We start from the raw sequence: 54770 nt of genomic DNA, 5'->3' as shown, positions 1-54770 counted from the left end.
ACCCACTCGCTCCCCGAGTCGCTCTCCAACGAGGCGCGGCTGATGGCGCTCACGGGCGCGACCGAGGACCACACGGCCGCCGTCGAGGCCTTCGTGGCCAAGGAGAAGCCGACCTTCGTCGGTCGCTGACCTTCCTCTCGCGGCCCGTCAGACGCGGCGACCGCCGAGCGCCTTGAGGAGGCCGTGCGGCGCGGTCCCGGTCAGGTAGGCCCGGGACGGTCGCCGGCTGAGCTCGACGGTGACCAGCTGGCCGTCGAGCCGATGGTTGAACCACTGCGAGAGCGTGCCGTGGCAGCCCGACCCGCAGGAGAAGGAGCGCCTGGGCAGCTTGAGGTGCTTCGCCAACCTGCGGGCGAGCGGGCGGTTGCCGGTGCCGCTGGTGTCGATCCCGTAGAGCGGCTGGTGGAACGACACCACCTGATCGGGGTCGACGCGGCGAAGGAACCGCATCATCGCCTTCGTCTCGGGCTCGGACGCCGCACGCGGCCCGGACCAGGTCGGCCCACGCTTCGAGCGCTTCCACCTGCGTGGGTAGTTGCGGTTGAGGTCGACGCCGCGGGCGTTGCGGCGGGCCTTGCGGGCGACTCCGTCGGGGTTGGCGTTGGGCACGACCCACAGGTCGAGGCCCTCGATGGGCCTCCCGTCGCGCAGCGTACGGAGGATGGCCTGCGGCTTGCGCTCGTCACCGTGCATCGCGGCGATCACGACAGCGGAGCGGGTGGCGTCCGGGTCGCCGAGCCGGTACGCCACGAGGTCACGCCCCCGGCGTGACTGGCCGAAGACGACCCGCTCGACCACCGCCGGGCGCGGAGCGGCCCGCACTGCGGTGTCCGCGATCACGACGGAGGCCGGTGCGCCGGACGTCGGGGCCGCGACGGCGCCGGGCACGACCAGCGCCGGGACGGGCAGCATCGCGAGTGCGACGCCGATTCGGACAGCACGCACGAGGGTCGGCATGCGCCCGATCCTCGCTCAGACAGGCTCCGTCCGCACGTGGCAGCCGGCGAGGTGGTCGTCCACCATGCCCGTGGCCTGCATGAGGGCGTATGCCGTCGTAGGACCGACGAACACGAACCCGTGACGCTTCAGCGATGCCGCGAGCGCCTTCGACTCCGGCGTCACCGCCGGCACGTCGGCCACCGACGCCGGGCGGGGCCGAGCCGGCGGCGCGAACGACCAGACGAGATCGGCGAACCCGCCCTCGAGCGCCCGCACCGCGCCCGCGTTGGCGATCGTCGCCTCGACCTTGGTGCGGTTGCGGATGATGCCGGCGTCGTCGAGCAGCTCCGCGACCCGCGCACCGTCGTACGCGGCGACGACCTCCGGGTCGAAGTCGGCGAACACCTCGCGGAACCGCGGGCGCTTGCGCAGCACGATCGCCCACGACAGCCCCGACTGGAACGCCTCGAGGGTCAGCCGCTCGAAGAGCCCGCGCTCGTCGCGGACCGAGCGCCCCCACTCGGTGTCGTGGTAGACCCGCATCTCGTCCGACGACTCCGCCCAAGGGCAGCGCGCGAGGCCGTCGTGGCCGACGACCGCGTCACTCATCACGCTTTCCCGTCTCGTCGGCCGTACGCGGCGCCTCGTCGGCGGCGGCCGCGCGGGCGTCGGCGTCGGCCTCCAGACGCGCGAGCAGGGCGTCGACCTCGTCGCGGGCGTAGCCGCGCCAGGCACGGGTGAACCGCACCGCACGCAGGTCGCGAGCTGTCAGCTCACCCTCAGCGGGCACCAGGACGTCGCGCCGCGTCGACACGGGCGGCCCCAGCGCCCCTGTGCGCCCCGCCACGACCGTGACGGCAGCACCGACGATCAGCGCACCCACGAGGACTCCGATCCAGATCACGCCTACGATCGTGCCATGGAGCTCCGACTGCGCGACCGCGTGTTCGCGCCGGGAGAGCACGCGGTCATGGCGATCGTGAACCGGACCCCCGACTCCTTCTACGACCGTGGCCGCACGTTTGCGTTCGAGGACGCCCTTGCCTACCTCGACGCCGTGGTCGCCGACGGCGCTGACATCGTCGACATCGGAGGCGTCAAGGCCGGGTACGGCGACGCGGTCGGCCCCGCCGAGGAGCTGCGCCGTACGGCGGACTTCGTCGAGGCCGCGCGTGCGCGCTACCCCGACCTCGTGCTCAGCGTCGACACCTGGCGCAGCGAGGTCGCCGACGTGTTGTGCGCGCGGGGGGCCGACCTGGTGAACGACACGTGGGCCGGGCACGATCCCGAGCTCGTGCATGTCGCCGCGCAGCACGGCGCCGGGATCGTCTGCAGCCACACCGGCGGCCTCGCGCCGCGTACGGACCCGTTCAGGCCCGCGTACGAGGACGTGGTGGCTGATGTCGTCGCGCGGACGACCACGCTGGCACAGCGCGCGGTGGACGCCGGTGTCGCGCCCGAGGGCGTGCTGCTGGACCCCACGCACGACTTCGGCAAGAACACGCGCCACTCGCTGATCCTCACGCGCCGGATCGGCGAGCTCGTTGCGACGGGGTGGCCGGTGATGGTCGCGCTGTCGCGCAAGGACTTCATCGGCGAGACGCTCGACGTCGAGCGGGACGACCGGCTGCCTGGCACGCTCGCCGCGACCGCCTGGTCAGCGGCGGCTGGCGTGAGGGTGTTCCGGACGCACGACGTCACGGCGACCCGTCAGTGCCTCGACATGGTCGCCTCGATCGCGGGGACCCGTCAGCCCGCCGTCTCTCGACGCGGACTGGCGTAGGACGCGACCTCGCGGACGAACGCGGCATAGACCTCGCGGGCCTTCTCGCTGTCGCGGTCGACGAGCCACGACAGCACCACGCCGTCGTTGATCACGACGAGCATGCGCGCCAGCACGTCGAGGGGCAGCGTCCACTCGACGTCGCACACCTCGGCGACGCGCTCGAGGACCCGCTTCGCCGTCTCGCGGTAGGTCGCGTACTGCCACTGGGCGAGGTCGTTGAACCCGGCGTTGCGCAGGGCGTGCGCGGCGACCTCGAAGGTGAGCAGGTGACCGTCGGGGTCGTCCTCGACGGAGTTCCACAGCTGGGTGAAGCTCTGCACGAGGAGCGAGGTGGCGTCGTGCTCGCCGGCGACGGCAGCGTCGGTGACGGTATCGATGTACTGCTCGGCCATCCGCCCGATCATCGCGCGCAGGAGCTCGTCCATCGACGCGAAGACGTAGTGGACGATGCCCGGCGTGGCGCCGGCCTCGGCGGCGACGGTGCGGGTGCTGACCGCGCCGACGCCATCGCGCTTGGCCACGACGAGCGCTGCCTCGATGAGCTGCTCACGACGCTGCTGTGACGAGACCCGCACGTGTTCTCCGTCCCTCGGACTGTCCGGCCAATTCTGCCGTACGGCGGGCTCGCACCGCTCGCGGCGCGCCAGGCGTCGGCGCCGGGGTCGGCCGGGCTCAGGAGCCCTGGAACTGCGCGACGACCTCGTCGACGTCGTCAGTCACGATCAGCCGGTCCACGTCGTCGGAGACGATGGCCCCCTCCTCGAGGACGGCGCCGTGCAGCCAGTCGAGCAGGCCGTTCCAGTACGAGGTGCCGTAGAGCACCACCGGGAACTGCGTGACCTTGCGGGTCTGGGCCAGCGTGAGCGCTTCGAACAGCTCGTCGAGCGTGCCGTAGCCACCGGGGAAGACCACGAACCCCTGCGCGTACTTGACGAACATCGTCTTGCGGGCGAAGAAGTAGCGGAAGTTGACCCCGAGGTCGACCCACGGGTTCATCTTCTCCTCGAACGGCAGCTCGATGCCGAGGCCGACGGAGACCCCGCCGCCCTCACAGGCACCGCGGTTCGCCGCCTCCATGATCCCCGGCCCACCGCCGGTGATGACTCCGATCCCGGCGTCGGCGAAGCGGTGGCCGACCTCGCGGGCGGCCTCGTACCAGCGCGATCCCGGAGCCATCCGGGCCGAGCCGAACACGCTCACTGCGGGGCCAAGCTCGGACAGGGCGCCGAAGCCCTCGACGAACTCAGCCTGGATCCGCAGCACCCGCCACGGGTCGGTGTGGAGCCAGTCGGCGCGTCCACGCGTGTCGAGGAGCCGCTGGTCCGTCGTCGTCGGCGTGATCTGGCCCCGTCGCATGACGACAGGCCCCTTGACCCGCTCGTTGTTCTCGCGCTCCGATGCAGGCGGAGCTCCGCCCGGCCAGTCGTCACTCATCGTTGTCCTCCCTCGCCCCTCAACCACGCGTGTAGACGCTGCTCGACCGCGAGCAGCTGGGCCACCGGCACCCGCTCGTCCTGCTTGTGGGCCAGCAGCGGGTCCCCGGGGCCGAAGTTGACCGCCGGAACGCCCAGCCGGGTGAACTGCGCGACGTCGGTCCAGCCGAACTTCGGATTCACCTCGACGCCCATCGCCGCGACGAACGCCGCTGCGGCCGGCCGGTCGAGCCCGGGCATCGCACCTGGCGCCGTGTCGGTCACGGCGAGGTCGTACCCGTCGAAGACCTCGTGGAGGTACGCGAGCGCCTCCTCCTCCGTACGGTCGGGCGCGAAGCGATAGTTCACGCTCAGCCGCGCCTCGTCCGGGACGACGTTGGAAGCGACGCCGCCGCTGATGCCGACTGCGTTGAGGCCCTCCCGATAGGTCAGGCCGTCGATGACGGGGCTGCGGGCCTGGTGGTCGACGAGCCGCTGCAGGACCGGGGCGAGCCGGTGGACGGCGTTGTCGCCCATCCACGAGCGCGCTGCGTGCGCCCGCTCGCCGCGGGTGATGACGTCGACGCGCAGCGATCCCTGGCAGCCTGCCTCGATGACACCGTTCGACGGCTCCATGAGGATTGCGAAGTCACCGGCGAGCAGCTCGGGACGCTCGCGCGCCAGCCGACCGAGACCGTTGGCGGAGGCCTCGATCTCCTCGGCCTCGTAGAAGACGTACGTGACGTCACGCACCGGCTGCGTGACGTGCGCGGCGGCGCGCAGCGCAACGGCGACGCCGCCCTTCATGTCGCAGGAGCCCAGACCCCACAGGTCGTCGGCGACCAGGCGCGAGGGGAGGTTGTCGTTCGCCGGGACGGTGTCAAGGTGGCCGGCGATCACGACGCGGCTGTCGCGGCCGAGCGCCGTCCGCGCGACGAGGGTGTGCCCGTCGCGGACGACCTCGAGGTGGGGTGCGTCGCGCAGGGCAGCCTCGACGGCGTCGGCGATCGTCGCCTCGTCGCGGCTCTCCGAAGGGATGTCGACGAGGGCGGCAGTGAGGTCGACGACGTCTGCGTCGAGGTCGAGCGAGCTCATGGTGTCCATCCCATCACGCTCCGCTCCGTACGAGGGACGCGGCATCATGGCTCCTCGGAAAGTGCCTCGTCCCCGAAGACGCAGAACTCGTTGCCCTCCGGGTCGGCCATGACCGTCCACGAGACCACGGCGTCGGGTGCACGAAGCACGTGCGCGCCACGGCGTACGAGCGCGTCGACGGCATCCGCTCCACCCGTCACGTCCCAGTGGATGCGGTTCTTGACGGTCTTGGGCTCGGGCACGGTGGCGAACACGAACGCGTCGAACGGTGCTCCCGGTGGCGCGACCGCGCTGACACCGTCCTCGTCGGCCGCCTCCGTGCCGAGGACGTCGGCCCACCAGGCCGCGATCGCCGGTGCATCGGCGGCGTCCACGGCGACCTCGTACAGGCGGTACGGGTCCTTGCGCTCCGTCCACCAGTCCTCCGGTCGGACGAACGCACAGACCTCGCCACCCTCGGGGTCGGCCATCACCGTCCACGGGAGCGACCCCCACTCCGGCAGGACGCGCGCGCCCGCGGCCTCCATCTCGGCGACGGACCACGCATGCACGTCGAGGTGGACCCGTGCCTTGGCCGTACGGGGCTCCGGGACGCGGTTCACCCAGATCGTGTGCTCGGGGGTCGACCCGCGCAGCACCGCGTCGCCGTCGTCGAGGGCCTCGGCCGTGAGCGCGAGCACGCGGGCCCAGAACCGCGACGCCTCGGACGGGTCGCGCGTGTCGATGCAGAGGTCCTTGAACTGTACGAGGGCCATCACCGCACCCTAGGGCACCGGGGCGCGTGGAGCCGCTCGATAACCTGGGCCGCATGACCTCCTCCCCGCAGCCTGCCTGGGCGTACGGCATCGCCACGCTCACCGAGGACGGCACGGTCCTCGACGTCTGGTACCCGAACCCCGCGCTCGGCGCCTTCGATGGCACCGCCGAGCCGAGCGGACTCACTGCCCTGGAGGGCGAGGACGAGGTCCGTCAGGTCCGCCGCACGGTCGTCCGGACCGAGATCGGCGACCTCGCCGCACCTCCGGCCGACGCGTACGACGCCTACCTGCGGCTGCACCTGCTGTCGCACCGTCTCGTACGCCCGCACGGCGCGGACCTCGACGGCCTGTTCGGGCTGCTGTCCAACGTCGTCTGGACCACGATCGGCCCCTGCGCCGTCGAGGGGTTCGAGCAGACGCGGCTGCGCGCGCGCGCCGCCGGCCTGAACGTGGCCGTCACGAGCATCGACAAGTTCCCGCGGATGACCGACTACGTCGTGCCGTCCGGCGTACGGATCGGCGACGCCGACCGTGTCCGCCTCGGCGCGCACCTCGCCGACGGCACGACCGTGATGCACGAGGGATTCGTGAACTTCAACGCGGGCACGCTCGGCCACGCGATGGTCGAGGGCCGCATCAGCGCCGGAGTGGTCGTCGGGGACGGCACCGACATCGGCGGCGGCGCCTCGATCATGGGCACACTGTCGGGTGGGGGCAAGCAGGTCGTCAGCCTCGGCGAGAACTGCCTCCTCGGCGCCAACGCCGGCATCGGCATCTCGCTCGGCGACGACTGCGTGGTGGCCGCGGGCTGTTACGTCACCGCCGGCTCGAAGGTGACGCTGCCTGACGGTTCCGTCGTGAAGGCCGCCGAGCTGTCCGGCCACGACAACCTGCTGTTCCTCACGAACACCGAGACGGGGCGGCTCGAGGCTCGCCCGCGCCACGGCAGCGGCATCACGCTCAACGCCGCGCTCCACGCGAACTGAGCGCCGTGGACGCCACCACACAGCGCTCGGGGCGTGGCGGCGTGCTCGTGCTCGTCCTCGTCCTCGTCATCGCGGTTGTCGCGGCGGGGGTCGTCGTGCTCGCCCGCAGCGGGTTCGTCCCGCAGCTGCGCGGCGAGGAGTGCACGGTCGAGGTCGGGGAGACGTACGCGACCCTCGACCTCGAGCAGGCCGAGCACGCGTCGCTGATGGCGGCGATCGCGAAGCGCCGGGACCTGCCGGCGCGCGCCGTGACGATCGCCCTCGCGACGGCGTACCAGGAGTCGAAGCTGCGCAACATCGACTACGGCGACCGCGACTCGCTGGGTCTCTTCCAGCAGCGGCCGTCGCAGGGCTGGGGCACCCCCGAGCAGATCTTGCAGCCCCGGTACGCGATCAACCGCTTCTACGACGGGCTCGAGAAGATCGAGGGCTACCGCTCGATGTCCATCACGGACGCGGCGCAGGCCGTTCAGCGGTCAGGCTTCCCCGAGGCGTACGCGGACCACGAGGCGTACGGGCGGGCGCTCGCCTCGGCGCTCACCGGCAACTCCCCCGCCGCGTTCACGTGCGTGGTCGACCCGGCCGCCGACGGCGAGGAGGCGCTGGGCAAGAACGGGCTGACGCCGGCTGCCGAGGCGGTGCGGGTGGACCTGCGCCAGGCGTTCGGGCGGCTGTCCACCGGCGGGTACGCCCCCGAAGGCGTGAGCACCGGGCACTCCGCAGGCTCGAAGCACTACGAGGGCAGAGCCGTCGACGTGTTCTTCCGGCCGGTCACCGCGCAGGCGAACAAGGACGGCTGGGCGCTCGCGCAGTATCTCGTCGCGAACGCGAGCCGCCTCGACGTCGCGACCGTCATCTACGACGCGAAGATCTGGACGGCGCGTCGGGCGCCGCAGGGCTGGCGCGACTACACCCCGCCGGCGCGCGGCGGCGACCGCGCGATCCTCGAGCACCGCGACCACGTCCACGTCGACGTGGCCTGAGCCCGGACGTCATACGGATCGGGGGTCGTTGCCCACGATGCGTATGACGTCCGGGCGGCGGGTCAGGCGATCGGCTGCTGCGTCAGGAACTTGAAGCTGTACGCGGTCGCGATCAACGTCACCGGGATCGTCACCAGGAGGCCGATGCCGCAGAGGCAGGCACCCACGATGTTGATGCCGATCAGCGCGAGCGCGAGCAGGAACACCGGGCCCAGGTTGTTGCCCACCAGGCGGAAGCTCGCCTGCAGCGCGTCGAGCGGGTTGAGCCCCTGGTCGAGCACGAACCACAGCGTGTACCACGCGAAGAACGTGAAGATGATGCCCGGCAGGATGCACAAGATGATGCCGACGAACGTCAGTGCGGCGAGCATCAGCAAGGTGAGGATGACCGCGCCCGCGCGGTCGCCCCACTTGAAGAAGTCGCCGAACGACGGCTTGTTGCCGGTCGTCTCTTGCAGACCACCACGGGTCTGGGCGGCCTGCATCAGCCACTGGACGATGGTGCTCGCGATCGCGGCGATCACGCCGAGGACGGTGAGCCCGGTCGCCAGCGTGTAGCCGCTGTCGTCCCACGCGTCCGAGCTCGAGTAGTCGAACCCGTTGCTGATGCCGCTGAGCAGCGCCTGGATCACGAAGAACACCAGGGTGACGAGCACCCAGACGCCCCAGTTCGCGCGGAACTTGTCCCAGCCGTACGAGATCGCGGAGCCGACGCTCAGGTGCTGCGGGCCGGGGCCTCCCGGACCACCGGAGTATGAGGGCGGACCCTGCGGAGGGGGTGCTCCGTACCCTCCGGGCGGGCCGTACCCACCACCGCCGGGCGGCGGCCCCTGGGGCGGCGGACCGTAGCCGCCTGCACCCGACGGCGGGCCCTGTGGCGGCGGGCCCTGCGGAGGTGGTTCGTACGGGGGCGGACCACTCGGGGGCTCGTTGCCAGGCGGCTGACCGCCTGGAGGCTGCTGCGGGTCACTCATGGACCGTCTCCTCCGTGTCCGTTCAGAGCACCTCAGGGCACTCGTCACTTCGGAGGCTAGTCACTCTCGCGGCTAGGCGCTCGCTTTGTGCCACGCGTCGTGCCCGGCGTGGCGTGCGCGAGGAGGTCCTGCTCGGTCAGGACCAGGCGGCGAGCCGCGCGGCGGCAGCGGCGATCCGGTCGTCGGTCGCCGTGAAGCCGACGCGTACGTGCTGAGAACCGGCCGCTCCGTAGAAGTCGCCCGGAGCGACGAGCACGCCGATCTCGGCGAGTGCGGCGACCGTCTCGCGGGCAGGCTCACCCCGCGTCGCCCACAGGTAAAGCGACGCCTCGGAGTGGTCGATCCGGAAGCCCGCGCGCAGGAGCGCGTCACGCAGGATCGCCCGTCGGGCCGCGTACACGGCGTGCTGGGCATCGGCATGCGCGTCGTCGTCCAGGGCGGCACGCATGGCGTCCTGGACGGGCTGGGGGACGATGAGGCCGAGGTTCTTGCGGACCTCGAGCAGCTCTCTGACGATCAGCGGGTCGCCGGCGACGAAGGCGGCGCGATAGCCGGCCAGGTTGGAGCGCTTCGACAGCGAGTGGACGGCGAGGATCCCCTCGTGGGAGCCGTCGCTGACGTCGGGGTGGAGGACCGAGAGCGGCTCCGCCTCCCACGCGCACTCGAGATAGCACTCGTCGGAGACGAGGAGGACCCCGCGCTCACGCGCCCACTGGACGGTCTTGCGGAGGTGGTCCACGCCGAGCACGCGCCCCGACGGGTTGGACGGGGAGTTGATCCACATCAGCGCGGGCCGCTGTGGGCCGAGCGCGACGGTCGAGTCGGAGACGAGCACATCGCATCCGGCGAGCCGGGCCCCGACCTCGTACGTCGGGTAGGCGAGCTCGGGGGACACGACCGTGTCACCTGGCCCGAGCCCGAGGTGCAGCGGGAGGGCGGCGATGAGCTCCTTGGAGCCGATCGCCGGGAGCACCCCGTCGATCCCGAGGCCGTCGACGCCGTGACGTCGGGCGAGCCAGTCGACCGCCGCCTGTCGCAGCGCGGGCGTGCCGATCGTCTGCGGGTAGCCGGGCGCGTTCGAGCCCGCCGCCAGCGCAGCGCGGGCGACGTCCGGGGTGTCATCGACGGGCGTGCCGATCGACAGGTCGACGATCCCGTCGGGGTGAGCGGCCGCCCGAGCCTTCAGCGCGGCCAGCGAGTCCCATGGGAAGTCCGGGAGGCGTCGCGACACCGAGCGCGACGCCAGCCGCTCCGCCACGCTCACCGGGGCGACCGGACTCCACTCAGGCATCAGTCCTGGTTCTGCGGGGGCAGCGCGGCGATCATCGGGTGGTCCTTGTCGATCGGACCCATCTTGGCTGCACCGCCGGGCGAGCCCAGATCGTCGAAGAAGTCGACGTTGGCGGTGTAGTAGTCCTTCCACTCCTCCGGGGTGTCATCCTCGTAGAAGATGGCCTCCACCGGGCACACCGGCTCGCACGCGCCGCAGTCGACGCACTCGTCGGGGTGGATGTAGAGCATCCGCTTGCCTTCGTAGATGCAATCCACCGGGCACTCGTCAACGCACGCACGGTCCTTGAGGTCCACGCACGGCTGAGCGATGACATACGTCACGAGGCGTCCACTCCTTCGATCGACCTTTTCAGAACTAGTATCACCCTCTCCCCGGAGTGCTTCGTGGTGAGGTCCACCTAATAGACGAAACACCGTTCCAAACTTGGTCAGGAGCCACGTGGTGAGCCAGTTTGACGCCCTCGTCGGTCATCGCGTGGTGATCCGTTCGACCGTGCCCGGAGAACGAGGTCCGAGCGGGGGTCCGGCGCTCACCGACGTGATCGGTCGGCTGCTCGCGCACGATGGGACACGGCTGCGGATCCAGCGTCGCGACGGCTCCGAGGTCGAGGTCGCGGTGTCCACGGTCGTCGCCGCGAAGACCGTGCCCGAGGGGCGCGCTCGCGCCCGTACGCGTCCGGCGCTCGACTACTCGCCGGAGGAGCTCGCCGAGATCTGCACCCGCGGCTGGCCGCCGCGCGTGCTCGAGAAGCTTGGCGCCTGGACCCTACGGGCGGCGGGCGGCTTCACGAGCCGCGCCAACTCGGCGGGGATCCACGGCGACCCCGGGACCGACTTCGCGGACGCGGTCACACGGATCGAGGAGTTCTACGCCGCGCACGGGCTGCCGCCGAAGGCGCAGGTGATCGACGAGACGCCGTGGGCGCGTCGCTTCGCCGATGCCGGATGGGTCGGCATCGGGGGCACCCACGACCACGCCGTGGTGCAGGTCGCCGACCTCGCCACCGTCCTCTCCGCTCCCCTGGCTCCCCCGACCTCGGCGGAGGTGACGCTCGAGCCGACGCTCAGCGACGCGTGGCTCGCCGCCGCCGAGCGCGACGCGAGCAGGTACGAGGAGCACGACGTCCGCCACGTCCTCGCCTCGCCGCCGATCGTGAGGTTCGCGTCCGTACGGGGGGACGAGGGTCTCGAGGCCGTGGCGCGGATGGTCGTCACCGGGGAGTGGGCGGGACTCTCCAGCGTCCACACCACCCCGTACGCGCGCCGGCGGGGGCATGCGGGCCGGCTCCTGGAGGTGTGCGCGGCGTGGGCCCGCGACGAGGGCGCCGACAAGGTCTTTCTGCAGACGATGCGGCACAACGCTCCCGCGCTTGCGCTGTACGCGAGGTATGGGTTCGTCACGCACCACTCGTACCGGTACGTGACACCGCCGGCGTGAGGCCTGACGGGCGCCTCAGTCGCCCTTGCCCTTGGGCGCTGGACGGCACTGGACGTTGTCGGCCGCGTTGTAGTGCGCCGTGATCGTCTCGCGCTTGACGACCTTGCCGTCCTTCTTGAAGGTCCGGTAGACGTCCACGTCGAAGCCTGCGACGCCGGCCTGCGGCACACACTTGTCGGTCGCGTCGTAGCGGGTCGCGGGCTCGCGCGGGTTGCGGCGCGAGGACAGCCCCGCACTGATGTCCCACTGCTTCGTCCCCCACAGCACGACGTTCATCGAGCCCTGGCGGCCGGGCGTGCTCTTGTTGACCCACGCCTGGATGAAGATGCCGTGGTCGGTGGTGTTCTTGAACTTCAGGTCGACGCTCGGCCACGCCACCGTCGCCTCGCGCCCCACCGGATAGCGGCTGATGTAGAAGCTGTGCGGCTTGTGCGTCACGTCCTCGAGACCACCGAAGAAACCCGCGTTGTAGAGCGTCGTCGCGACCTGGGAGACACCGCCGCCCAAGTCCTCGCGGAACACGCCGTTGCTGATCATCGTGCCCGTGGTGAAGCCGTTGGCCGCCGTACGCTCGCCGACGGTGTCGTTGAAGCTGAACGTCTCGCCCGGCTTGAGGAGCGTCCCGTTGACCAGCGCGGCCGCACGGCCCTGGTTGACGTTGCGGTACTCGGCGTACGGGAAGTTGGTGGTGAAGGAGCTGACCTTCTCGACGATGCCGAGCTTCGCGACCTCCTTCGTCGTGATGTCGGGCTGCTTCTCCTTCGGCTCGACCTCAATCGCGCGCTCGTCGCCTGACTTGGTGAGGACGGGCACGATCTTGGCGGCAACCTCGGTGGGCGCGACGCCGACGCCGGACTTGCCCGGCACCACGAACGGCCTGCCGCTGCGGATCACGACCGTCGCGTCCTTCGCGGGCGTCCCGATCGCCTTGGTCGCCTCCGCCAGCGGCTTCGCCAACTTCTTGGGGTCGACCACCGGCGTGAGTGCGCCGTCCTTGACCTGCACCGACAACGCGCGCGCGTAGTCGTCGGGATCGAGGTCGGCGGATGTGCTGCCGGCGACGATCTTGACCGGCGCGTCCATCGCGGGCTCGGCGAGGTCGGTGACGGCCTTGGCAAGGTCGTCGCTGCTCACCGCGGGCTCGACCGGCTCGACCGGGAGCTCGAGCGCGGTGTGCTTCAGCGGGTACGACTCGCGCACGAGCGCCACGGTCGCCTTCTGGTCGACGGCGCGTCCGGCCTTCGGCTCGGTCACTTCGGGCTTGGCGTCCGGGAAGTCGATGCGGCCCTCAGCCACCTCGCGATCAGTGTCGTCGGCGATCGAGGCGACCGCCGACGTGAGGGCCGTCTCGTCGACGTCGAGGGCGACGGGGTACGACTGCGAGCCCACGAGGATGTCGACCATCGTGAACGGGTTCCAGACGGAGCTGTCGGCGCCGGTCTGCGCGATGGACGCGTCGACGTCGACGGCGAGACCCGCCTCCTTGGGAGTCAGCTCGAAGGTCTTCTTGCCACGGACGATGCGTACGGGCTCCTTCGCCGGCGCGGCGAGCTCGTCGGTCAGCGCGGAGCGCGCATCCGAGATCGAGGTCATCCCGACGTCGACGCCGCCGATCGTCGTCCCCGACGGGACCTTGTCGGACGTGGCGAAGTGGAGCACAAGGTAGAGACCGGCGAGGAGCAGCACGAACCCGCCGAGCACGGCGAGCACGATGCGGTTGGTGCGCGTGCTTCGCTGCTGGGCGATCGGGTCCTGCTCAGAGAGCATGGGGGGCGGGAGCATGGGTTCCTCGTGGTCAGGGGTCGAACGTGGCCTGGTCAGCGTTGCTGCTGTGCCGGGGTCGGGCCTGAGTTCTTCTCGCTCTCCGGAGAGCGGACGAGGGCCCCATAGTGTGAACGGTAGTAGAGCAGCGGCTCGCCCAGGCGCGACTCGGCGAATCCTGAGCCGAGATCCTGCGGGACATCATCGTCTGCGCGCACCGACGCGTCGAGCACCTCGCCGACGACGATCGTGTGGTCGCCGCCGTCGTAGGTCTGCCACGTCCGGCACTCGAGCCAGGCGATCGCGCGGTCGAGCAGCGCGGCACCGGTCTTGTCGCCGCGGCGGTGCGGCACGCGGTCGAGCTGGTCCTCGAGCGGGCGCCCACGGCGCGCGAGCCAGGACGCGTCGTCCTGACCGTCCTCGGCCAGCACCGACACCCCCCACGTCTCCGAGTCGAGCACCGCGTCGTGGAAGCGGTTGCGACGGTCGACGACCACGAGCACGAGGGGCGGCTCGAGCGACACCGAGCAGAACGCGCTCGCCGTCATCGCGTGGTCGACACCGTCGGCGACGGTCGTCACGACGGTGACGCCGCTGGCGAAGCGCCCGAGGACGTCTCGGAAGGCGCGCGACGTGGCGGGATCGAGCGGATGCGGCGCAGAACTCACGAACCCAGGGTACGGGGATGACCTGCCGGACCGGGGCTGGTGTGACGCGCGCCGCTCACCGAGAGAACCACCGCGATGCCGAGCACCGCGATCGCGCCGAGCAGGAACGAGTATCCCAGCGCGTCCGCCGCGACGAGGTAGTCGCCCTCAGGACGGCTCGACATCGTCAACGCCAGCACCGCGCCGTACCCCGCCGCGAGCGCGACCGCGGCCGCCCTCCCGCCGAGCATCCCCGCGGCGCGGGTCGCGAAGAACGCGGCGGCGAGGGCGAGGACGAGCCCCCACGGGAGGCCCGCGTCGACGTGGCGGTGGACGGCGAGACCGGCGACGGCCAGGACGGCGCCGAGGACGGCGGCTGCGACCCAGGCGAGCGCGAGGCGGGATCTACCGCGTGCCCGCGAAGAGGTCATGCTCGAACCCGTCGTCGTCGGGGACCGGGGTGCCCTTGGCGATCCGGAAGAACTCGGACCCCCACACGTACGCCCCGAGGTTGTTGGACAGGGCGAAGAACGGGCTGTCGACCTGGATCTGGGTCGGATACGCCCGCATCGCCTCGAGCTTGGTCTCCGCGTACTCCTCGGCGGTGACCACCGCCGCGATCTTGTCGTCGGGCACGGCCATGAACGAGAGATCGCCCTCGGGATCCATGCCCTCGAACGTCGTGTGGTCGCCGGCCTCGCGCAGCCGCCGCAGCCCATCGCGCAGCCACGACTCCGACTGGGTCGTCCAGTAGACCTTTGCGACGTCCCACGGCTCGCCGAGGTCGCGGCGGTACGACGGCACCGCGGCCAGCGCCACCGCGTACGTCGCGACGCGATGCGCCTGCACGTGGTCGGGGTGTCCGTAGTTGCCGAAGTCGTCGTACGTCACGAGGACCTGCGGGCGTACCTCGCGGATCACGGCGACGAGGTGGTCCGCCGCCTCGCGGAGGTCGGCGAGCCAGAACGCGTTGGCGGGCACGTCCGGCGCGACGGTGGCCGCGCCCGTCTCCGACCAGACCATGCCGGAGTCCCGGTAGGTGCCCGCACCGCCGAGCCAGCGGGCGTCGGTGACGCCGAGAATCTTCATCGCGGCGTCGCGCTCGGTGATCCGGTGCGCGCCGAGCTGGTCGTCACGGTCCGAGGCGAGGTGCGCGAGCTCGGGGACGAGGACCTCGCCCTCCTCGCCGAGCGTGCAGGTCACGAGCGTGACACCGACCCCCTCGGCCGCGTACTTCGCCATGATCACACCAGTCGCGATCGTCTCGTCGTCAGGATGCGCGTGCACGAGCAGCAGACGCCGGTCAGGAAGGTCTTCGGGCATGTCCTCCAGCCTAGACTCAGATCCGTGGCGACCATCCGATCGGCGGGGGTACGAGGGTTCCGCGACGTGGTCACGTCCCTGGGCGCGGACGCCGACGCGCTCGCCGTGCGGGTCGGGCTGGACCCCACCGTCCTGGACCAGGACGACGTCGCGGTCCCCGACTGGAAGCTCGCCGAGCTCCTCGAGGTGAGCGCCCAGGTGCTCGGCTGCCCCGATCTCGGCCTGCGGATGGCGCAGCGCCACGGGCTCGACATGCTCGGCCCGCTCGCGGTGATCATCGCGAACTCACCGACGGTGGACGACGCACTGACCTCGGTGTCGCGCTACCTGCGCTTCCACACCGACGGGATCTCGGTGTCGCTGCGGGCCGACCCGCTGCACGACCCGACGACGGTCGCGCTGGTGTACGCGGTCAGCCTCGCCGAGCCGGTTCCCGTCCAGGCGCTCGACTCGGGGATCGGGTTCCTCCACCGTGCGGTCCAGAGCCTCGTCGCGGTGGACTACGAGCTGCGGTCGGTCCACCTCCCGTACGAGCCCGTGGCACCGCTCGCGGTGTACGAGGAGTTCTTCGGCGCGCCGGTCCACCCGCGTGCCGAGGCCGCGTACCTGCGTATCCCCGCCACCCTCGGCGACACCGCGATCGCCGGCGCCGACGAGTCCAACCGGCGCCGGGCGCTCGCGTACCTCGAGGAGGCGATGCCCGCCGAGTCCGAGGACTTCGCGGGACGCACCCGCACGATCGTCCACCACACCCTCGCCTACCTTCCCCCGCAGATGTCGTACGTCGCCCGCCTCCTCAACATGCACGAGCGCACGCTCCAGCGCCGTCTCGCAGCGGAGGGCACGGGCTTCGCCGAGATCGTCGACGACGTCCGTCGCCAGAAGGCGCACGAACTGCTGACCCGTACCGACCTGCCGCTGGCAAGGGTCTCGGCGGCGCTTGGCTTCTCCGAGCAGGCCACCCTGACCCGCAGCGCACGGCGGTGGTGGGGGTCGCCACCCCGCGAGATCCGCGGCGCCCTCCGCTGAGGTTTGTCGCCGAAAGTCAAGCCAGCGGACGTGGCGCGCGTCACAATCGACACGACGCGTGCCGTACGCACGAGGCACGACCGGAGGAGCACCATGGCCGACCACACCCCCGACACACGCAGTGTCGACGTCCTCATCGTGGGCGCGGGCCTGTCTGGGATCGGGATGGCCTACCGCCTCCAGGAGCGCCTCCCCCACCTGTCGTACGCGCTCGTCGAGGCGCGGGACGCGATCGGCGGCACGTGGGATCTGTTCCGCTATCCCGGCGTGCGCTCGGACTCGGACATCTTCACCCTCGCCTTCCCGTTCCGTCCGTGGAGCGGTGACGACTCGATCGTCCAGGGCGACGACATCCGCGACTACCTCGAGGACACCGCGCGTGAGAGCGGGATCCTCGCGCACACCCGCTTCTCTACGAGGGTCGTCGCCGCCGACTGGTCGTCCGAGGACGCCCGCTGGAGGGTCCGCGTCGCGACGGGTCCCGACAGCCACGAGGAGACATACGAGGCGCGGTTCGTGTCGTTCTGCAGCGGCTACTACGACTACGAGCAGCCGTACGACCCCGGCTTCGCAGGCGTGGACGACTTCGAGGGCACGCTGGTCCACCCGCAGTTCTGGCCCGACGACCTCGACTACGCCGGCAAGAAGGTCGTCGTGATCGGCAGCGGCGCCACCGCGATCACGATCGTCCCGGCGATGGCCCAGGACGCCGGCCACGTCACGATGCTCCAGCGCACCCCGACCTACGTCCTGGCACAGCCCAAGCAGGACGTGATCGGCAACGCGATCCGCAAGGTGCTCCCTGCGCGCGGCGGCCACCTCACCGTCCGCGCGAAGAACACCGCGCTCCAGTGGGGGCTCTACCAGGCATGCCGCCGACTGCCCGACCAGATGGCGTCGCTGTTCCGCAAGGGCGCGGTCGCCGCAGTGGGCTCGGAGGAGATCGTCGACGCCCACTTCACGCCCCCGTACGCGCCGTGGGACCAGCGCCTGTGCATCTCGCCCGGCGGCGACCTGTTCGAGGTCGTGCGCGAGGGCACGGCATCGGTCGTCACCGCGCACATCGACCGGTTCGTCGAGAACGGTGTGCGACTGACCGACGGACGGGTCGTCGAGGCCGACATCGTCGTCACCGCCACCGGGCTCTCACTCAAGCTTCTCGGCGGTGCCGCGCTGAGCGTCGACGGCGCGCCGGTGGACCTGTCGCAGCGTTACGCGTACCGGGCCACGATGCTCAGCGGGGTCCCCAACCTGTCGTTCTGCATCGGCTACATCAACCTGTCCTGGACGATGCGCTCGGACATGACCGCGCGCCTCGTCAGCCGCATCATCGAGCGCCTCGACCGCTCCGGCGACGACACCGTCACGCCGGTCATGGACGGCACCCCGGCCTCGCGGCCGCTGTTCGACATGGACTCCGGCTACATCCGCCGCGGCGAGCACCTGCAGCCGCGTGCGGTCGCCTCGTATCCGTGGGCGATGAAGCAGAACGTCGTCGTAGACGCCTGGCACACCAACCACGCCGGGCTCGACGACGGGCTCGCATGGACCTCGTCGCGCACCCGCCGCCCCTCCTCCCGTGCAGCGGCCGGCGAATGAAGGCCGTCACCTGCCACGAGGGCCGGCTCGCGCTCGAGCACGTCCCCGACCCCGTACCAGGGCATGGTCAGGTCCTCATCGAGGTCACGCGCTGTGGCATCTGCGGCTCCGACCTGCACGCCCGTACGCACAGCGACCTCACGGCCGACGGTGCCGCCGAGATCGGCTACGACGCGTTCATGCGCTCATCGCAGTCGGTCGTGATGGGCCATGAGTTCACCGGACGGATCCTCTCGTACGGACCAGGCTGCCGCGAGGCCTGGCCGGTCGGCACCCGCGTCGTCTCGCTGCCCGTGCTCGAGCAGGAGGACGGCGTCCACCTGACCGGGCTGTCCGTACGGGCGCCAGGCGGCTTCGCGGAGCGGATGCTCGTCTCGGAGGCGCTGACGATCCCGATCCCCGACGGTGTCAGCGACGACCGCGCGGCCACGACAGAGCCGCTCGCGGTCGCGCACCACGCGGTCCGCCGCGCCGAGATCGGCAAGCGCGAGGTCGCGATCGTCATCGGGTGCGGCCCGATCGGCCTCGCGGTGATCCTCATGCTCAAAGCCGCCGGCGTCCGTACGGTCGTCGCGAGCGACCTCTCGGCCGGACGCCGCGCCCTCGCACGCGCCTGCGGCGCCGACGTGGTCGTGGACCCGCGCGAGCAGTCTCCGTGGACCTCGTACGGCGAGCGCCGCGGCCACCTGCGGACGGCGCCGAGCCTGATGGAGCTCGGCCTCTCGACGATGAAGACCCTGCGCCGCGTCCCGGGCCTGCCGTGGTGGCGGGTGATGCGGGCGGCGGAGAAGGTCGGCGCAACACCGAAGGGCCCGGTCGTCTTCGAGTGCGTCGGCACACCGGGGATGATCGAGGACCTCATCTCCCATGCCCCGCTGCTGTCGCGGATCGTCGTCGTCGGCGTCTGCATGGAGGCCGACACGTTCCGCCCGTCGATGGCGATCAACAAGGAGATCGACCTGCGGTTCGTCTTCGCGTACGGGCCGGACGAGTTCTACGAGACCCTGCGCATGATCGCCGACGGCACGGTCGACCCGACTCCTCTCGTGACCGGGACCGTCGGGCTCGCGGGCATCCCCTCGGCCTTCGACGCGCTGGGCGACCCCGACCGGCACGCCAAGATCCTCGTCGATCCCACGAGCGACGCCACCGCGCCCTGACCGGAGCACCCCGCCTCGATACCCTCGGAGGCATGACGACCCCCTCCTCGGAGTCCGTGTCCTTCCCGCGTCTGCAGGCACGGTCGCTGCGTTTCACCCTCGGCGTCCCCCGCAACCTGACCGTGAGCCCGGACGGCTCCCGTGTGTTCTTCGTCCGCACGCCCGACGGCTCGACGCGGACGGGATCGCTGTGGTCGTACGACGCCGACAGCGGGCAGGAGACGTGCCTCGTCGACGCCTCGGCGCTGCTCGGTACCGGTGGCGAGGAGCTGTCTCCGGAGGAGCGGGCCCGGCGCGAGCGCAGCCGTGAGTCGGCGGCGGGCATCGTCGCGTACGCGATGGACGAGGCGTGCGAGGTCGCGACGTTCGCGCTGTCCGGCAGGGTCTGGGTGAGCCGTACGGGCTCCGCAGGGGCTCGCGCGCTCCCGACGGCCGGCTCCGCGATCGACCCTCGGGTGGACCCGACAGGACGCCGCATCGCCTACGCGACCGACGGCGCGCTGCGGGTGATCGGGGTGGACGGGACGCTCGACTACCCGATCGCCGAGCCTGACGGCGAGCACGTCGTGTGGGGGCTCGCCGAGTTCGTGGCGGCCGAGGAGATGGACCGTCACCGCGGCTTCTGGTGGGCGCCCGACGGCGAGTCGCTGCTGGTCGAGCGGTACGACGAGTCGCCGGTCACGACCTGGCACGTCGCCGATCCCGCCGACCCGTCGAAGGCGCCGGTCGAGCACCGCTACCCCGCCGCCGGCACCGACGACGCCCTCGTGACGCTGTGGCACGTGCGCCTGGACGGTTCACGCACCGAGGTCGCGTGGGACCGCGAGCGCTTCCCCTACCTCACCCGCGTGTCGTGGACCGCTCACGGCGACCCGCTGATCCAGGTCATGGCGCGCGACCAGAAGGACGCCGCCGTCCTCGCCGTCGAGCTCGAGACGGGCGAGACGACGCTGGTGCGCGGCCAGAGCGACGAGGTGTGGGTCGACGTGATGCCCGGCGTCCCCGCGTACGCGCCCGGAGGCCGCCTCGTCACGCTCGAGGACCACGGCGACACCAAGAGGCTCTTGGTCGACGGCGAGCCGGTGTCGCCTCCGGACCTGCAGCTTCGCGCCGTGGTGTCGCTCGGCGCCGAGGGCGCGATCGTGACGGCGTCCCAAGACCCGACGCAGGTCCACCTCTATGCGGTCGGCTACGACGGCGACACGGTCGCGCTGTCCGACGGGCCCGGCGTGTGGAGCGGCACCGAGCGCGGGGGCACCGCGGTGCGCATCCGCGCCGGCATGGAATCGCCGTTCCCGACGATCACCGTGATGCGCCGCGGCGAGACGGTCGGCAACCTCGCCTCCCACCCGCTGCACCCGGGCCTGCACCCGGAGGTGCGGTTCCTCGAGGCTGGCGACGACGCCATCCGTACGGCAGTGCTGTTCCCACGCGGTCACGAGCACGGCAACGTCGCGAGCCTGCCGATCATCATGAACCCGTACGGAGGCCCCCACGCGCAGCGCGTCCTGCACTCCGCCAAGCCCTACCTCGAGGCGCAGTGGATCGCCGACCAGGGCTTCTGCGTCGTCGTCGCCGACGGGCGCGGGACGCCGGGGCGTGGTCGGGCGTGGGACCGCGCGATCCGCGACGACTTCGCCGGTGTGACGCTGGACGACCAGATCGTCGCGCTCGACGCGGTAGCCGACAAGTACGGCACGGACGTCGACACGTCGCGCGTCGGGATCATGGGCTGGTCGTACGGCGGCTACCTGTCGGCCCTCGCGGTGCTGCGTCGCCCTGACGTCTTCCATGCGGCGGTGGCGGGCGCGCCGGTGACCGAGTGGCGCCTGTACGACACGTTCTACACGGAGCGCTACCTCGGGCATCCCGACGAGCAGCCCGAGGTCTACGACGCGAACTCGCTGCTGACCGGGATCGATCCCGACGTCGCGCTTCCGCCGCTGATGATCGTGCACGGCATGGTTGACGACAACGTCGTGGTCGCGCACACCCTGCGGCTGTCGTCGGCGCTGCTGGCCGCAGGCAAGGCGCACAGCGTGCTGCCGCTGACCGGGGTCACGCACATGACGCCGCAGGAGGTCGTCGCGGAGAACCTCGCGCAGCTGCAGGTCGACTTCCTGCGCCGCGCCCTCCACGCCTGACGCCCCGGGTCACCCTCTGCCGCCCGCGGGTCACTCTCTGCCGCCCGTGACTTTCCGTTGGCCCCACCGCAAAGTCGCTAGCCCACTGCACCGTTCCGGTGGGGCAGCGACTCTCCGTTGGGGCCAACGCAACGTGCGGGCACCTCGCGAGTCAGTCTTTCCGCTTCAGCCGCTTCGGCCCGGTCGGGAGCGGCGGAGGTGGTACGGGCGCGGGCGCGGCGTGGTCGATCATCCAGGCGAGCTCGACGTCCGCGACCAGCGCGGCCAGCGCATCGGCAGCGGCCGTGCCCTCGACCCGTACGAGCCAGGCGCGGTCCTCGCTGTCGTCCTCGCCGGCGAAGCCCTCGCGCCGTACGACAGCCTCGTACCCGTCGGCCCGCAGCGCGGCCACGACCTGGTCGGCGTCGTCGCCCTCGTCGAAGTGCGCCTCCGCGCCCTCGCTGTGCGTACGACGCAGGAGCGCGGCGACCTCGGGCAGGAACGGCCGGTCGGCGTCGAGCCACGGCACGTCGTCCAGCTCGTCCGGGCCGAGCCAGCGGAGCCGGTCGTGCTCGGTCGGCACCGGATCACCCGACACGACCTCGCCGACGTACACGCGGAGCACCATCCCCGCTGCCAGCGGGACCTCGCCGTCGAGACGCTGAACGACTGCGGCCTCGCACCGCAGCTCCTCGGCGACCTCACGGCGTACCGCCTTGGCCTCGCTCTCACCCGGCTCCACCTTGCCCCCGGGGAACTCCCATCCACCGGCAAGCGCAGGCGGTGACGTCCTCCGCGCCGCCAGCACTCGACCGCCGCGAAGCAGCGCCACGCCGACGACGACCGCCGGCACCGGCGCGGGTTCGGTGCTTCGGGGATCCACAACCGGCGAGATTAGCGCGTACGGTCAAGAGATGGACGCACCCGACGCCTCCGACAGCCTGATGAGCGACGCAGAGATCGCCGAGGCTCTCCTGGAGCGGCCTGCATGGGTCCGCGACGGCGACACGATCGTCCGCTCCGTCCGCGCACCCACCTACATCGACGGGATCGCACTGGTGGATGCGGTCGCCGCCATCGCCGAGGAAGCCGACCACCACCCCGACATCACCATCCGCTGGCGCGAGGTCACGTTCATCCTGACGACACATTCCGCCAGCGGGCTGACGGCCAGGGACTTCACTCTCGCCGGGGTGATCGACGTGATCGCCGACGCCGCCGGCGACACCTGACGGGCGGCCTCGTACCCGCCTGCGGACATGGGACGCTTGGCCCGTGACCCACGACCTCCACAGCCACTTCGGGACCGGCGAGGGCGAGGGGCGGCGCGGCCTGGCGACCGTGCTCGCCGGCGTCGTCGGAGCGCTGGCCCTCGTGCTCGGCGTCGCAGTCTGGGTCCTGTGGCCGGACGCGGACGACGTCGCCAAAGCACCCAACCCGTACGGGACGCAGGGCGTGTCGATCGTGTCCGGCACGGTCACCGACGTACGTGCCATCGACTGCGGCGGCGGAGCGGTCGGGCCCGACGGGCTGCCTGCCGTCGAGGGTGACTGCGGTGAGCTGCTCGTACGGACGGCGGGCGACGAGTCCGCGACCGTGACCGTCCAGCCGGCGGTGTTCCGTACGGGTATCGAGGTCGGCGACTCCGTCGAGCTCGTACGGGTCGAGCCCGAGGGCACCACCGAGCCGACGTTCGAGTTCCTCGACTTCGACCGCGGTATGCCGCTCGTCTGGCTCGGCCTCGCGTGCGCGGGCGTCATCGTCGCTGTCGCGCGGTGGCGAGGTCTGCTCGCGATCGTCGGAGTGGTCGCCACGATCGGCGCGATCGTGGTGTTCGTCCTGCCCGCGCTGCTCGCCGGCGAGAATCCGCTCATCGTCGCGGTCGTGGGGTCGAGCACGATCATGCTCGTCGTCCTCTACCTCGTCCACGGCGTCTCGATCCGCACCACCGCGGCACTGTTCGGGACGTTGATCGGCATCGCACTGACAGCAGTCCTGGGATGGTTCACGACCGACTGGACCCACCTGACGGGCATCTCGTCGGAGGACGACCAGATCCTCATGGCGGTCGCGGGGCAGATCAGCCTGTCGGGTGTCGTCACGGCGTCGATGGTGATCGCGGGGCTCGGTGTCCTCAACGACGTCACGGTGACGCAGGCCAGCGCGGTGTGGGAGCTGCGGGCCGCTCAGCCCGAGGCGAGCCGGCGCAGCACGTTCGTGTCGGCGATGCGGATCGGGCGCGACCACATCGCCTCCAGCGTCTACACGCTGGTCTTTGCGTACGCGGGCACGGCGATGACGGTGCTGCTGCTCGTCGCCGCGTACGACCGCTCGCTGATCGAGATCGCTGGGACCGAGCAGGTCGGTGCCGAGATCGCACGGACTCTCGTCGGACTCATCGGCCTCGTGCTCGCGGTGCCGGCGACGACGGCGATCGCCGCCGCGCTCGCTCCCGCTCCCTCCGAACCCGTCCCGGACGTCATCCCGGATGAGGGTCACGACCCTCGTCTCGTATGACGTCAGGGGGTCGGCGCGGAGAGCACCGCGGCGATCTCGTACGAGGCGTCGAGCGCGACGAGGTTCGCCGGACCGCCGACCGCGATCGTTCCTCCGGGCAGGCCGAGCGCGGTCGCCGGAGCGCACGATGCGGCGCTGGCGACGGCGACGGGATCGAGCCCCAGCACGCCCAGCGCGCGTCGTACCGCCGTGTCCATCGTCAGCGTGCTGCCCGCGATCGCGCCGGTGTCGACGAGTCGCGCGGTGCCGTCGGCAACCTCGACGATGAGCCCTCCGAGCTCGTACGCGCCGTCGCGCGCGTCGGCGGCAGCCATCGCGTCCGTGACAAGCACTCCGCGTGATCCGGCATCGAGGAGCAGCCGGCGCGCCCAGGCGTCGTGCAGGTGGACCCCGTCGAGGATGAGCTCGAGCGCGACCCCCGGAGCGTCGAGCGCGGCCACGATCGGGCCGGGGGCGCGATGGTGGATCGGGAGCATGGCGTTCGACGCGTGGGTCAGCACGGTCGCGCCGCGGGCGAACGCCTCGGCGGCCAGCGCGTAGTCGGCGTCGGTGTGCCCGACAGCCGCGGCGACCCCCGCGGCGGCGAGCTGCTCGATGGCCTCGAGCCCGCCGCGCAGCTCAGGAGCAAGCGTCACCATCCGGACGAGACCGCCGCCTGCCTCGATGAGTGTCGCCACCGCCTCCTCCGTCGGGAGGGTCAGCGCGTCCGGGTCGTGCGCGCCGCGGTGGTCCGGCGAGAGGAACGGGCCCTCGAGGTGGATGCCGCGGACGGGCCCGAGCTCGCCCGTACGGATCGCCGCGGCGAGCCCTCGTACCTGCTCGGCGAGGACGTCCACCGGCGCCGACACGAGGCTCGCGAGCATGGCCGTCGTCCCGTGCCGGGCGTGGGCGCGTGCCGCGGTCCGCGCGGCGTCCAGGCCACCGTCGAAGGACGCGCCGCCGCCTCCGTGGCAGTGGAGGTCGACGAAGCCGGGGAGGAGCAGCGGGTACGCCCCTGGCACCGGCGCGTCGCTGCGGCCGACCGCGGTCACGACGCCATCGCGATGCTCGACCCACCCGTGCTCGAGGACGCCGTCGGGAAGCACGAGGCGCTCGGCGTCGACGTGCTCAGGAAGGAGAGTCGGGTGGGCCACGGGATCAGCCTAGAGCGCCGACGGCGGCCGACCCGCCGTGTGCCACCCTCGGAGCATGACGAAGCCTCACACCTCGGACATCCCTGGAACCCTCCCGGGCGGCTCGACCGGGCGGTCTGTCGCACGTGTCGCCGGACCGTTGATCGCCTCCGTGGTCGTGCTGCTGTTCGCGCTCCCCATGGCCTGGATGCTGGCCTACTTCATGAACGACGAGGTCCAGACGGGCGATCATGTCGTCTTCCTGGGCGTCCCGATCGTGGAGCTGGCCGTCACCGGCCTCGTGGCGGGACTGGTGATCGGGCGATCCGCCGACCTCGGGTACGCCCGTGCACTCGGCGGCGCCCTCGCTCTGGTCTTCGTCCCGCTGCTCGTCGTGGCCGCCGGCTACGCCCTCCTGAGCCTCACCCCGCTGTTCGACGACGCGATCGGGAGCTCCGGGAGCAACGGCGTGTGGCTGGGAGTCGCCGCGGCGACGGCCGTGTCGGCGGTGCTGCTCTCCGTCCTCGGAGCTCGCCTTCTGCGGCCGAGGCCGTGACCTCCACTCGCCGCCGTCACGAACGACCGGCCTAGCATCGGACGTATGACCCTTATCAAGATCAACGCGATCACGGTCCCCGCCGAGTCCGGGGACGAGCTCGCCCACCGCTTCGCCGCCCGCGCGGGCGCCGTCGACGGGGTGGATGGCTTCGAAGGCTTCGAGCTGCTCAAGCCCACCGACGACCGCACGACATGGCTCGTCATCACGCGCTGGCGCGACGAGGCTGCGTTCGAGGCGTGGAAGACGTCGCCGGCCTTCGCTCATGGGCACCGTGGCGCGGGTGGCGGCGAGGGCAGCGAGAAGAAGCCCCCTGTCGCCGTCACGAGCGAGCTGTGGTCGTACGAGGTCGCCTGACGCAGATCCCGACAAAAGGACCCGACGTTCCACCCCCTGTTCGTGGAGGAACGTCGGGTCCTGGTGTCGTGACGTACGTCGGGGATCAGGCCCAGGCGGCGATCTGCTGCAGAATCTCGGGCCCGCGGCGGTCCACGATCTCCCCGCCCTTGCGGACACCGATGATCAGCAGCGCGATGCCCGAGCCGAGACCTAGCACCACCGTGAGCGCGGTCGCCCACATCCCACCTGTCGCGAGGGCGATCGTGAACGCGACGAGGGTCGGGGCGGACAGCAGGCCGACGGCGAGCATCCCGATCGTCTGGGCGACGAGGATCGCCGTCGTCGATCCCTGCGGCTGCGCGAACATGCCCTCGCCCGGCTTCTGGACCGCGTAGAGGAAGCGTGCCGACAGCACCGACGACGCTCCGAGCGCCACCATCAGCACGCCGAACGAAGCCCCGAGCACGGCAAGCAACCGGTCCCATTCACCCGAGGCCCAGGCTCCGCCGACCGCGAGGAGCAGGACCGTGGGCACGGCCAGGATCGACGCAGCGGTCACGCGTCCCCAGCGATCGGCGACACCGCGCACGCCGGTCGTCACGTGGAGCCAGAAGGCCGTGTTGTCGTACGACAAGTCGGCCGAGATCACGAAGCCCAGCACGTACGCGACGATCGGCGCCATCAGCAGCAGGCTGGTGTTGCCCTCGAGTCCGCCGAACACGATGAACGGGATCGGGATGAACGGCAAGAACGCCACCGAGCCGGCGTAGCGCGGGTCACGCTGCCAGTACGTGAGGCATCGCGCGGCGATCGCACCCGAACGCGTCGCGGGCAGGCGGTCGAACCAGCCGTAGCCCTGGCCGCGCGCGACCGGGCCCCGCGACGGCGGGCGTACGAGGGTCCGCGTGAGTGCGGCATCCCACGCCACGAGCAGCAGCGCGACGGATGCGACCGAGACGAGGAGGCGAGCTCCGGCGAACAGCCACTGGCCCTCTGCGACATCGCCGCCGAGCGACCACGGAGCCCCGAACGGGGTCCACGACAGCACGTCGGCGACCTGCGGCAACCACTCGTCGGGATCCCCCATGGTGCCGATCAGGCGGCTGGCCATCGGCGCGAGCATGATCAGCGGCACGATGACGACGACGGCCGCGACCTCGCGAAAGCGGCGCCACTCCATCAGCGGAGCGATCAGCGCCGCCAAGGCGCGCGAACCGACCGCGCACATCGCGACCCCGAGCGCGGCGCCGACGACCGCGGCGATCAACGCGATCGGCTCGTGCCACCATGCGAGCGACGTCGACAGCGCCGCCAGAACGGTCGCGGCTCCCGGGACACCGACCATCCCCGCAACCGCGAGGCCGGTCACCAGGTCGCGGCGCGGGATCGCGAACTGCTGGAAGCGCCGCGGGTCGAGCGTCGCGTCGAGCCCGAAGCTCAGCAGCGGCAGCACCCACCACCCGACGACCACGACCGCACCCCCGACCACCAGAACGTCGCGCGCCAGGTCGATGTCGACGAATGAGAGACCGATAGACGCCGCGAGGACGACACCGACGACGAAGAGGGCGTACAACGAAGCCAGGACGAATCCGACCGTCTGCCACACCGAGCGCCGGAACCCGTTGAGGACCAGCGTCAGCTTCATCCTCAGGATGACTGCAACCACGACAACCCTCCCGTGGACTGCGGCCCGCCGACGAGCTGCACGAACCTGTCCTCGAGCGACTCTCCGGCGCGCACCTCGTCGACCGTCCCGGAGGCGAGGAGAAGGCCGCGCGCGATCACCGCGACGTGGGAGCACATCCGCTGGACGAGGTCCATCACGTGCGAGGACACGACGACCGTGCCGCCGGTCTGCACGAACCCGGTCAGGAGCTCGCGGATGCCCGCGGCCGAGATCGGATCGACCGATTCGAACGGCTCGTCGAGGACGATCACGCGGGGGGCGTGGACGAGCGCGGACGCGAGCGCGACCTTCTTGGTCATGCCTGCCGAGTAGTCGACGACCAGGGTGTCGGCAGCCTCGGTGAGACCGAGCGCGCCGAGCAGGTCGGCCGTACGGGAACGCACGGTGGCGCGGTCGAGCCCGCGGAGCTCGCCGGCGTACGCGATGAGCTGAGCACCGGTCAGCCGGTCGAACAGACGCAGCCCGTCGGGAAGCACCCCCAGAAGACGCTTGGCCTCGTACGGGCTGCGCCAGACGTCGACGCCATGGATCGAGACGTGACCGAGGTCAGGTCGCAGCAGGCCCGTCGCCATCGAGAGGGTCGTCGTCTTGCCCGCACCGTTGGGGCCCACGATGCCGTAGAACGAGCCGGCAGGGATGTCGAGGCTCACGCCGCCGACCGCGAGCTTCTCACCGAAGGACTTGCACAGGTTGCGGATCGAGACGGCGGCGGTGGGGTCGGGCGGCACCGCCCCGGCCGGTGAGATCGGGCGTGCGGGGACGGGCCCAGGTTCGGCACGGTGGATGTCCGGGGTGGACAAGGAATCAGCTCCTCGTGAGGGGACGGGGTGCCCAGGTTAAGCGGCGCTGGTGTCATACCAGTCAGGGCGGTGCAACGGGCCAAAAACGGTCGCCGGCCACTCCGGATCCGCGAATCGCCTGCGAGGCGGTGTTGGAGTTCGCGATGATCCGCACGTACCTCGCAGCCGCCGAATGCTTGTCATCGCCCTCGCCTCCCTGGTCGTCCTCACGGTCGTCGGTACGGCCGGATGGGGTCTCGGCCTCCGCGGTCCGCCGGCCGCGTCACCGTGATCTCGGGCATACCGCCGATCTGCGACGACCCGGAGTCGCACGCGGCGAAGCCCGTCCGCAGGAACGGGTGGACTCACGGCTTCACTGCCGCGTCGCCGTCGTCGTACGGAACGATTCCCCCGCGCCGATCACCGTGGAGTCGATCCGGTGGCCGACCGCGAACGGTGTGCGGGCGACGTCGCGCGCCCCGTTGAACTGGGTGCTGTCGACGAACACCGACGACGGCAGCGCGATCCTGGTCTCCGGCACCGGTGGGGAAGAGCTTCCGCGCGGCGGGTCGACGACCAGTTGGACGTGGATGGTGTCCGACCCGAGCGGCTGCCTCTGGCAGAACATGACCCTCGGCTTCGGTGACTCGCCGGAGGTTGTCGTGTCGGTGCTGGGCCGCCCGCGCACCATGAACGCGTCCGGCCCCACCCTCGCGTTCCGGGGCACGGCAGAGTCCGCACGTGGGTGCGACGACGGCGAAGACGGGACCGGCGATCTCACGTGTCAGTAGCCTCGGTCGTGTGACGACCGTCGTGCTCGACCTGCCGTTCACCGGCCGCTGGCTCGTCCAGAACAGCCCCGCCCACCGTGTCCCGAGCCACGGCACGCTGCTGATGGGCAGCGCGTACGCGATCGATTTCGTCGGCGTCGACGACAGGGGCCGCACTGCACCCACCAGGGACTGGCGCACAATCCTCGCGACGGAGCCGCCGGAGCGGTTCTTCGCGTACGGCCGCCCGATCCTCGCGCCGTGCGACGGGACGGTCGTCGCGGTGCACGACGGCGAGATCGACCATGAGGCACGGCGCTCGCAGCTCGCGCTCGTCCGGTACGCGCTGGGGCAGGCGCGGCGGGTCCGCGAGGGGATCCGCGCGATCGCGGGGAATCACCTGACGATCGCATCCGAGGGCGCTTTCGTCACGCTCGTCCACCTCCGGCGCGGCTCGCTGCGGGTCGGGGTCGGCGACACGGTCCGTACGGGCGAGCAGCTCGGTGAGTGCGGCAACTCCGGCAACTCGACCCAGCCGCACGTGCACGTCCAGGTGACCGACAGCGCGGACGTCGAGGCGGCACACGGCCTCCCGGTGGCGTTTCGCGACTACCGCGAGTGGCCCCGCGGTCGCTCCGGATCGGTCGCCCACGCCGAAGGCGTTCCGAACGAGCGTGCCGTGGTCGAGCCCTCGCTCAGGGCGTAGCCGGCCGACTCCCATGGGAGACTCCACCCATGGCGCTGTTCAGGAGGAGACCGACGCTCCCGTCGACGGGCAACGACTTCGACGACGCCCTGCTCGCCGAACTCTCCAAGCGCAGCGACCTCGCGCACCCGCGTCACTGGTTGCACTACGTCTATGCCGCCGACGAGTCGGGCGCTCGTACGGTCGCCGACGCCTCCCGCGACGCCGGCTGGCACGTGCAGGACGTCGACACCGCCGCCGACGGCAACGGATGGGTGATCGTCGCCGAGCGAGACGAGGCGGTGGTCTCGCCCGACGCGGTCCGTGAGGCGCGCGCGTTCTTCGAGAGCCTCGCCGCCTCGGTCACCGACGGCGAGTACGACGGGTGGGAGGCCAGCGCCTAGCTCGGATCGGCCTCGTCCACGCCTTCTCGCGTCCGGTCGTGAGACGATTCCCGCCCGGTGCGCGCCGGTCCTGACCTGGAGGGTGACGATGCACGCGACATCGCTGGGCGACGGTGCGGAGCTGGGCCCTCTCGAACCATGGCGGGCAGAGGAGCTCCTCGACCACATGGACCGAGGACGTGAGTTCATCGGGCAGCATGTCGCGCTCCCCGACGCCGTCACCGACCTGGAGTCGAGCCGCGCCTTCCTCGAGCGGTACGCCGAGAAGGCTGCCACCGACACCGGCCGGATCTTCGGGATCTGGGTGGCGGGAACGCTGGTGGGAGGAGTCCTCTTCCGGACGATGGACGTCCCGCAGGGCACGGCCGAGGCGGGCTGCTGGCTGGAGCCGTCGGCCGTGGGCAATGGCCTCGTCAGCCGGTCCGTCCGCGTGATCATCGACTGGGCTGTCGAGGAGCGGGGCATCCACCGCGTGGAGTGGCGGGTCAGTCCGGCGAACGCGGCCAGCATCGCCGTGGCGCGACGCCTCGGGATGACGAAGGAGGGCGTGCTGCGCGAGAGCTATCTGTACCGAGGGGAACGGCGCGACATGGAGGTCTGGTCGATCCTCGCGCCACAGTGGCGGCGGTCCTGACCACCACTGCGGCGCCTCGTCAGCGCACCGCGGCGGCGCTCAAGCGTCGGCGCAGACCGAGCAGCAGTCCGCCTGCCAGCACGAACAGCAGCCCCAACGCGGCCGGGGCCAGCGCAGTGCCACCTGCGTTCGGCAGCGGCGGCGTGCTCGACGGCGGTTCGAAGCCGACCGGTGTGTCCGGGCTGTCCGGCACGTCCGGCACACGTGTCTGCGGGTTGGCGCAGGTCGACGACTCCGACGGGTACGCGACCGTCGTCGAGTACGTCGGGTTGACGTCGAAGCGCACCGTGACCCCGCGCCGGGTCCACGCGAAGTTGCCGTCAGTCTCGACGTACGTGCCGTCCGGCAGCAGCTCCCAGCCCGGCCACTGCAGCGGCTCTGTCGCCGACGCCCCCGGCCACAGGAGCCGACCGCTCAGCGGCTGGCCCGTCACACGTAGTCTTCACCGTCCGGGTTGACGCCCCGACCTCGCCGAAGCCCGCCGGGAGCGTCACCGCGTACGAGAGGTAGGGCGCGGCGCTCACGCACTGCGACACGATGTCGCCAGGGACCAGGTCGCAGTCGTCCGCATCCTCGGTCTCCGTCCACCGTGTCACCGCGCCCGGCGGCAAGGCCCAACCGTCGTCGACGAGCGTGACCGTCTACACTCCTCCCAGACCGGTGACGACCTCGTAGTGATAGTGCTCGCCGTCCGGCGGCGCGTCGACGAGGCACGGCTCTTCGGAGTCGGTCTCGGTCCACTCCGTGACGGTGCCCTCCGGGAACGAGTAGCCCTCGTTCGGCGTCACCCGCACGGTGATCGACCCGTCCTCGTTGACCGTCTCGGAGTACGTGTACGCCTCGGCGTCGGTGAACTCCCAGGAGCCGTTGCCGGGGCCGCAGTCGTCGACCCAGGTCGGCGCCGGCGGCGTCACCTTCTCGACGCAGTCCGGGACGGTGAGCGTGATCGTGTAGTCGGCGTACCCGTAAGCGGCGTTCGCCACCCAGCCGTCCGGCAGGTCGTCGGCGAACACCGGCTCCGGGTCGGCAGTGGTCGACAGCAGGTCGGTGTCAGCCGGAAGCGTGATCGACGGCGGCGAGTACTGCCCTGGCCCCGTGCAGACCGCCTGCTGGACGGTCGGATTCACAGGAGTGACCTCCTGGTCGCACAGGTACGGGTCCTCGAGCGTGACGATCCGCGACGGCGCGGGGTCGAGCGACGCGTCCTCTCCCGCCGAGACGCCGCTTGCCTTCAGCTCGCGGAGCCGGTCCTCGTCGGCCTGCTTCTCGATGTCGTACGAGACGACCCGGTAGAGGGTCGGCGTGCAGGTCGAGGGGGCTCGGACGCCCCCGCGTAGACCTGACCTGAGCCGCCGAGCGCGGACTCGTCGACGCGCGTCATCTTCCACCACGCCTCGACCTTGTACGGCGCGAAGTCGGCGCGCGCCGGCGCTTCGGCGTGGGCTTGGGCGTCTCGCCCTCGACCTCCGGCTTGGCCTCGTTCTTCGTCACCGGCTTGGCCTGGTCTTTGTCTCAGGCTTGGCCTCGTCGTCCTTCGATGGCTCCGGCGACGGCTCAGGGGACGCGACGTCGTCGCCTCCGGACTCGTCGGGTGCCTCCGGCTCCTCGGCAGGCTCCTCAGCCTTCGGAGGGTCGGACGGCTCCGCCTGCTGCGCCGCAGCCTGTCCGTCGGTCTCCCTGTCTGCTGCTGCGGCCACGTTGACCTGAAGGCCGACTGCCAACACCCCTGACACACCGAGAACCAGAAGCTTCCTCATCCCAGACTCCCCCGTTTGCACACAAAGTTTCCTGAGCGCATGCAGACGAGTGGGCGTTATGTCCGGGTTTTGTCGCACCCGTCAGGCGGCAGGCCAGATCACGTGGACGCCCTCAGCGCGCGCGCTCGACGGGCAGCCAGAGCTCGCATGCGGCGTGGGTGCCCGTGAACTCGAGGTAGCGCAGGATCGAGGGACCGGGACGCAGTCGCCACGGGTTCGAGGGGAACCAGTCCGTCGCCGTCGCCGCCCACAGCTGCTGCAACGTCTCTGGGAACGGACCCTGCGAAGAGAAGACGGCCCACGTCCCCGCCTCGAGCGCGATCACGTCCAGATCCTCTGGCACCGACGTCGCGTCTGTGACCGCCACTCCGTGCAGGTACGTGAGGGGTGATCCTTCGGGTGCATCAGGATCGATGCCTTCGGTGACGGCCAAGATGCCTGCCGGCTCGCTGTTGGAGAGCGCCTTGAGTCGCGCGTGCTCCTCCGGGGCGAGACCCGCGATGTGCTCCTGGATGTGCGGGTTGACACCCTGGTGGAGGAGCGGGACCTGCGCCGCGTGTCCGGCGAGCGCGAAGGCAGGGCGAGTGGTGATGGTGACGTCCATGGGGACGCTCCCTTCTACGCTCAGACGGAATCTGAGCATGGGCTGGGTGCTGAGCGGACCACCACGTTCACGCGCGTCCGCGGGACTGATCCCGTGCACCGCGCGAAAGGCACGCCCAAACGCCTCGGCCGAGCCATAGCCGTACGCCACGGCGACGTCCAGCAGGCTGGGCGCACCGGAGACGAGGTCAGCCGCCGCACGCGTCATCCGCCGGCGGCGCGCGTACTCCGATAGGGGTATCTGCGCCAGCGCCGAGAACATTCGCCGAAGGTGATACTCCGTGGTGGCGTGCTCGCGGGCGAATGCCTCGACGTCGAGGGGCTCGCCCATATCGACCTCGACCAGGTCGATCAGGGAGTTGAGAGTGCCGATCATGTGGTCCTCCTTTCGACCACGATCCTCGCCCTGAGGGTCGGCATCCCACCCGACTTTCGCTGCCGCATCCGGTCAGACATTGAAACGGAACTTTGGACCGTTGACGGCAAACGATGGTGTGGCGCGGACTTCTTGCGGACCATCACGTGCGGACCAGCTGCCCGGGTCGCTGAGGTGGGCGCGAACGATGATCGACACAGGCCACAAACCACTCTCGAATCACTCCGCTCCGGCCCCGGCCCGGAGCGGATGGCAACAGGTCCGCAACAAGACATGGGCCTCGCCGCGACCGTGATGGCAGTGAACGGGCGCGCGACATCCCTCCACCCGACCATCCTGCACGATGAGATGACAGTGATGAGCCGCGCAGCCTGGATGGCAGGCGTGGTCATGATGGTCTCGAGGCGGACCATGTCGTGACGGCTCAGGGCGCACAAGTTCTCGGCTCCTGAATTGGGATCCTCGCGCGGTCGGCATTGACCACGCATCCGCTGACGTCGCTGGCCACGCGGGCCAGGTCGCCCGCGGAGCTCCTTCGGGTACGGCTTCGTCACGGCGGAAACCCCTCCAGCCCAACTCACTGGTTAGGCCGCTCGGCTGTCACCTCTCCGTGCAACAGCCCCCGTTTGCCGGCAATAGATGTATACGTCTATCGTTCCTCGTGTGCCGACGAACGCCCTCCACAGCAAGTTGTCGCTACCCGCCCTGGGGCTCCTCCTCGAGCAGGCGGACCACCCGTATGGGCTTACTTCGCGCCTCAACGACCGTTACCGACATCTCCACGCCTCCCGAAGCAGCATCACCACTCTCGCCAAGTCGCTGGCCGACGCTGACCTCGTCACGCCACGCTCGCCTGAACGTGTGGGAAACCGGCCGCCGCGGACGATCTATGACCTCACCGAGGCTGGCTTCACACACATGCGGTACCGAGTCGAGGAAACCATCCGCACCGCGCCCGCCATGGATGCCGACTTTGTCACCGCGCTCGCCTACATCGGCCTCCTCGGCAAGGAGCGAGCTGAGGACGCCCTCGATGAGAGAACCCGTCGGATCCGGCAGGAGATCGCCGATCTCAGTGACAGCCCCACCGATCTCGCCGAGATCAAAATGATCGAGGTCGAATACTGGCTGCGCATGCTCGCCTCGGAAGCGAGCTGGCTTGAACAGCTCCGCGACCGAATTGAATCTGGAGAAATCGAATGGATTGGAGACAAGCCCTCATGCAGTACGGCATCTATGTCGCCGGCCGCGCGGGCACAACCAGCGCAAAGCCGGATCGCCCCGAAAGAATCGCCTCGGCCGTCGACGACCTCACAGGCGGATCCCCGCACGTGATCCGCGAGTACATCCACTTCCTAGGTGCCGATCCAGACCCAGAAATCGTCCGTTCACTCGGTGCCGGAGATGAACTCGCTGGCCTCACCATGCCTGACCAGTGGTATCTCCAGAGCCGACGTGAGCTGGATCTTGTGGTCAGCTATCTCCCCTCGACTGAGGACATATCCGGATGGCTCGCGTTTCTCGATGCCGTTCTGCAGCGTTACGGACACATTGTCCGGTACCTCCAAGTGACCTTGGAACCGAACTTCCCCATCCCATTGATCGACGGGAGCTCGCCGGGAGTCATGGAAGCCCTCGTACAAGGACTCCCCCACGCAAAGCGGGCGGCACCCGCACACGTACAGGTCGGTTTCTCGGTCGCTGAGCCGGCCGATTGGCTGGGCGGCGACGACGAGTTCTGGCAGATGCTTGCGAACCTGCCTGCAGAACAGTTCGCCGACTACGTCGACTACGTCGGCCTCGGTCTCTACCCTGATGCCTTCTCGCCCATCCCGCCAGAAGCCGTTCCAGCTCTCACTGAGAATGCGGTACGACACCTTCGCCTGCACAGCCTCGCAGCAGCGAAGATTCCCCACCGGAAACCCATCCACATCGCGGAGTTCGGCTCACCGAGCGGAAACGGCCGAACTGCAGCTGCGCAAGCCCGGTCGATCACTCACATGGTGGCGACGCTCGAGCACGTGGCAGAAGAACTCAACATCACGGTGTGCGAGTATTTTGGGCTCCGCGACGCGGACACGTCAGGCGGTCAAGCGGTCGGCACCCTTGGCCTGCTCGATGACGACTACATCCCCAAGGGTTCGTTCGACATCTATCGAGGCATTGTCAGAGCCGGAGCTACAGGCAGGGACCAGACGTTGGACCGGAACTCGCCTACACATTGAAACGAAACTCCACCACGTCGCCGTCGGCCATCACGTAGTCCTTGCCCTCCATACGGACCTTGCCCGCCGACTTCGCCGCACTCATCGAGCCGGCGGCGACGAGATCGTCGTACGACACGATCTCGGCCTTGATGAATCCGCGCTGGAAGTCGGTGTGGATGACGCCGGCCGCCTCGGGGGCGGTGGCACCCTTCTTGATGGTCCAGGCGCGAGCCTCCTTGGGCCCGGCGGTGAGGTACGTCTGCAGGCCGAGCGTCTCGAACCCGACCCGCGCAAGCACGTCGAGCCCGGGCTCGTCGATGCCCATCTCGGCGAGCATCTCGCGGGCCTCGTCGTCGTCACCGAGCTCGACCAGCTCGGCCTCGAACTTCGCGTCGAGGAAGACGGCCTCGGCGGGAGCGACGATGTCGCGCATCCGCTGCTTGAGCTCCTCGTCGGCGAGCTCGTCAGAATCGCAGTTGAAGACGAACAGCTGCGGCTTGGCCGAGAGCAGGTGCAGGTCGCGCAGCGGCGCCGGGTCGAGCCCCGCGGCGAACACGCCCGTGCCCGCCTCGAGATGGGTACGGGCCTCCCTGACGGCCTCCACGACCGGCACGAGCTCCTTGTCCTTCTTCGCGTCCTTCTCCATACGCGGGAGGGCGTTCTCGAGGGTCTGGAGGTCGGCGAGGATCAGCTCGGTGCGGATCGTCTCGATGTCGTCGCTCGGCGAGACCTTGCCGTCGACGTGAGTGACGTCGGGGTCACGGAACACACGCGTCACCTGGCAGATGGCGTCGGACTCGCGGATGTGGCTGAGGAACTTGTTGCCGAGACCCTCACCCTCCGACGCACCGCGGACAATGCCGGCGATGTCGACGAACTGCACGGTCGCGGGGATGATCTTCTCCGAGCCGAAGATCTTCGCCAGCTCGTCGAGCCGCGGGTCGGGAACACCGACCACGCCGACGTTGGGCTCGATCGTCGCGAACGGGTAGTTCGCCGCGAGGACGTCGTTCTTGGTCAGAGCGTTGAAGAGGGTCGACTTGCCCGCGTTGGGGAGTCCGACGATGCCGATGCTGAGTGCCACGAGGAACTAGCGTACGGGGCGCTCCCGACGGGCTCCCGTCCAGTGGTCGCGGGTCGTCTGGAAGAGCTGGCTGTCACCGTCGTACCAGGGGTCGTCACGCACGCCGAGATCCTCGAGGCCGAGCCGCCTCGCGATCGCGGCCGACCCTTTGTTGTCCGGGAACATGCCGCACCACACCAGATCGAGCAGTGGCCGGTCCGGTGCGGTGCCGTCGAGGTGCGCGTACGCCGCGTCGATCAATCCGCGAGCACCCTCCGTGGCGTAGCCGCGACCGGTCGAGTCCGGATGGAGATGCCAGCCGACCTGCAGGTCGAGCGGCTCACTGCGGGGACACGGCGCGATCATCACCGTGCCCGCGACGACGCCGCTCTCGCGCACCTCGGCCGCGAGACCGACGCAGCGCGGGTCGGCCTCATGCAGGCGGTTGAGGTCGTCGATCCATGCTGCGGCCTCCACGAGTGAGGCCATCGGCGTGTACGGGGGGTCGCCGAGCCATCGGATCACGTCGAGCCTGCGGTGGATGTCGAGCACCCGCGGCGCGTCGCGGTGGCCATACGGGCGCAGCACGAGTCGCTCGGTCTGGATCGGGAGCGGCAGTGAGCTGGGCCTCGGCAGTTCGGTCATCCCTCGTTCGTACCACTCGGGACCGACATCCGTCCTCCCCCAGCGACGAGCGCATCCCCGAGCTCCGAGCGCAGGTAGAGCACCGACCTCCCGTGCCGCGCGCTCGTGAGCAGCCCGGCGCCGCGCATTGCCCGCAGGTGCTGGTTGACCGCAGGCGTGGTCACCCCGAGCCGCCCGGCCAGCTCCGTCGACGAGGCCGGCGACGCGAGCGCCGTGAGGAGGCCCGCGCGTGTCGCCCCGAGCAGGTCGGCGAGCACCTTTGACGAACGCCGCGCCTCCGCCTGCCAAAGTGTCCCCGCACCACGCACCCCGTACATGATCATCGGCGGCTCGTCCTTCCCGATCGGCACACTCGCGCCGCGGGTGAAAAGGCTCGGGACGAGGGTCAGTCCCTCACCACCCGTCGGGCGCCGGGTGCGCAGGGGCGAGTTCAGCCGCACCCGTACGACGTCGCCGTCGAGGGAGACGCGGTCGCTGATCCCTCCGAGCATCGCGCCGACGCCCTCCGTGGCCGCGACACGACCACGGTGCACGATGTCGGCCTGCAGGACGCCACGCATCCGTGGCCACCACGGGGCGAAGCAGGAGTCCCAGTACGCCTGCAGCGCACGCAGCATGCGGCGGCGGGCCGCCTCGAGGGACCCCCGCAACGGGGACGGAAGGCCCTCCGGATGGACCGCGCGGAGGTCGGCGCCCAGGCGCCCTTCCTCGACTCGCGCCAGCGCCTGCAGCTCGGTGTCGATGCGGGTCAGTGGACTGTCCGGCCGCGGGCTGAGAAAGTCCGGCGTCGACAAGGAGGCGTTGCTGAGCGCGCGAAGCATCGTCGTGTCGAGCCGGTCACGGGCGTCCTGCGTCTCGCGAAGCCACGGAAGGTGGACAGGGAAGCGGCCCGGTTCCCGGAACGTCCGCAGCGACAGGGCCAGCTCATTGATCGGCGAGATCGCGAAGCGGACATCGCCCAGATCCCTGCCGTTCAGCTCGTACTCGAGGAGGCCGACCATGAAGTCATATGCTATATCTCTTCGCACTCCCCGCGCGATCGGCGAGAACTGATCCGTGATCGAGACATTCTTCCCGCGCGACCGGGTCGCCCGGGCTCTCACTCTCAGCACGGCGGCACACTCCCTGTCGAGCGGCGTCTTCTACACCGTGAGCGCGCTCTACTTCACCCGCGTGATCGGTCTGGAGGCCACCACCGTCGGGCTCGGGCTCGGCATCGCCGGAGGCATCGGGGTCGGCGCCTCGTACGGAGGGGGCTGGTTGTCGGACCGGGTCGGCGCCCACCACGTGCAGTCGTGGGCGATGACGCTGAACGGCATGGCGATGCTCGCGTACACCTTCGCCGCGGACGCTCTCGCCTTCGTCCTCGTCGCCTGCGTCGCGGTCGGCACACGTTCGGCGCAGGGGACGGCGAAGCAGGCGATCATCGCGCGCTGGTACGTCGGACCCGAAAGGGTCGCCCTCCGGGCGCGGATGCGCGTCGTCACCAACGTGTGCATCGGACTCGGCACCGTCACCGCAGCGGCCGCGCTCGTCGTGGACACCTCAGCCGCGTACCGGGCCGCGATGCTCGCCGCGGGCATCCTCCTGCTCGTGGCGGCGGTCCCGGTCGTCCGGCTCCCGCGCGCCGTGCCCGCGCTCGCGGAGGCGATGCTCGCCCAGACCCCGCCGGTCGAGCCTGTCGAGACCACGCTCGTCCGCAGCCCGTCGCCGTGGCGCGACCGCACGTACGTGGCCAGCGTGGTCGCCAACGCCGTGGTCGCGATGCACTTCGGCCTCCAGACGATCGGCGTCCCGCTGTGGATCGCGACGACCGAGGCGCCGACCGCCATGGTCTCGGTGCTGCTCGTCCTCAACACGGTCGTGGTCGCGTCGCTCCAGGTAAGAGCGTCGCGAGGCACGCACGACGTGCGCAAAGCAGGAGTCGCCGTGCGGCGGGGGTCGTGGCTCCTCGCCGGGGCGTGCGTGGCGTACGCGCTGGCGGGCTACGGCGACGTCGTGACCGCGTGCGGCCTCCTCGTCGTGGCTGCTCTGGTCCACGGGCTGGGCGAGATCCTCGGTGAAGCCGGCGGGTGGGGCATGGCGTTCGAGCTCGCCGACCCGCGGCGTGCCGGCGCGTACCAGGGACTGACCCAGACCGGGTACGCCGTCGCGGCGATGGTGTCGCCGGTCCTCGTGACGGCGACGGCGATCGAGCACGGCACGGTCGGGTGGGTCGTGCTCGGGGCGCTCTTCGCGGCGGCCGGGACGGCGGCGGCGTGGGTGGCCCGACACGCCGCGACGCGCGGGGCGCACTCCCGAGAAGTGTCAGTCGCCGCTGACAACCTGACCGCATGACCTTGCTCCTCGTCGCGCTTCTCGCCCTGGTCGCTGGACTCGCCGTCGGACTGGTCCTCGGCAGCGGCCTGCTGCGCCGCCAGGGCGCGACCGCGACCGACCACGCGCAGCTCTCGGCGCACGTCGCCGAGCGGGCCGTCGGGCCGGTCAAAGAGAGCCTCGACCGCTTCGACACGCGCCTGCGCGAGATCGAGGAGGGGCGTGTCTCGTGGCAGAGCCAGCTGCGCGAGCAGGTCGAGCAGGTCCGTACGACCAGCGAGTCGCTGCGGCGCGAGACCGCCTCGCTGTCCACCGCGCTGCGCAAGCCACAGGTGCGTGGCCGGTGGGGCGAGATGCACCTCCAGCGCGCCGCCGAGCTCGCCGGCATGGTCGACCGCGTCGACTTCGACCTGCAGGCGACGGTCCGTGACAGCGGAGCCGCGCTACGCCCCGACATGGTGGTGCACCTCGCCGGCGACAAGCATGTCGTGGTCGACTCCAAGGTCCCGCTCGACGCCTTCCTCGATGCGACCGAGGCCGACGACGAGGACGAGTACGCCGCCCATCTGCGACGACATGCGCGCCAGCTCCGGACGCATGTCGACGGGCTCGCTGCCAAGGCCTACTGGCGCCAGTTCCCCACCGCGCCCGAGTTCGTGGTGCTCTTCGTGCCGGGCGAGGCGTTCCTGTCGGCCGCACTCGACGCCGACCCGTCGGTGCTGGAGGACGCCGCCGCGAAGCGCGTCGTCCTCGCGACCCCCACCACGCTGATCGCGCTGCTGCGGACGGTCGGCTACGCCTGGACCCAGGCGCAGCTCGCCGACCAGGCCCGCGAGGTCCACACGCTCGCCCGTGAGCTGTACGAGCGCCTCGGCACGCTCGGCAAGCACTTCGGCAAGGTCGGTCGCAGCCTCGACGCCGCCGTCGGCGCCTACAACGGCGCGGTCGGCTCGCTCGAGACCCGGGTCCTGGTCACCGCACGGCGGATGTCCGAGATGCACGCCCCCGACACCGAGCTCGACGCGCCTGCGCCGGTGGAGACGCGCGCCCGTGCACTGCAGGCTCCCGAGCTCGAGCCGGCGCCTGCCGACCCCCTCGTCGAGGCGCTGCTGTCGGCCGAGGAGGCTCGCTCCGACGGCTCGAGCAGCCCGCACACGGCGCGCCGTACAGGCTGATCGTGCCCTGACGCCCTAGCGTGGGTGCGTGCAGCAGTGGGCCAGGCTCTCACGTGGGCCGCAACGGTCGAAGCCGCGCCACCGCAGGGCGTGGACGGCCCGTGCCGCCGAGGCGGACCTGACCGCACGAGGCATCGCTCTCGTCGCGGTCACCCTTGCGTTCTCCACAGCCTGGCTCGAGATCGCGACGACCGGCCGGCTCGGCTGGTTCTTCGACACGATGTTCGTCCTGGTGTCGGCAACCAACGCGCTGGCCGCCGCACGGAGCGCCCTGTATGCGCCGATGGTCGTCCCGCCGATCGCGCTGCTCGCGGTGCTGCTCGTCGTCGCGATCGCCCGGCCGTCGGCGATCGACGAGCCCGGCACGCCCCCCGACGCCTCGGTCGTCCAGATGATCGTGGTCGCCCTCGCCCATCACGCGATCGCGCTCGTCGTCGCCTTCGGACTGTCGCTCGGCGCCGTGATGTGGCGCAGCTCCGTCCCGGCACGCTGACCTCCGGACGCACACCGGGACGTCATACGTATGGGGGGTCGGAACCCCCCATACGTATGACGTCCCGGTGGGAGCGGTCAGCCGGCGAGCGCCTTCGCCTTCAGGTGGTCGAACTCCGCCTGCGTGATGGTGCCGGCGTCAAGGAGCGCCTTCGCCGTCTCGATCTGGTGCGCAGGGCTCGCATGCCCCGCAGTCTGCTGGATGTACTGATCCGTCTCCGCCTTGGCCGCCCGCATCGACGCGATCTGCCGCTCGGCCATGCCGCCGCCGCGCGCGATGAGGTACACGAGCGCCGTCAAGAACGGGAAGATGATCAAGAAGATCACCCACACCGCCTTCCACCACCCGCTGAGGTCACGGTCGCGGAAGAGGTCAGTCAGGATCTGGAAGAGCAGGATCAGGTACGCCACGAAGACGAAGCTCCACACGAGGAGCCAGAAGAAGTCCCAGAAATCGTCCATTGGGGTGCCTTTCCGCAAGTCATCGGCCGGCGCACACTGCGCCAGCCGGATCAACTCTCACGCGCCGCGCGACACCCGGCATCGCCCGCGCGGGGTGATTCGGTCAGGCCACCCGCTGGTGCACGTAGTCCGTACGACGCTCACGCACCGGACGCCCGATCCCTTCGGCGATCACTCGCAACTCCTCGACGGTCTTCGCCGAGCCGTGCTGCGACCCGGCCATCCGGCTGATCGTCTCCTCCATCAACGTGCCGCCGAGGTCGTTCGCACCGCCCTGCAGCATCGCGCGCGTCCCCTCGGTGCCGAGCTTGACCCACGACGTCTGGATGTTGTCGATCCGTCCGTGCAGCATGATCCGGGCGAGTGCGTGCACGGCCCGGTTGTCGCGCATGGACGGTCCGGGGCGGGCGACGCCCGCGAGATAGATCGGCGCGTTCGTGTGGATGAACGGGAGTGCGACGAACTCGGTGAAGCCGCCCGTACGGTCCTGCACCTCGGAGAGCGTCCGCAGATGCCCGACCCAGTGGCGCGGGTTGTCCACGTGGCCGTACATCATCGTCGAGCTCGACCGGATCCCGAGCGAGTGCGCCGTCTCGACGACCTCGATCCACTGCGCGGCGGGCAGCTTGCCCTTGGTGAGCACCCAGCGCACGTCGTCGTCGAGGATCTCGGCGGCGGTCCCCGGGATGGTGTCGAGGCCTGCTTCGTGCAGCTCGGTCAGCCAGTCGCGGATCGAGCGCCCGGCCTTCGCCGACGCGGTCACGACCTCCATCGGGCTGAACGCGTGGACATGGATACCGGGCGACGCCGCCTTCACGGCACGCACGATGTCGGCGTAGGCCGAGGGGCCGAGGTCGGGTGAGATGCCGCCCTGCAGGCAGACCTCGGTCGCGCCGAGCTCGACCGCCTCACGGACGCGGTCGCCGATCTGGTCAAGCGAGAGCGTGTAGGCGTCGGCGTCGGACTTGCGCTGCGCGAACGCGCAGAACCGGCACCCGACGTAGCAGACGTTGGTGAAGTTGATGTTCCTGTTGACGACGTACGTGACGTCGTCACCGACCGCGTCGCGCCGCAGGTCGTCGGCGAGACGGCAGACCGCGTCGAGCGCCGGGCCCTCGGCGGTCATCAGCGCGAGGTAGTCGGCGTCGGACAACCCGCCCGGCGTCGCCTCTGCCCGCGACAGCGCCGTCCGGACGTCGGCGTCGAGCCGCGCGGGGACGGACGGGAGCCCGACTGGTACGGAGGTGCGCGAGGCGTGCTCGCGTACCTCGTCCCAGTCGCCGTAGACCCCCGCGAAGTCGCTGCGCCGGTCCGCGCTGCGCCCGACGGTGTCGACCTCAGTGTGCAGCTCCGTACGACCGGCGGCCTCCATCGGGGTCTCGGGCTCCTGCCACGGGCGCCCGACCACCGGCGCGTCGGCGGCGGCGAGGCCGTCGGGTGCGGCCAGCGCAGACACGTGCGGCGCCAGCCGGGTGTCGAACCACGGCCGCTCCCCCGACAACGTCTCGCGGACGAAGCGCGGGTGCGCGGTCAGCCGCTCGGACAGCTGCAGCCCGGACTCGGCGGTCCAGCGAGCGAGGTCGTCGATCTGCGGCCAGGGACGCTCAGGGTTCACGTGGTCCGGCGTGACCGGCGAGACCCCGCCCCAGTCGTCGACGCCAGCCGCGAGCAGCGGTGCGATCGAGGCTGGGTCGGACAGGTTCGGCGGCGCCTGGATCGTCACCGACGGGCCGAGGACGATCCGCGCGGTAGCGAGCGTCGCGAGGTACTCCTCGACGCCCAGGTCAGGCTCGTTGCGCATCGCCGTGTCGTCCTTGGCGCGGAAGTTCTGGACGATCACCTCCTGCACCGAGCCGTACGTCCGCGCGATCCGGCGCAGCTCGAACAGCGCGTCGACACGCTCGGACACGGTCTCGCCGATCCCGACGAGGATGCCGGTGGTGAACGGGATGCCGATGCGCCCGGCGTCCTCGAGCACGCGGATCCGCAGCGCCGGGTCCTTGTCGGGGGAGGCATAGTGCGGACCGCCCGGCTCCGACCACAGGCGCGTCGCCGTCGTCTCGAGCATCATCCCCATCGACGGCGCGACCGGCCGCAGCCGCTGCAGCTCCGCCCACGACATCACGCCAGGGTTGAGGTGCGGCAGGAGGCCCGTCTCCTCGAGCACACGGATCGCCATCGCCCGCACGTACGACAGCGTGTCGTCGTAGCCGTGCTCGTGGAGCCACTCCTCGGCCTGGGGCCAGCGGTCCTCCGGACGGTCGCCGAGCGTGAACAAGGCCTCTTTGCACCCCTGAGCCGCGCCCTGCGCCGCGATCGCGACGATCTGGTCCGGTGATAGGAAAGGCGCGTCGACGCGGTTCGGCGTCGTCGCGAACGTGCAGTAGTGGCAGCGGTCTCGGCACAGCCGGGTGACGGGGATGAAGACCTTGCGGGAGTACGTGACGACGCCGGGCCGGCCTGCGGCCTCCATCGCCGCGTCCCGCACGCGGGTGGCGACGGCGGACAGGCGGACGAGGTCGTCGCCTCGCGCCGACGCCAGCGCCAGCGCCTCGTCGTGGTCGAGGGACTTCCCGGCCTCTGCGCGGGCCAGCGCCCGTCGGATCTCGCGATCGCTCGTCATGATCGCCTCATCGTAATCCCGTTCCGTCACGCGTGAGACGATGCGTCCTGCCATGGAAGGCAGCACTCAGTCTGAGCGAAGGACACCATGACTCACACCATCGCCGTCGTCGGAGGAACCGGGCCCCAGGGTCGCGGACTCGCCTACCGCTTCGCCCTCGCGGGCCACACCGTCGTCATCGGATCGCGCTCGGCCGAGCGCGCCGGCGAGAAGGCCGAGGAGATCGCGGCACGCGTCGCCGAGAACGGTGGCACCGGCACGCTGTCCGGCGCGACCAACACCGACGCCGCCGCCGGGGCGGACATCGTGCTGCTCGCCGTGCCGTGGGACGGCTACGTCGAGCTCGTCGCCGATCTCGCTCCGGTCCTCGACGGCAAGACGGTGATCAGCTGCGTGAACCCCCTCGCGTTCGACGCCGCCGGCCCGTACGGTCTGACGCTGCCGGAGTCCGCTGCTGAGCTCACGCAGGCCGCGGTCCCGAGCGCGAAGGTCGTCGGCGCGTTCCACCACGTGGCCGCACTGTCGCTGTGGAAGACGCCGGAGCCGCTGTCGCACGAGGACGTGCTCGTGTGCGGGGACGACGCGGAGTCGAAGGACCTCGTCGCCGACCTCGCCCGTACGGTCAGCGGCCTGCGCGGCATCGACGCCGGCGCCCTGCGGATCGCACGCCAGCTCGAGCCCTTCACGGCCGTGCTGATCAACGTGAACAAGCGCTACAAGGTCCGCTCGGGCCTGCACCTGGCGGGCCTGCCCGAGGACGCCCGCGCCTGAGGCTGGCTCCGTCCCGTCCGCGATTCGGGCAGTTTCCCCCTGCTTCGGCGCACGCGATCGGTGGGAAAGCGCCCGAATCGCGGACGGGACGGAGCTGCGTCAGACGGGCTGGCCGGCCTTGCGCAGGTCGCGGCGCAGCTCCGGCGGAAGCGCGAAGATCAGGCTCTCCTCGGCGGTGTGCACCGCGGTCGCGGGCGGGAAGCCGCGCTCGTTGAGGAACGCGATCACGCCCTGCACCAGCTCCTCGGGCACCGACGCGCCGGAGGTGACGCCGACCTTGTCGACACCCTCGAGCCACTCCTCGCGGATCTCGCTCACGTCGTCGACCCGGTACGAGGCCTTGGCTCCGGCCTCGAGCGCGACCTCGACGAGGCGTACGGAGTTCGACGAGTTGGCCGAGCCGACGACGATCATCAGGTCGGCGCCCTCGGAGATCTCCTTGACCGCGAGCTGGCGGTTCTGGGTGGCGTAGCAGATGTCGTCGCTCGGCGGGTCCTCCAGCTGCGGGAACTTTGCGCGCAGCGCATCGACGATCGCCATCGTCTCGTCCACGCTGAGCGTGGTCTGCGACAGCCAGGAGAGCTTGGTGTCCGCAGGGAACGACAGCGCCTCGACGTCGGCGACGGTCTCGACGAGCGTGATCGCCTCGGGTGCCTCGCCGTGGGTGCCTTCGACCTCCTCGTGACCGGCATGCCCAATCAGCAGGATGCGGTAGTCCTCACGGGCGAACCGCTTCGCCTCGTGGTGCACCTTGGTCACCAGCGGGCAGGTCGCGTCGATGGTCTTGAGCCCACGGGCGGAGGCATCGATGTGGACGGCCGGCGAGACGCCGTGCGCCGAGAACACGACCGTGGCGCCGGTCGGCACCTCGTCGAGCTCCTCGACGAAGACGGCGCCGCGGTGCTCGAGGGTCTGCACGACGTGCTTGTTGTGGACGATCTGCTTGCGGACGTAGACGGGCGCCCCGTACAGGTCGAGCGCCTTCTCGACCGTGATGACGGCGCGGTCGACGCCTGCACAGTAGCCGCGTGGCGCGGCGAGCAGGAGATCGCGGTCCGCGCCGAGCGCGGGCATGCCGAGTGTCACGGTGTCCGAAGCCATGCCCCCATCGTAGGGGAGTCCTCCACAGCTCCTGGCGCCGTCGCCGCTTGCTGTCTGCCGATGCGCCTAGGGTTGCTGCATGGCCCTCGAGACCACCCCTGACTCACCCGCGCCGCTGCGCGTGATCTCCCAGCTGATGGGCGACTACATCGCACGGCTCGGCGCCCAGTGGATCGAGGGCGAGATCGCTCAGCTCACCCGTCGCCAAGGGGTGTGCTTCCTGACCCTGCGCGACCTCGATGCCAAGATCTCGATGTCGGTGACCTGCCGCCGGATCGTCCTCGACCGCTCCGCCACGCCGATCACGGAGGGCGCGCGGGTCGTCGTCCACGCCAAGCCCGACTTCTATCCCGCCAACGGCACCTTGTCGCTCAACGCGCGCGAGATCCGCCCCGTCGGCATGGGCGAGCTGCTGGCCCGCATCGAGCAGCGTCGCCAGCTGCTCGCCGCCGAGGGCCTGTTCGACGCCGCACGCAAGCGGCCGCTGCCGTTCCTCCCGCACCGCATCGGCCTGATCACGGGCAAGGGCTCGGCAGCCGAGCGCGACATCCTCGAGAACGCACGCCTGCGCTGGCCCGGTGTGGAGTTCGGGATCTCGTACGCGCTTATGCAGGGCAACTCGTCCGCCGCTCAGGTCATCACCGCGCTGCGCGCGCTCGACGCCGACGAGTCGGTGGACGTCATCATCGTCGCCCGCGGCGGCGGCTCCGTCGAGGACCTCCTGCCGTTTTCAGACGAGGGCCTCGTGCGCGCCGTCGCCGCCGCCCGTACGCCGGTGGTGAGCGCGATCGGCCACGAGCCCGACGTGCCCCTCCTCGACCACGTCGCCGACGTCCGTGCGTCCACGCCCACCGACGCGGCGAAGCGGGTCGTCCCGGCCGTCGCCGACGAGCTCCAGCACCTGACCCAGCTGCGCCGCCGCGCCTGGTACGCGGTCGACCAGCGCCTCGGGCGCGAACAGCACCGGCTCGACGCGGTCCGGAGCCGGCCGTCGCTGGCCCGACCCGCGACGCTGATCGACGAGCAGACCGCCCGCGTCGACGAGCTCCTGGGGCGGGCACGCCGGTCGCTCGGCCACCGGCTCGACCTCGCGCACCACGACGCCGCCGCGCAGCTCGCCCGGGTGCGCGCACTGTCGCCGCTGCGGACGCTCGAGCGTGGCTACGCGGTCGCACAAACCGCTGACGGCACCGTCATCACGTCGATCGACCAGCTTTCCCCCGATGCCGAGGTGTCCCTGCGGGTGGTCGACGGCCACGCCACCCTCCGTACGCTCTCTACCGCCCCTTCACCGCACGCCGACCTCACCGATGACGACGAGGAGTCCCGATGACCGAGCCGAGCGACGACGCCACCGCGTCGACCCCGGAGATCCCGTACGAGCAGGCACGCGAGGAGCTCGCCGAGGTCGTCTCCAGGCTCGAGGCCGGCGGGACGACGCTCGAGGAGTCGCTCACGCTGTGGGAGCGCGGCGAAGAGCTGGCCGCGATCTGCCAGCAGTGGCTCGACGGCGCGCGGGCGCGCCTGCAGCGCGCTCAGGAGAAGGCGGCGCAGCGCGGTGACTCGGGAGCCGCCGCGCAGTGAGTCGAGGGGCTACTCGGAGGAGAGGAGCCCCATGAAACGCTCGATGTCCTCGCGGGGGGCGGGCCCGGTGACGAGCACCGTCATCTCCCCCTCCTCGCGGACGAAGGTGGTCTCGCCGCCGCCGGTCCACAGCTGCCAGGTCTTGCCGGCGACCTCGACGTCCGCACGCTGCTCGACGCCGGGCGCATAGGCCTCGATCATCCGCGGCGCGGAGTCGAGCGCCTGCTCGAGGCCGATGTAGCGGTCGTCCTCGGTGAGAACCCCCAGGTGCCACCGCCCGGACTCGCCAGGCTTGAACGTGACGCCGTTCGCACGCCACCCGTCAGGAAGCGAGGTGGGCGAATACACCGGGTACGGAGCCGTCTGACGTACATCCTCGACGGTCTGCTCGTACGCGACCGGCGGCCGCTCGTCGGGCGTGTTGCCCCAGAAGAACTGGCCGACCAGGTACAGCCCGACCACGATCACCGCCATGGCACCCATCGAGCGGGCGATGTCGGCGAACGCCGGGTTGCCGTATGTCGACCGCGGCTTCGCGGGGGCCTGGTCCGGCTCCGACGCCGGCTGCTCCTGCGTCGGCTGCCCGGGCGTCGGGGAAGGATCGGTGCTGCTCACCCGGCCATTCTCCCAGGCGCCCCCAGGCAACCGAACCACCCACTCGCCAATGCTCCGCACACACGAGCCGATTCTGCGTATCCACTCCGCATATGCGGTCATTTCTGCTAGCCTGCTGCCGTGCCAGCGTATCGCTATTCCGAGGCCGCCGAGCTCCTCGGCGTCAGCGACGACACGGTCCGTCGCTGGGCCGACCAGGGGCGGTTCGCCCCGACGCGGCTCGCGAACGGCGCCGCGGCAGTGGAGGGGCGTGACCTCGCCGCACTCGCCGTCGAGCTCGCCGACGCCCCCGCAGACCCCGAGCGGACTCACGTTCGCAGCGCCCGCAACCAGCTGCGCGGCATCGTGACCCGGGTCGTCGCCGACACGGTGATGGCGCAGGTCGAGCTGTGCTGCGGGCCTTACCGGATCGTCTCCCTCATCAGCGCCGAGGCCGTGAGCGACCTCGGCCTCGAGGTTGGGGTCGTCGCGGTCGCCGGCGTGAAGGCCACGAACGTCACCCTGGAGGTCACCCCGTGAAGCGTTCGCCGTTCCGTACGGGCGCGGGCCTCGCGCTCGCCGCAGCTGCCACCTCCCTCGTCCTCGCCGGCTGCGGGGGCGCCGACGAGGACGAGGGAGGCGCGTCGCAGGACCGTACGCTCACCGTCCTTGCAGCCGCCTCGCTGACCGAGGCCTTCGACGACCTGGAGCCTGTGTTCGAGCACGAGCACGACGGGGTGGACGTCCGGCTGACGTACGACTCCTCGGCCGTGCTCGCGGAGCAGGTGATCCAGGGCGCACCCGCCGACGTCCTCGCGACCGCCGACGAGACGACGATGCGCAAGGTCGTCGAGGCGGACGCCGCCGACGGTGACCCCGTGCTCTTCGCGAGCAACACCCTCGTCATCGCGACCCCGCCCGACAACCCCGGCAAGGTCCGCGGCGTTCAGGATCTGGGCCGCGCCACGTTCGCCGTGTGCGTGCCGCAATCACCGTGCGGCGACGCCGCGCAGCGCCTGCTCGCCCTCGACGGCAACACCGCGAAGCCGACGACCGAGGAGCAGAACGTGAAAGGCGTCCTCACCAAGGTGACGCTCGGCGAGGTCGACGCCGGGCTGGTCTACCGCTCCGACGCGCAGGCGGCCGGCGACGACGTCGAGACGGTTGAGGCGGAGAACGCCTCGGAGGTCGTCAACGTCGATCCGATCGTCGTCCTCGTCGATTCCCAGGGCGCCGACCTCGGTCGCGACTGGGTCGACCTCGTCACGAGCAAGCAGGGGCAGAAGGTCCTCGCGCAGCACGGGTTCGGGCCAGCCGCGTGACCAGTCGGGGCGCTCCCGCCCTCGGACGGGTGCCGGTCACGCTTGTCATCCCGTCCGTCGTCGGCCTCCTCCTCCTGCTGCTCCCGCTCGGCGGGCTGCTGCTGCGTGCTCCGTGGGGCACGTTCCTGGAGCGGCTCGGCAAGCCGGAGATCCTCGACGCGCTCCGGCTGAGCCTGGTCACGTCGACGGTCGCCACCGCCGTGTGCCTTGTGCTCGGGGTGCCTCTGGCCTGGGTGCTCGCCCGTACGGAGTTCCGCGGGCGCAGCGTCGTCCGGGCGCTCGTGAACGTGCCGCTGGTCCTCCCGCCGGTGGTCGGCGGCGTGGCCCTGCTGATGGTGTTCGGGCGGCGGGGTGTCGTCGGGCAGTGGCTCGATGAGGCCTTCGGCGTCACGATCCCGTTCACCACGGTGGCGGTCGTCCTCGCCCAGTCGTTCGTCGCACTCCCCTTCCTCGTGATGAGCGTCGAAGGTGCGCTGCGGACCGCGGGCCACCGGTACGACGAGGTCGCCGCGACGCTCGGCGCCCACCGTCTCGTCACGTTCTGGCGGATCACCCTGCCTCTCGCCGCACCCGGGATCGCCGCGGGTGCCGCCCTGGCGTGGGCACGAGCGCTCGGCGAGTTCGGGGCGACGATCACGTTCGCCGGGAGCGTGCCGGGCGTGACACGGACGATGCCGTTGCAGATCTACGGCGCGATGCAGTCCGATGCCGACACGGCCATCATGCTGAGCGTGATCCTGCTGGCGATCAGCGTCGCGGTCCTCGTGGCGCTGCGCTCGTCGTGGACCGGCCGCGCATGGGCGGGGCAGGCGTGACTGGGCTCGACGCGAGGCTGCGGCTGCGTCGGGGGGCGTTCGCCGCCGAGGCTGCCTTCGCGGTGCCACCCGGTGAGGTCCTCGCGCTGGTCGGCCCCAACGGCGCCGGCAAGAGCACGCTGCTGCGCGCCCTGGCGGGACTCACGTCGCTCGACGAGGGCCACGTGGTCCTCGGCGACACCGTCCTGGAGGACACCGCATCGGGTGTCCGGACGCCGACTCCCCAGCGTGACCTGACGATGGTCTTCCAGGACCCGCTGCTGTTCCCGCACCTGTCGGTCCGCGACAACGTGGCGTTCGGGCTGCGCCACCACGTCGGCACCGCCTCGGTCTCCCGTACGCGGCGTGGCCGCGCTGCCCGGGAGCGCGCCGACGAGATCCTGACCCGTACGGGGCTTGCCGACCTGGCCGCTCGCAAGGCGGCCCGGTTGTCCGGCGGTCAACGCCAGCGGATCGCGATCGTACGGGCGCTCGCCTGTGATCCCGCCCTGCTACTCCTCGATGAGCCGACGTCCGCGCTCGACGTCTCGGTGACGACGGAGGTGCGGGCGTTCCTACGCCAGCACGTGCGCGACTTCGGCGGCGTCACGGTGCTGGTCTCGCACGACCCGCTCGACGCGTTCGTGCTCGCGGACCGGGTGGCGGTCATCGAGGAGGGCCGGCTCACCCAGGCCGGCACGCCCGACGAGATCTCCCGCAGGCCCCGTACGGACTACGTCGCGCACCTGATGGGACGCAACCTGATGCGCGACGGCGACACGTACCGGACCTTCAGCCCGACCGCGGTCACGCTCTTCCGCGAAGAGCCCGTCACGTCCGCGCGCAACCTCTGGCAGCTGCGGATCGTGAGCCTCGTCCCGCACGGCGACGCCGTCCGCGTGCACCTACGCGGGGCGGTGCCTCTGGTCGCCGACGTGACCCGCGAGGCCATCGCCGCGCTCGACCTGCACGAGGGCGTCTCCGTGTGGGCGAGCGTCAAGGAGACCGAGGTGACGACGTTCGAGGACTGACGCCGCGAAATCCGCACCGCGCGCCCGCACTTTGCGTTGGCCCGGGCGCGATCGACGAGGTTGGTGAGCGTTTCCCTGCATCTACGCGTCGATCTGATCATCATTCGCGCCGTTCCGTTCCAGGCGCACGCTAACCGAATGACGCGCCTTCCTGGCGATCGCCAAGACCGCGAAGAGCGGGGAGGCTGCAGATAGAGCGACAAATAGACCCGTGATCTGCTTCGATTCGGGAAGCAGAGCCAGGGCAGTGAGCGATGCACCGAAGATCGCAATGAGGATTCCGATGACCGCCAGCGTCGGCCGCCAGCCATCCGGCATCCGGCGATCGAACCACCGCCAAAAGACATGGCCGAATATCCCGCCGGCCAGAGCAGTCGCAACCCAAGGCGCGGATTCGAGAATTAACGACCACATATCGGAAACCCTCTCCTGAAGAGGGAAGCCTTCGAATTCAGTCGCTTCAAATCGCGTACAGCGCCTGGCCTATTCATAGAGCCAGATTCTGAAGAAGTACTCGACATAGTACCTGACAGTGACTACAAAATCAGTGACCCTATTCGCCAGACTCCGCAAACCATACTTGCCAGCAAATTTCCGAAGCTTCTTTGCCATGCGGTCAATCGCCCGGTTAGTACCGCGGATCAACTTCTCCGCATTGCTCTTAACCCAGTTCCCGAATTTTGGGCCGACGTACCCTACAACTCCGGCAAGTGCTCCGTAGCTAGCCGCCATCCCAAGCCCGTTCCAGCTGAACTTATTCGACGAGAACCCTACTTTAAAGGCGTACCCCGCGGCACCCATAAGCCCGCCAAGGCCGGCAGCGCAGGCGAAGCCAGCAAGTCCAGTCGTCCTACAAAATGTACCTAGCGCAGTCTCGAAAAAGACGAGCGCCAGATTACCGAGATCCGCCCATCCCGCCCCAGTTGGGTCCCAGACGTTGATGGGGTCGGTGGGATACGCGTACGGGTTTGCTCCGCCGTTGCGGATGGGGTCTGGGGAGGTGAAGAGGCCGGTGCTGGGGTTGTAGAGGCGGGCGCCCATGAGCACCAGTCCGCCGAGGGTGTCGGACGATCGCTGATGGGAGCCGAGCCACCCGTATCGGCTCGAGTGGGCCGACTCGATCGGGTTGCCGTATTCGTCACTTTCGGTATAGGTGTCGATCGCGATGGGGACGTCGGGGGTCTGGTTCTGTGTTGCGACGATGTCCCCGTGAAGGTTTGCCAGCTGAAACACGGTGTCGGTGCCCGAGACGGAGGCGACCATGCCGAGGTCGGGCAGGGTGACGTATCGGGTGCTGGTCCAGGTGTCTCCGCCGTCGATGGAGGATTGGACACTCGTTGGGGAGTCGGAGTCGTCGGAGTACCGGTACCTGAGACGACTGCCCTCGACGTCGTTGCTTGCATTGATGATCGATCCGATACGGTCGATCGGTTCGAGCACATAGGAGATCCGACGCTGATTCGTCCCGCCCATTCCGTTGTCGACATCCTGGGTGAGTGACTCCACCATATCGTTCGCGAAGTAACTCACGCCCAACGCGCTAACAGCGCCCGGACCGGTGTCTGACTTGGGGATGGTGATGGTTCTACCGAAGCCGTCGTAGGCATAGCCGTCGTCACGGATCCGCGATGCGGTGTCGTACTCGCTGATCTCCTGGACGGAAGGTGTTGCGCTCTGGCAAGTTCCGTCTTCGGCCGCTGCGAAGGCTGCGAAGGTTTTTCGCTCGGACGCTGGGGTGAATCCGTAGGTACGAGTGAGGCACTCACCTGCCCGACTGTCTTGGACTTGCGTCAGTCGGCCGAGGTCATCGAAGGAGTAGGCCTGGCTTGAGACGTCGGATGAGCTGGCGATCGTGCGCCCGCGCACATCGGTTGTGGCGCCGAAGGTGAGGATCGGCTGTTCGTCAGGGTCGAGGTACTCCAGCCCTGTTCTAACGCCGGCCTCGTTGGTGGTGGTGCGGGACGACATCCCGTTGGGGTAGGTGACCGACGTCTGGGCGCCGCGTGCGTCGTGCGTGAGGGAGAAGGTCCCGGCTGCGCCGTCGATGAGGCCACCAACCGTGACCGCGGTCGCGAGCCCTCGGTGCTCGCCGGTGTTTCCGTCGTAGACGAAGCTGTAGTTTCCGGCGCCGTCGTCGACGGTTGCAATTTGGTCGTCGACGGTGAATGTGGTGGTCGATGTCATCCCGCTCGCGTCGGTGTACTTCCAGGCCCGTCCCCAGCTGTCGTACTCGGTGAGGACGCTCGCACCGGCGGCCGACTGCGTGGTCGGCAGGCCGGACTCGGGGTCGTATTCGAATGTGGACGTGCGGGTGTCGCCGGGTGCTTGGACCGTGGTGGCGACGCTTCGCCCGAGCGCGTCGTAGGTGTGGGTCGTGACCCGGGTGTCCGAACCGGACGTCTCTTCAATGCGCGTGGGCTGGAGGTCCTCGTCATAGTCCGCGTAGTAGACGATCGGGATAGAGGGGTCGGTCGGTTGCACGGCAGGACCGACCTTGCAGGTGAGCCCGATCCAGGCCCGGCGCTGTTGCTCGCTGGCAAGGTTCGCTCGACAGTCTCCGTCGACGGCGTCGACTGCGAAGTAGGTCGTGACCGTCGCATAGGCATCGGATCCGACCCCCGAGCTGTCCGATGCTCCGCCGGGAAGCCGACTCTCGATTTCGGCCCCGGCAGCGTCGTAGCGCGTGACCGTAGTCGACCACGACCCATCGTCGAGTCGGATGCGTTGGCGGGTCGGCCTCCCGAGTGTCCAACCGTTGCCGTCGCCTTCGGCGACAGGTGAATAGTCGAGCCGAACCATCGTGGGATCGTGGGCGCCTCCGAAGTCGGGATCGGCGGCAGAGCGAGTCGTTTCGACAACGAGATTGAAAGAGGTCTTTCCGGCCGGCAGTTCTGGCTTGTTGTCGCCACCGAGTGTGGGGTCTTCGTCGTCGTAGGTGAAGCTCTGGTGGGGTCGGTACGGGCCAGTCGTGCCGTCACGCAGCGTGGCGGTGCGGACGGGCCCGAACTGATCTTCCGCTCGGGTGCCGTCACCGTCGTCGGGATCGTCGTCGCCGTCGTCGT

At 70.3% G+C, this 54770-nt stretch carries 60 protein-coding genes (2 of these 60 running past the window's edge); 28 read left to right on the top strand and 32 right to left on the bottom strand.

Translation table 11 applies throughout. The features are described from left to right. On the top strand, window positions 1-129 hold the 3' portion of the coding sequence (locus tag ACFSDF_RS09970; RefSeq protein WP_167001949.1) for an enoyl-CoA hydratase-related protein. The gene continues 669 nt to the left of window position 1, outside the view; 129 of the gene's 798 nt are visible here — the last part of the coding sequence; the start codon falls outside the window, past its left edge; it ends in the stop codon at window positions 127-129. Between the two features lie 18 nt (window positions 130-147). Here the strand turns inward: ACFSDF_RS09970 and ACFSDF_RS09965 are convergent, their stop codons facing one another. The 3 genes from ACFSDF_RS09965 to ACFSDF_RS09955 are packed head-to-tail and all read right to left on the bottom strand — an operon-like array spanning window position 148 to window position 1843. Then, window positions 148-957 carry a M14 family zinc carboxypeptidase gene (locus ACFSDF_RS09965; protein ID WP_377157346.1) on the bottom strand — a complete coding sequence of 270 codons (810 nt, stop codon included), beginning with the start codon at window positions 955-957 and terminating at the stop codon, window positions 148-150. Between the two features lie 15 nt (window positions 958-972). Next, window positions 973-1548 (bottom strand): DNA-3-methyladenine glycosylase I, encoded by a 576-nt coding sequence (locus tag ACFSDF_RS09960; protein ID WP_167248827.1) that lies wholly within the window; start codon window positions 1546-1548, stop codon window positions 973-975. Continuing rightward, a complete protein-coding gene (locus ACFSDF_RS09955) occupies window positions 1541-1843 on the bottom strand; it encodes a DivIVA domain-containing protein (RefSeq protein WP_243845011.1) in 303 nt (100 codons plus the stop codon). Before ACFSDF_RS09955 ends, ACFSDF_RS09960 begins: the two co-directional genes overlap by 8 nt. Window positions 1844-1858: 15 nt before the next feature. Between ACFSDF_RS09955 and folP the strand changes: the two genes are divergently transcribed. Beyond that, a complete protein-coding gene (gene folP / locus ACFSDF_RS09950; RefSeq protein WP_167248828.1) occupies window positions 1859-2722 on the top strand; it encodes a dihydropteroate synthase in 864 nt (287 codons plus the stop codon). Here the strand turns inward: folP and ACFSDF_RS09945 are convergent. The 4 genes from ACFSDF_RS09945 to ACFSDF_RS09930 form a co-directional block, all read right to left on the bottom strand. Next, window positions 2689-3300 carry a TetR/AcrR family transcriptional regulator gene (locus tag ACFSDF_RS09945; RefSeq protein ID WP_167248829.1) on the bottom strand — a complete coding sequence of 204 codons (612 nt, stop codon included), beginning with the start codon at window positions 3298-3300 and terminating at the stop codon, window positions 2689-2691. The two genes, folP and ACFSDF_RS09945, sit on opposite strands and share 34 nt — an antisense overlap. Window positions 3301-3397: 97 nt before the next feature. Then, complete coding sequence (locus tag ACFSDF_RS09940; RefSeq protein ID WP_167001940.1) at window positions 3398-4159, bottom strand: LOG family protein; 762 nt, start codon at window positions 4157-4159, stop codon at window positions 3398-3400. Next, on the bottom strand, window positions 4156-5232 hold the full coding sequence (gene dapE / locus ACFSDF_RS09935; protein ID WP_167249798.1) for a succinyl-diaminopimelate desuccinylase: 1077 nt from the start codon (window positions 5230-5232) through the stop codon (window positions 4156-4158). Before dapE ends, ACFSDF_RS09940 begins: the two co-directional genes overlap by 4 nt. A 44-nt stretch (window positions 5233-5276) precedes the next feature. Further along, entirely contained in the window at window positions 5277-5987 is a 711-nt protein-coding gene (locus tag ACFSDF_RS09930; protein ID WP_377157343.1) for a VOC family protein, read from the bottom strand. A gap of 53 nt (window positions 5988-6040) precedes the next feature. Between ACFSDF_RS09930 and dapD the strand changes: the two genes are divergently transcribed. Together dapD and ACFSDF_RS09920 are read left to right on the top strand one after the other, a co-directional pair. Next, entirely contained in the window at window positions 6041-6976 is a 936-nt protein-coding gene (dapD, locus tag ACFSDF_RS09925; protein ID WP_377157341.1) for a 2,3,4,5-tetrahydropyridine-2,6-dicarboxylate N-succinyltransferase, read from the top strand. Window positions 6977-6981: 5 nt separating this feature from the next. Beyond that, window positions 6982-7959: a VldE C-terminal domain-containing protein gene (locus ACFSDF_RS09920; protein ID WP_208322276.1), complete on the top strand. Its 978-nt coding sequence runs from the start codon at window positions 6982-6984 to the stop codon at window positions 7957-7959. 62 nt (window positions 7960-8021) lie between these two features. On the opposite strand, the gene ACFSDF_RS09915 is transcribed toward ACFSDF_RS09920, so the two are convergent. The 3 genes from ACFSDF_RS09915 to fdxA all read right to left on the bottom strand — a co-directional run bounded on the left by ACFSDF_RS09915 (window position 8022) and on the right by fdxA (window position 10547). Further along, a complete protein-coding gene (locus ACFSDF_RS09915) occupies window positions 8022-8933 on the bottom strand; it encodes a DUF2189 domain-containing protein (protein WP_167001934.1) in 912 nt (303 codons plus the stop codon). 136 nt (window positions 8934-9069) lie between these two features. Then, window positions 9070-10224, bottom strand: coding sequence for a succinyldiaminopimelate transaminase (gene dapC / locus ACFSDF_RS09910; RefSeq protein WP_167248831.1), 1155 nt, complete (start codon window positions 10222-10224; stop codon window positions 9070-9072). Further along, complete coding sequence (gene fdxA, locus ACFSDF_RS09905) at window positions 10224-10547, bottom strand: ferredoxin (protein WP_139086403.1); 324 nt, start codon at window positions 10545-10547, stop codon at window positions 10224-10226. Before fdxA ends, dapC begins: the two co-directional genes overlap by 1 nt. A gap of 121 nt (window positions 10548-10668) precedes the next feature. On the opposite strand from fdxA, the gene ACFSDF_RS09900 reads away from it, so the two are divergent. Then, window positions 10669-11664, top strand: a complete 996-nt coding sequence (locus tag ACFSDF_RS09900; RefSeq protein WP_377157338.1) for a GNAT family N-acetyltransferase — start codon at window positions 10669-10671, stop codon at window positions 11662-11664. A 15-nt stretch (window positions 11665-11679) separates the two neighbouring features. Here ACFSDF_RS09900 and ACFSDF_RS09895 read toward each other — a convergent pair whose 3' ends face one another. The 4 genes from ACFSDF_RS09895 to mshB are packed head-to-tail and all read right to left on the bottom strand — an operon-like array spanning window position 11680 to window position 15395. Then, window positions 11680-13446 carry a VanW family protein gene (locus ACFSDF_RS09895; RefSeq protein WP_377157336.1) on the bottom strand — a complete coding sequence of 589 codons (1767 nt, stop codon included), beginning with the start codon at window positions 13444-13446 and terminating at the stop codon, window positions 11680-11682. A gap of 35 nt (window positions 13447-13481) precedes the next feature. Continuing rightward, window positions 13482-14093: a flavin reductase family protein gene (locus ACFSDF_RS09890; RefSeq protein WP_167001922.1), complete on the bottom strand. Its 612-nt coding sequence runs from the start codon at window positions 14091-14093 to the stop codon at window positions 13482-13484. Next, window positions 14090-14503, bottom strand: a complete 414-nt coding sequence (locus tag ACFSDF_RS09885) for a DUF6113 family protein (protein ID WP_167001920.1) — start codon at window positions 14501-14503, stop codon at window positions 14090-14092. The genes ACFSDF_RS09890 and ACFSDF_RS09885 overlap by 4 nt, the downstream gene beginning before the upstream one ends. Beyond that, window positions 14478-15395: an N-acetyl-1-D-myo-inositol-2-amino-2-deoxy-alpha-D-glucopyranoside deacetylase gene (gene mshB / locus ACFSDF_RS09880; protein WP_167001918.1), complete on the bottom strand. Its 918-nt coding sequence runs from the start codon at window positions 15393-15395 to the stop codon at window positions 14478-14480. The genes ACFSDF_RS09885 and mshB overlap by 26 nt, the downstream gene beginning before the upstream one ends. A 24-nt stretch (window positions 15396-15419) precedes the next feature. On the opposite strand from mshB, the gene ACFSDF_RS09875 reads away from it, so the two are divergent. The 4 genes from ACFSDF_RS09875 to ACFSDF_RS09860 all read left to right on the top strand — a co-directional run bounded on the left by ACFSDF_RS09875 (window position 15420) and on the right by ACFSDF_RS09860 (window position 21327). Beyond that, the gene (locus ACFSDF_RS09875) at window positions 15420-16424 is read left to right on the top strand and encodes an AraC family transcriptional regulator (protein WP_167001916.1); all 1005 of its coding nucleotides are present in this window, start codon (window positions 15420-15422) and stop codon (window positions 16422-16424) included. A gap of 93 nt (window positions 16425-16517) precedes the next feature. Then, window positions 16518-18023, top strand: a complete 1506-nt coding sequence (locus ACFSDF_RS09870; protein WP_167001914.1) for a flavin-containing monooxygenase — start codon at window positions 16518-16520, stop codon at window positions 18021-18023. Beyond that, on the top strand, window positions 18020-19183 hold the full coding sequence (locus ACFSDF_RS09865; protein WP_377157333.1) for a zinc-binding dehydrogenase: 1164 nt from the start codon (window positions 18020-18022) through the stop codon (window positions 19181-19183). Before ACFSDF_RS09870 ends, ACFSDF_RS09865 begins: the two co-directional genes overlap by 4 nt. A gap of 32 nt (window positions 19184-19215) precedes the next feature. Further along, window positions 19216-21327 carry a S9 family peptidase gene (locus ACFSDF_RS09860; protein ID WP_377157331.1) on the top strand — a complete coding sequence of 704 codons (2112 nt, stop codon included), beginning with the start codon at window positions 19216-19218 and terminating at the stop codon, window positions 21325-21327. A 151-nt stretch (window positions 21328-21478) separates the two neighbouring features. Here ACFSDF_RS09860 and ACFSDF_RS09855 read toward each other — a convergent pair whose 3' ends face one another. Further along, window positions 21479-22189, bottom strand: a complete 711-nt coding sequence (locus ACFSDF_RS09855) for a (deoxy)nucleoside triphosphate pyrophosphohydrolase (RefSeq protein ID WP_243845013.1) — start codon at window positions 22187-22189, stop codon at window positions 21479-21481. Between the two features lie 31 nt (window positions 22190-22220). Here ACFSDF_RS09855 and ACFSDF_RS09850 point away from each other — a divergent pair, with 31 nt between their 5' ends. Both ACFSDF_RS09850 and ACFSDF_RS09845 read left to right on the top strand, forming a co-directional pair. Beyond that, window positions 22221-22538 carry a 4a-hydroxytetrahydrobiopterin dehydratase gene (locus tag ACFSDF_RS09850; RefSeq protein ID WP_167001908.1) on the top strand — a complete coding sequence of 106 codons (318 nt, stop codon included), beginning with the start codon at window positions 22221-22223 and terminating at the stop codon, window positions 22536-22538. A 43-nt stretch (window positions 22539-22581) separates the two neighbouring features. After that, on the top strand, window positions 22582-23823 hold the full coding sequence (locus tag ACFSDF_RS09845; protein ID WP_377157329.1) for a YibE/F family protein: 1242 nt from the start codon (window positions 22582-22584) through the stop codon (window positions 23821-23823). A 2-nt stretch (window positions 23824-23825) separates the two neighbouring features. Here ACFSDF_RS09845 and nagA read toward each other — a convergent pair whose 3' ends face one another. Continuing rightward, window positions 23826-24956, bottom strand: coding sequence for an N-acetylglucosamine-6-phosphate deacetylase (gene nagA / locus ACFSDF_RS09840; RefSeq protein WP_377157327.1), 1131 nt, complete (start codon window positions 24954-24956; stop codon window positions 23826-23828). 55 nt (window positions 24957-25011) lie between these two features. On the opposite strand from nagA, the gene ACFSDF_RS09835 reads away from it, so the two are divergent. After that, window positions 25012-25491, top strand: a complete 480-nt coding sequence (locus ACFSDF_RS09835) for a hypothetical protein (protein WP_167248843.1) — start codon at window positions 25012-25014, stop codon at window positions 25489-25491. A gap of 45 nt (window positions 25492-25536) precedes the next feature. Then, window positions 25537-25848 carry an antibiotic biosynthesis monooxygenase family protein gene (locus ACFSDF_RS09830; RefSeq protein WP_167248845.1) on the top strand — a complete coding sequence of 104 codons (312 nt, stop codon included), beginning with the start codon at window positions 25537-25539 and terminating at the stop codon, window positions 25846-25848. Window positions 25849-25933: 85 nt separating this feature from the next. Here ACFSDF_RS09830 and ACFSDF_RS09825 read toward each other — a convergent pair whose 3' ends face one another. The 3 genes from ACFSDF_RS09825 to ACFSDF_RS09815 form a co-directional block, all read right to left on the bottom strand. Beyond that, window positions 25934-27499 carry a hypothetical protein gene (locus tag ACFSDF_RS09825; RefSeq protein WP_377157325.1) on the bottom strand — a complete coding sequence of 522 codons (1566 nt, stop codon included), beginning with the start codon at window positions 27497-27499 and terminating at the stop codon, window positions 25934-25936. Next, entirely contained in the window at window positions 27481-28320 is an 840-nt protein-coding gene (locus ACFSDF_RS09820) for an ABC transporter ATP-binding protein (protein ID WP_167001896.1), read from the bottom strand. The genes ACFSDF_RS09825 and ACFSDF_RS09820 overlap by 19 nt, the downstream gene beginning before the upstream one ends. A gap of 352 nt (window positions 28321-28672) precedes the next feature. Beyond that, window positions 28673-29026 carry a hypothetical protein gene (locus ACFSDF_RS09815; RefSeq protein ID WP_377157323.1) on the bottom strand — a complete coding sequence of 118 codons (354 nt, stop codon included), beginning with the start codon at window positions 29024-29026 and terminating at the stop codon, window positions 28673-28675. Window positions 29027-29100: 74 nt separating this feature from the next. Between ACFSDF_RS09815 and ACFSDF_RS09810 the strand changes: the two genes are divergently transcribed. The 3 genes from ACFSDF_RS09810 (at window position 29101) to ACFSDF_RS09800 (ending at window position 30792) form a co-directional block, all read left to right on the top strand. Next, entirely contained in the window at window positions 29101-29775 is a 675-nt protein-coding gene (locus ACFSDF_RS09810) for a M23 family metallopeptidase (RefSeq protein ID WP_243842896.1), read from the top strand. A 29-nt stretch (window positions 29776-29804) separates the two neighbouring features. Beyond that, complete coding sequence (locus ACFSDF_RS09805; protein ID WP_377157321.1) at window positions 29805-30158, top strand: ribonuclease E inhibitor RraB; 354 nt, start codon at window positions 29805-29807, stop codon at window positions 30156-30158. Window positions 30159-30246: 88 nt separating this feature from the next. Beyond that, window positions 30247-30792, top strand: coding sequence for a GNAT family N-acetyltransferase (locus tag ACFSDF_RS09800; RefSeq protein WP_167001890.1), 546 nt, complete (start codon window positions 30247-30249; stop codon window positions 30790-30792). A gap of 19 nt (window positions 30793-30811) precedes the next feature. Here ACFSDF_RS09800 and ACFSDF_RS09795 read toward each other — a convergent pair whose 3' ends face one another. The 4 genes from ACFSDF_RS09795 to ACFSDF_RS09780 all read right to left on the bottom strand — a co-directional run bounded on the left by ACFSDF_RS09795 (window position 30812) and on the right by ACFSDF_RS09780 (window position 33528). Next, window positions 30812-31225, bottom strand: a complete 414-nt coding sequence (locus tag ACFSDF_RS09795) for a hypothetical protein (protein ID WP_377157319.1) — start codon at window positions 31223-31225, stop codon at window positions 30812-30814. 208 nt (window positions 31226-31433) lie between these two features. Further along, entirely contained in the window at window positions 31434-32183 is a 750-nt protein-coding gene (locus ACFSDF_RS09790; protein ID WP_377157317.1) for a hypothetical protein, read from the bottom strand. 96 nt (window positions 32184-32279) lie between these two features. Beyond that, window positions 32280-32549: a hypothetical protein gene (locus ACFSDF_RS09785; protein ID WP_167001880.1), complete on the bottom strand. Its 270-nt coding sequence runs from the start codon at window positions 32547-32549 to the stop codon at window positions 32280-32282. Between the two features lie 112 nt (window positions 32550-32661). Continuing rightward, window positions 32662-33528: a GyrI-like domain-containing protein gene (locus tag ACFSDF_RS09780; protein ID WP_377157314.1), complete on the bottom strand. Its 867-nt coding sequence runs from the start codon at window positions 33526-33528 to the stop codon at window positions 32662-32664. 663 nt (window positions 33529-34191) lie between these two features. Between ACFSDF_RS09780 and ACFSDF_RS09775 the strand changes: the two genes are divergently transcribed. Together ACFSDF_RS09775 and ACFSDF_RS09770 are read left to right on the top strand one after the other, a co-directional pair. Beyond that, window positions 34192-34863 (top strand): helix-turn-helix transcriptional regulator, encoded by a 672-nt coding sequence (locus tag ACFSDF_RS09775; RefSeq protein ID WP_377157312.1) that lies wholly within the window; start codon window positions 34192-34194, stop codon window positions 34861-34863. Then, the gene (locus tag ACFSDF_RS09770) at window positions 34749-35753 is read left to right on the top strand and encodes a glycoside hydrolase 5 family protein (protein WP_377157310.1); all 1005 of its coding nucleotides are present in this window, start codon (window positions 34749-34751) and stop codon (window positions 35751-35753) included. The genes ACFSDF_RS09775 and ACFSDF_RS09770 overlap by 115 nt, the downstream gene beginning before the upstream one ends. Here ACFSDF_RS09770 and ychF read toward each other — a convergent pair. Genes ychF through ACFSDF_RS09755 form a run of 3 tightly spaced genes read right to left on the bottom strand, consistent with a single transcriptional unit; the run spans window position 35743 to window position 38444 of the window. After that, window positions 35743-36819 carry a redox-regulated ATPase YchF gene (gene ychF / locus ACFSDF_RS09765; protein WP_167001872.1) on the bottom strand — a complete coding sequence of 359 codons (1077 nt, stop codon included), beginning with the start codon at window positions 36817-36819 and terminating at the stop codon, window positions 35743-35745. The genes ACFSDF_RS09770 and ychF overlap by 11 nt on opposite strands. 6 nt (window positions 36820-36825) lie before the next feature. After that, window positions 36826-37443, bottom strand: a complete 618-nt coding sequence (locus ACFSDF_RS09760; RefSeq protein ID WP_377157308.1) for a GNAT family N-acetyltransferase — start codon at window positions 37441-37443, stop codon at window positions 36826-36828. Further along, entirely contained in the window at window positions 37440-38444 is a 1005-nt protein-coding gene (locus ACFSDF_RS09755; protein ID WP_377157306.1) for an ArsR/SmtB family transcription factor, read from the bottom strand. The genes ACFSDF_RS09760 and ACFSDF_RS09755 overlap by 4 nt, the downstream gene beginning before the upstream one ends. Window positions 38445-38499: 55 nt before the next feature. Between ACFSDF_RS09755 and ACFSDF_RS09750 the strand changes: the two genes are divergently transcribed. The 3 genes from ACFSDF_RS09750 to ACFSDF_RS09740 are packed head-to-tail and all read left to right on the top strand — an operon-like array spanning window position 38500 to window position 41427. After that, window positions 38500-39780: an MFS transporter gene (locus ACFSDF_RS09750; protein ID WP_377157304.1), complete on the top strand. Its 1281-nt coding sequence runs from the start codon at window positions 38500-38502 to the stop codon at window positions 39778-39780. Further along, window positions 39777-40934: a DNA recombination protein RmuC gene (locus tag ACFSDF_RS09745; protein WP_167001864.1), complete on the top strand. Its 1158-nt coding sequence runs from the start codon at window positions 39777-39779 to the stop codon at window positions 40932-40934. Before ACFSDF_RS09750 ends, ACFSDF_RS09745 begins: the two co-directional genes overlap by 4 nt. A gap of 28 nt (window positions 40935-40962) precedes the next feature. Next, window positions 40963-41427 carry a DUF6542 domain-containing protein gene (locus ACFSDF_RS09740; protein ID WP_167001862.1) on the top strand — a complete coding sequence of 155 codons (465 nt, stop codon included), beginning with the start codon at window positions 40963-40965 and terminating at the stop codon, window positions 41425-41427. Window positions 41428-41504: 77 nt separating this feature from the next. On the opposite strand, the gene ACFSDF_RS09735 is transcribed toward ACFSDF_RS09740, so the two are convergent. Beyond that, entirely contained in the window at window positions 41505-41888 is a 384-nt protein-coding gene (locus tag ACFSDF_RS09735; protein ID WP_167001860.1) for an SHOCT domain-containing protein, read from the bottom strand. A 103-nt stretch (window positions 41889-41991) separates the two neighbouring features. Further along, window positions 41992-44511 (bottom strand): bifunctional FO biosynthesis protein CofGH, encoded by a 2520-nt coding sequence (locus tag ACFSDF_RS09730; RefSeq protein ID WP_167001858.1) that lies wholly within the window; start codon window positions 44509-44511, stop codon window positions 41992-41994. Between the two features lie 87 nt (window positions 44512-44598). On the opposite strand from ACFSDF_RS09730, the gene npdG reads away from it, so the two are divergent. Beyond that, window positions 44599-45282: an NADPH-dependent F420 reductase gene (npdG, locus tag ACFSDF_RS09725; RefSeq protein ID WP_167001856.1), complete on the top strand. Its 684-nt coding sequence runs from the start codon at window positions 44599-44601 to the stop codon at window positions 45280-45282. A 99-nt stretch (window positions 45283-45381) separates the two neighbouring features. On the opposite strand, the gene ACFSDF_RS09720 is transcribed toward npdG, so the two are convergent. Continuing rightward, entirely contained in the window at window positions 45382-46356 is a 975-nt protein-coding gene (locus ACFSDF_RS09720) for a 4-hydroxy-3-methylbut-2-enyl diphosphate reductase (protein ID WP_377159040.1), read from the bottom strand. Between the two features lie 106 nt (window positions 46357-46462). Here ACFSDF_RS09720 and xseA point away from each other — a divergent pair, with 106 nt between their 5' ends. Together xseA and ACFSDF_RS09710 are read left to right on the top strand one after the other, a co-directional pair. Further along, the gene (gene xseA / locus ACFSDF_RS09715) at window positions 46463-47716 is read left to right on the top strand and encodes an exodeoxyribonuclease VII large subunit (RefSeq protein ID WP_377157301.1); all 1254 of its coding nucleotides are present in this window, start codon (window positions 46463-46465) and stop codon (window positions 47714-47716) included. Then, entirely contained in the window at window positions 47713-47967 is a 255-nt protein-coding gene (locus tag ACFSDF_RS09710) for an exodeoxyribonuclease VII small subunit (RefSeq protein WP_167001852.1), read from the top strand. The genes xseA and ACFSDF_RS09710 overlap by 4 nt, the downstream gene beginning before the upstream one ends. 9 nt (window positions 47968-47976) lie before the next feature. Here the strand turns inward: ACFSDF_RS09710 and ACFSDF_RS09705 are convergent, their stop codons facing one another. Then, window positions 47977-48582 (bottom strand): DUF4245 domain-containing protein, encoded by a 606-nt coding sequence (locus ACFSDF_RS09705; protein WP_377157300.1) that lies wholly within the window; start codon window positions 48580-48582, stop codon window positions 47977-47979. Window positions 48583-48702: 120 nt separating this feature from the next. Between ACFSDF_RS09705 and ACFSDF_RS09700 the strand changes: the two genes are divergently transcribed. From ACFSDF_RS09700 to ACFSDF_RS09685, 4 genes are read left to right on the top strand one after another with little or no spacing between them, the layout of a single operon-like run. After that, window positions 48703-49101: a TOBE domain-containing protein gene (locus tag ACFSDF_RS09700; RefSeq protein ID WP_377157299.1), complete on the top strand. Its 399-nt coding sequence runs from the start codon at window positions 48703-48705 to the stop codon at window positions 49099-49101. Then, a complete protein-coding gene (gene modA / locus ACFSDF_RS09695) occupies window positions 49098-49883 on the top strand; it encodes a molybdate ABC transporter substrate-binding protein (RefSeq protein WP_377157298.1) in 786 nt (261 codons plus the stop codon). Before ACFSDF_RS09700 ends, modA begins: the two co-directional genes overlap by 4 nt. Beyond that, window positions 49880-50698: an ABC transporter permease gene (locus ACFSDF_RS09690; protein ID WP_208322275.1), complete on the top strand. Its 819-nt coding sequence runs from the start codon at window positions 49880-49882 to the stop codon at window positions 50696-50698. The genes modA and ACFSDF_RS09690 overlap by 4 nt, the downstream gene beginning before the upstream one ends. Beyond that, on the top strand, window positions 50695-51708 hold the full coding sequence (locus ACFSDF_RS09685) for an ABC transporter ATP-binding protein (RefSeq protein WP_377157296.1): 1014 nt from the start codon (window positions 50695-50697) through the stop codon (window positions 51706-51708). Before ACFSDF_RS09690 ends, ACFSDF_RS09685 begins: the two co-directional genes overlap by 4 nt. A gap of 81 nt (window positions 51709-51789) precedes the next feature. Here ACFSDF_RS09685 and ACFSDF_RS09680 read toward each other — a convergent pair whose 3' ends face one another. Continuing rightward, a complete protein-coding gene (locus ACFSDF_RS09680; protein WP_167001842.1) occupies window positions 51790-52122 on the bottom strand; it encodes a hypothetical protein in 333 nt (110 codons plus the stop codon). Between the two features lie 69 nt (window positions 52123-52191). Continuing rightward, window positions 52192-54770: the end of a DNRLRE domain-containing protein gene (locus tag ACFSDF_RS09675; protein ID WP_377157294.1), read on the bottom strand. It continues 3604 nt past the right edge of the window; the window shows 2579 of its 6183 coding nt (coding positions 3605-6183); its start codon lies beyond the right edge, outside the window; the stop codon is at window positions 52192-52194.

It is taken from the genome of Mumia zhuanghuii (assembly GCF_042681565.1).
Lineage (GTDB): Bacteria > Actinomycetota > Actinomycetes > Propionibacteriales > Nocardioidaceae > Mumia.
Note: the sequence above shows the minus strand (reverse complement) of the source record. Positions and strands in the feature narration are given on the sequence as shown.

Excerpts from the sequence above, each read along its gene's own strand:
- ACFSDF_RS09915 (WP_167001934.1), bottom strand. The coding sequence starts at position 8,933 with ATGAGTGACCCGCAGCAGCCTCCAGGCGGTCAGCCGCCTGGCAACGAG.
- ACFSDF_RS09870 (WP_167001914.1), top strand. The coding sequence starts at position 16,518 with ATGGCCGACCACACCCCCGACACACGCAGTGTCGACGTCCTCATCGTG.
- xseA (WP_377157301.1), top strand. The coding sequence starts at position 46,463 with ATGGCCCTCGAGACCACCCCTGACTCACCCGCGCCGCTGCGCGTGATC.
- ACFSDF_RS09835 (WP_167248843.1), top strand. The coding sequence starts at position 25,012 with ATGACGAAGCCTCACACCTCGGACATCCCTGGAACCCTCCCGGGCGGC.
- ACFSDF_RS09780 (WP_377157314.1), bottom strand. The coding sequence starts at position 33,528 with ATGATCGGCACTCTCAACTCCCTGATCGACCTGGTCGAGGTCGATATG.
- dapE (WP_167249798.1), bottom strand. The coding sequence starts at position 5,232 with ATGAGCTCGCTCGACCTCGACGCAGACGTCGTCGACCTCACTGCCGCC.
- dapC (WP_167248831.1), bottom strand. The coding sequence starts at position 10,224 with ATGCCTGAGTGGAGTCCGGTCGCCCCGGTGAGCGTGGCGGAGCGGCTG.
- ACFSDF_RS09830 (WP_167248845.1), top strand. The coding sequence starts at position 25,537 with ATGACCCTTATCAAGATCAACGCGATCACGGTCCCCGCCGAGTCCGGG.
- mshB (WP_167001918.1), bottom strand. The coding sequence starts at position 15,395 with ATGCCCGAAGACCTTCCTGACCGGCGTCTGCTGCTCGTGCACGCGCAT.
- ACFSDF_RS09850 (WP_167001908.1), top strand. The coding sequence starts at position 22,221 with ATGGACGCACCCGACGCCTCCGACAGCCTGATGAGCGACGCAGAGATC.
- ACFSDF_RS09735 (WP_167001860.1), bottom strand. The coding sequence starts at position 41,888 with ATGGACGATTTCTGGGACTTCTTCTGGCTCCTCGTGTGGAGCTTCGTC.
- ACFSDF_RS09755 (WP_377157306.1), bottom strand. The coding sequence starts at position 38,444 with ATGGTCGGCCTCCTCGAGTACGAGCTGAACGGCAGGGATCTGGGCGAT.
- ACFSDF_RS09865 (WP_377157333.1), top strand. The coding sequence starts at position 18,020 with ATGAAGGCCGTCACCTGCCACGAGGGCCGGCTCGCGCTCGAGCACGTC.
- ACFSDF_RS09965 (WP_377157346.1), bottom strand. The coding sequence starts at position 957 with ATGCCGACCCTCGTGCGTGCTGTCCGAATCGGCGTCGCACTCGCGATG.
- ACFSDF_RS09730 (WP_167001858.1), bottom strand. The coding sequence starts at position 44,511 with ATGACGAGCGATCGCGAGATCCGACGGGCGCTGGCCCGCGCAGAGGCC.
- ACFSDF_RS09785 (WP_167001880.1), bottom strand. The coding sequence starts at position 32,549 with ATGAGGAAGCTTCTGGTTCTCGGTGTGTCAGGGGTGTTGGCAGTCGGC.
- ACFSDF_RS09960 (WP_167248827.1), bottom strand. The coding sequence starts at position 1,548 with ATGAGTGACGCGGTCGTCGGCCACGACGGCCTCGCGCGCTGCCCTTGG.
- dapD (WP_377157341.1), top strand. The coding sequence starts at position 6,041 with ATGACCTCCTCCCCGCAGCCTGCCTGGGCGTACGGCATCGCCACGCTC.
- ACFSDF_RS09805 (WP_377157321.1), top strand. The coding sequence starts at position 29,805 with ATGGCGCTGTTCAGGAGGAGACCGACGCTCCCGTCGACGGGCAACGAC.
- ACFSDF_RS09860 (WP_377157331.1), top strand. The coding sequence starts at position 19,216 with ATGACGACCCCCTCCTCGGAGTCCGTGTCCTTCCCGCGTCTGCAGGCA.
- ACFSDF_RS09800 (WP_167001890.1), top strand. The coding sequence starts at position 30,247 with ATGCACGCGACATCGCTGGGCGACGGTGCGGAGCTGGGCCCTCTCGAA.
- folP (WP_167248828.1), top strand. The coding sequence starts at position 1,859 with ATGGAGCTCCGACTGCGCGACCGCGTGTTCGCGCCGGGAGAGCACGCG.
- ACFSDF_RS09745 (WP_167001864.1), top strand. The coding sequence starts at position 39,777 with ATGACCTTGCTCCTCGTCGCGCTTCTCGCCCTGGTCGCTGGACTCGCC.
- ACFSDF_RS09940 (WP_167001940.1), bottom strand. The coding sequence starts at position 4,159 with ATGAGTGACGACTGGCCGGGCGGAGCTCCGCCTGCATCGGAGCGCGAG.
- ACFSDF_RS09895 (WP_377157336.1), bottom strand. The coding sequence starts at position 13,446 with ATGCTCCCGCCCCCCATGCTCTCTGAGCAGGACCCGATCGCCCAGCAG.
- ACFSDF_RS09710 (WP_167001852.1), top strand. The coding sequence starts at position 47,713 with ATGACCGAGCCGAGCGACGACGCCACCGCGTCGACCCCGGAGATCCCG.
- ACFSDF_RS09770 (WP_377157310.1), top strand. The coding sequence starts at position 34,749 with ATGCAGTACGGCATCTATGTCGCCGGCCGCGCGGGCACAACCAGCGCA.
- npdG (WP_167001856.1), top strand. The coding sequence starts at position 44,599 with ATGACTCACACCATCGCCGTCGTCGGAGGAACCGGGCCCCAGGGTCGC.
- ACFSDF_RS09720 (WP_377159040.1), bottom strand. The coding sequence starts at position 46,356 with ATGCCCGCGCTCGGCGCGGACCGCGATCTCCTGCTCGCCGCGCCACGC.
- ACFSDF_RS09680 (WP_167001842.1), bottom strand. The coding sequence starts at position 52,122 with ATGTGGTCGTTAATTCTCGAATCCGCGCCTTGGGTTGCGACTGCTCTG.
- ACFSDF_RS09930 (WP_377157343.1), bottom strand. The coding sequence starts at position 5,987 with ATGGCCCTCGTACAGTTCAAGGACCTCTGCATCGACACGCGCGACCCG.
- ACFSDF_RS09760 (WP_377157308.1), bottom strand. The coding sequence starts at position 37,443 with ATGACCGAACTGCCGAGGCCCAGCTCACTGCCGCTCCCGATCCAGACC.
- ACFSDF_RS09885 (WP_167001920.1), bottom strand. The coding sequence starts at position 14,503 with ATGACCTCTTCGCGGGCACGCGGTAGATCCCGCCTCGCGCTCGCCTGG.